The following is a 55923-nucleotide window of genomic DNA, read 5'->3' on the forward strand; positions in this document are numbered from 1 at the left end:
ACAACTCCAGCCACGCGTCGCGCACCCCGCCGTCGGACCCGTGCGTCGCCGTCGAGTACATGCAGTGGTGGAAGAAGACCACGATGAAGTCGACGGTCTCGTCCGCGCGCAGTTCGCCGAGGCGCTTGTCCAGCCACGCGCTCTGCTTGCCGTCCGTGTAGCCCTTGTTGGCCGGGATCTCGTACGAGACGTCGTTCGCGTCGAGCGCGACGACGCCGACATTGCCGTACGTGAAGGAGTAGACGCCCGGCGCGTTCTTCGGGTCGAAGCCGTTCTCGGGCAGCGACCAGCGGGCGGACTGGCCGCCGTAGCCGTTCGGCGAGTACCACGCCTCCATGTCGTGATTGCCGGTCGTCACCATCCACGGGACCGACTTCGCCACGGACTCCGTCTGGGCCATGAAGGTGTCCCAGACGCGTGCGTCGTACGTGTCGGACTCCTTGCCGTGCCCGGTGCTGTCCGCGTAGCAGATGTCGCCCGCGTGCAGATGGAAGGACGGGTTCTGGCCCAGGATCAACTGGTCGTTGGCGAGCGCGTCGTAGCTCACGCCCTGGTCGCCGAAGGCGGTGAACACGAACCTCTCCGGTGTCGCGGGCGCCGTGCGGAAGGAGCCGATCGTCGCCATCCGCTCGGGCGAGGCCGGGTCGAAGCCCTCGTGGCCGACCCCGTAGTAGTACGTCGTGCCGGGCTTCATGCCGTCGAGTGCCGCGTGCAGGTAGTACTGCTCGACCTTGGGCAGCTTCTTCGACAGGGACGGGGTGTGCAGGTCGCGCACCTCCGCCTCGATCTTCCGGCTCAGCTCCCAGGGCTTCAATCCCACCCGCAGATACGGGGACTTGACCGCGAAGGGCACCTGCCAGGAGACCCGCATCTGTGTCTTGGGGTCGGCCCCGAAGGCGAGATGCCGGGCGAAGGGCGCCACCAGCTTGCCGTCGACCTTGACCGGCGCGGACGGCGCGGATGCCGCGGTGAGGGGGCTCGACGCCGACGCGCTCTCGCCGTGGGCGCTGCCCGAGCCGCCCGAACTGCCCGCGAGCAGGCCGATGCCGCCGACCGTCCCGGCCGCGGCGAACGAACTGGCGAGGACCTTGCGCCGGGACAGCTTCCTGCGGAGGTACTCGTGCTGCTCCGGCATGCTCATCCCGGCCGCGAGCCGCTCCGGTATGCCGACGTTGGGGGTGTCCATGCCCATACAACTTCCCGGTGACGCGCAACTCCCGCCCGGCCTCAGGGTGAAGGGAGGGTGGCCATGTGATGACGCACCCATGGCGTGACCAGGGGTGTCCGCATGTCGGACTGCGTGTGTCATCCCCTGGGACGGCGCGTAGGCTGCTGGCATGTCTCGCAGCATCAATCTCGCAGTGATCCCCGGTGATGGAATCGGCCAGGAAGTCGTGGCCCAGGGGCTCAAGGTCCTCAATGCCGTCCTCCCGCAGGATGTGAAGCTGGAGACCAAGGAGTTCGACTTCGGCGCCAAGCGCTACCACGCGACCGGTGAGACCCTCACCGACGCCGACGTCGAGGCCCTCAAGCAGTACGACGCGATCCTCCTCGGCGCGATCGGTGACCCCTCGGTCCCGTCCGGTGTCCTGGAGCGCGGCTTCCTGCTGAAGCTCCGCTTCCTCTTCGACCACCACGTCAACCTGCGGCCGTCGAAGCTGCTCCCGGGTGTCGCGACCCCGCTCAAGGGCCAGCCCGAGATCGACTTCATCGTCGTACGCGAAGGAACCGAGGGCCCGTACACGGGCAACGGCGGCTCGATCCGCACGGGCACCCCGCACGAGGTCGCCACCGAGGTCTCCGTCAACACCGCCTTCGGTGTGGAGCGCGTGGTCCGTGATGCCTTCGCCCGCGCGCAGGCCCGCCCGCGCAAGAAGCTGACGCTGGTCCACAAGAACAACGTCCTCGCGTACGCCGGGCACCTCTGGACGAACGTCTTCAACGAGGTGGCGAAGGAGTTCCCGGACGTCACCACGGACTACATCCACGTCGACGCCGCGACGATCTACCTCGTCACCGACCCCGGCCGTTTCGACGTGATCGTCACCGACAACCTCTTCGGCGACATCATCACCGACCTCGCGGCTGCCGTCTCCGGCGGCATCGGCGTCGCGGCCTCCGGCAACATCAACCCGAGCCGCGAGTTCCCGTCGATGTTCGAGCCCGTGCACGGCTCTGCGCCGGACATCGCGGGCCAGGGCAAGGCCGACCCGTCGGCCACCGTCCTGTCCGTCGCGCTGCTTCTGCGTCACCTCGGCTACGAGGACCAGGCGGGGCGCATCGAGACCGCCGTCTCGGCCGACCTCGCGGAGCGCGGCGAAACGGTCCGCACGACCGAGCAGATCGGCGACGCGCTCGCCGTACGAGTAGCGGGCTGACCCGGTAGCTCGTCCTTACGACACAGAAGCCGCCGGGTCTGGTCTGACGACCCGGCGGCTTCTCGTATGCGGCTCCGGGTGCCACCATCGACCCCTGGGCCGCATTCACGCTGTTTCTTCCTTGGCGCCACGCGAGCGATAATCGAACGTGGGGCCGCGGAATGCAGGGTTACTCGGACGTCCTAGTACGAGAAGTACTGGCGTGAGCGCGGTCCGTCACCATCACACCGTGAAGGACTAGTACTCATGACGACGACGCCGGCACCCACGATCGAGCTCAAGCCCACCTCGAGCCCGCTGTCCAAGGCGGAGCGCGAGGCGATTTTGGCCAACCCCGGGTTCGGCCGCCACTTCACCGACCACATGGTGACGATCAAGTGGACGGAGGGGCGCGGCTGGCACGACGGCCAGCTCGTGCCGTACGGCCCGCTCTCGCTCGACCCGGCGACCAACGTCCTGCACTACGCGCAGGAGATCTTCGAGGGCCTGAAGGCCTACCGGCAGCCCGACGGCTCGGTGGCCTCCTTCCGCCCCGACGCCAACGCGGAGCGCTTCCAGCGGTCGGCACGGCGGCTCGCGATGCCGGAGCTGCCGGTCGAGACGTTCATCGAGGCGTGCGACGCGCTGGTGAGGGCGGACAAGGCGTGGGTGCCGGCGCACGGCGGCGAGGAGTCGCTCTACCTGCGGCCGTTCATGATCGCCAGTGAGGTCGGCCTGGGCGTGAAGCCCGCCAACGAATACCTCTTCATCGTCATTGCCTCGCCCGCGGGCGCGTACTTCCCCGGTGGCGTCAAGCCCGTCTCCATCTGGCTGTCGGAGGACCGCGTGCGCGCCGTCCCCGGTGGCGTGGGCGACGCCAAGACCGGCGGCAACTACGCGGCGTCCCTGCTCGCGCAGGCCGAGGCCGCGGAGAAGGGCTGCGACCAGGTCGCCTACCTGGACGCCGTGGAGCACAAGTGGGTCGAGGAGCTCGGCGGCATGAACCTGTACTTCGTGTACGGAGACAAGATCGTCACCCCGACGCTGACGGGCTCGCTGCTCGCCGGGATCACCCGCGACTCGCTGCTCACGGTCGCCCAGGACCTCGGCTACACGTCGGAGGAGTCGCGCGTCTCGATCGACCAGTGGCAGGCGGACACCTCCGAGGGCACGCTGACGGAGGTCTTCGCGTGCGGCACGGCCGCGGTGATCACCCCCGTGGGCACGGTCAAGTGCCGCTCGGGCGAGTGGACCCAGAGCGGCGGCGAGCCGGGCCCGGTCACGATGAAGCTGCGCGAGGCGCTGCTCGACGTGCAGCGGGGAACGGCGAAGGACCAGCACGGCTGGATGCACGACCTCGGCTGAGGGTTCCCTGCGGGTTCCCTGCGGGGCTTGGGCGGGCTGCGGGGCTGGTCCGTCGGGGGTGCGGGGCCGCGCCGGTATGTCCGTCCTCGCTATCGTCCGGTGACCGCGGGGCTCCTTCGGCGAGGGAGCCCCGCGAACCGTGCTCCGGGCAGACATACCGGCACGTCCCCTCGCGAGCGCTGCCGACTGCGGCTGATCGATGGCTGATCGCTGTGTCGCTGCGGGGTACTCGGGTGGGTGGGCGGAAAAGCTTGTTCGTCCAGGGTCGGATGCGGGGTGACCGGGCGGGCGGGTGGGGAGGTCTGTTCGGGCAGGTAAGGCTGCGGGCGGGCTGATCAGGGGGTCACGCTGAGCGCAGGTTCCACAGGCTCCGGAGCCCGACCCCGCTCAAGGGCCACGTACGCCAAGCCCCCCACCACCCCCGACAGCAGGAAACTGCAGTCCACCCCGGCGGTGAGGGAGAGCAGCGGCCCTTCGTAGGAGGGGAGCGAGACCGCCGCGAGGCCGACCACCGCGCCAAGGGCCCAGCTCACCGTCGCCGGGATGTTCCACCCCGCCCGGTACCAGTAGATCCCGCCCCGGGAGCGGCGGTTGAAGACCTGGAGCGCCTCCGCGTCGTACACGCCGCCGCAGCGGACGAAGCCGAGCAGGGTGATCACCGCCCACGGTGTGCCGATCGCGGTGAGGAGGAGGACGAAGGACGTCATCGCGTCCTGCGCCTCCCACGCGTAGTGGCCCACGAACACGCACCCCGTGGCGACCACCGCCACGGTGTACGTCGCGCGGGCCCGCGACGCCCGCGGCAGGATCGCGTCGAGGTCCAGGCCCATCGAGTACAGCATCAGGCCCGCGTTGCCGACCGAGCCCGCGGAGGCGGCCAGGAGGAGCGGGACCAGGTACCAGCCGGGGGCCGCCGAGACCAGCGGCCCGGCATAGTCGAGCGCCGCCCCCGCCGCGTACGCCGTGAACGTACCGAAGAGCTGCGGGACGAGGAGCCCGGCGAGCAGGCCGACCCACGACGCCCGCAGCACCGTGCGGGAGCTGTGGCGGATGGGGGAGACGTAGCGCGTGTAGTCGCCCAGGAGCGTGATGAACGCGATCGGCCCGCTCAGGCCCGCCGCCACCAGGGCCAGGAGCCACGTCGGCCAAAACGAGCCCAGGAGATAGCCGCCCGCGTCGGGGAGCGCCGACGTCGTGAAGTCGGGGGCGTAGGCCACCGCCCCGAGGATCAGGAGTGCCGTCATGCCGACCGCCAGGACGCGCGAGAGGCGCAGCAGCACCCGGTAGCCGTAGACCGCGCCCGCCACCGTGGCGGCGGCGAGGAGCGCGTACACGAGCCCGTACGAGAGGCCGCTCGCCGGAAGTCCCGTCAGGCGGTGCAGCACGCCCACCATCACGTCGCCGCCGATCCAGATGGTCAGCGCGGTGTAGCCGAGGGACAGGAGGAGGCCGACGACCGAGCCGACAAGGCGGCCCCGCACGCCGAACTGGGCTCCGGATGAGGTGGAGAGGTTCGTGCCCGTACGGAGCGAGACCAGGGCCAGCGGGGCGGTCAGGGCCGTGCCGATGACCGTGCCCGCCACCACCGAGGTGACGGACGCCCACCAGCCGAGGCCGAACGACACCGGCAGCCAGCCGAAGACGATCACCCCCAGGCAGAGGTTGGAGCCGAGCAGGATCGAGATGAGATCGCGGGGGCCGCTGGTGCGTTCCCCGTCCGGGATGGTGTCGACTCCGCGCTGTTCTATCGGCATGAGGGTGCCCCTGACGCTCGATCGTGGCCGCCTGCGCACACAGGCTGCCGGACGACTGTTTGAGTGCCGCTCAATGTGACCTGAGTCAAGCTCGCACGTCAATGTTTCCGTCACATCAATCTCGTGGTTAGAGTGATGTTCAAACGACGGAGGTGTGGTGGAGTGCGGCTTACCCCCACGGAACGCGACCGGCTGCTGCTCTTCGGGGCCGCCGAGCTGGCCAGGGCCCGCAAGGCGCGTGGCCTCAGACTCAACGTCCCCGAGGCGACCGCCCTGATAGCGGACACGGTGTGCGAGGCGGCCCGCGACGGGGCCAGGCTCGCCGAGGCGATCGAGCGTGCGCGCTCGGTCCTCGGGCCTGACGACGTCCTGCCGGGCGTCGCGGATGTGGTGACCGAGGTGCATGTGGAGGCCGTCTTCGACGACGGCTCCCGGCTCGCGGTCGTCGCGCAGCCCATCGGGGCGGGGCTGGGGAGCGAGGCTCCCGGAGCGCTGCTGCCCGGACCTGAGCATGCGGAGCCCGCGCCCGTCGCGACGATCGCCGTGCGCAACACCGCCACCGTGCCCGTCTCCGTCACCTCGCACTTCCACTTCTTCGAGGCCAACCCCCGGCTCGACTTCGACCGCTCGGCCGCCTACGGCATGCGGCTCGCGGTGCCCGCCGGGTCCTCGGTCCGCTTCGGGCCCGGCGAGAGCGCCGAGGTCGGGCTCCTTCCGATCGGCGGCGAACGGATCGCGATCGGATTCGCCGGCCTCGTCGACGGGCCGCTGGACGCGCCGGGTGCCCGCGAAGAGGCCCTGCGCCGCGCCGCCGCCTGCGGCTACCTCGGCATACCGGAAACGACTGAGCAGGAGGTCGAGCGATGAGCCGCCCCGGAGGCCACCCCGCCGAAGCACGCCGCCTCACCCCGTACGAGTACGCCGCCACGCACGGCCCCCGAGCCGGCGACCGCGTCAGGCTCGGCGACTCGGGCCTGACCGTCCGGGTGGAGTCCGACGCGCAGAAGTACGGCGAGGAGTTCCTCGCCGGGTTCGGCAAGACCGCCCGCGACGGACTGCACCTGAAGGCCGCCGCCGTCCGCGAGACCTGTGACGTCGTCATCAGCAACGTGCTGGTGATCGACGCCGTGCAGGGCATCCGCAAGGTGTCGATCGGCATCCGCGAAGGCCGTATCCACGCCATCGGGCGGGCCGGCAACCCCGACACCCTGGACGGCGTCGACGTCGTCGTCGGCACCGGCACCTCCATCGTCTCGGGCGAGGGGCTCATCGCCACCGCCGGAGCCGTGGACACCCACGTGCACCTGCTCTCACCGCGCATCATGGAGGCCTCGCTGGCCTCCGGCGTCACCACCGTCATCGGCCAGGAATTCGGGCCCGTATGGGGCGTCGGCGTCAACTCGCCCTGGGCGCTGCGGCACGCGTTCAACGCCTTCGACGCCTGGCCGGTCAACATCGGCTTCCTGGGCCGGGGTTCGTCCTCGCACGACGCCCCACTCGTCGAGGCCCTCGCCGAGGGCGGGGCCTCGGGCTTCAAGGTGCACGAGGACATGGGCGCCCACACACGTGCCCTTGACACCGCGCTGCGGGTCGCCGAAGAGCATGACGTGCAAGTCGCCCTGCACAGCGACGGGTTGAACGAATGCCTGTCCGTCGAGGACACCCTGAAGGTCCTCGAAGGCCGCACCATCCACGCCTTCCACATCGAGGGATGCGGCGGCGGGCACGTGCCCAACGTGCTGAAGATGGCGGGCGTGCCGAACGTGATCGGCTCCTCCACCAACCCCACCCTGCCCTTCGGGCGCGACGCCGTCGCCGAGCACTACGGCATGATCGTCTCGGTCCACGACCTGAAGACCGACCTGCCGGGCGACGCGGCCATGGCACGTGACCGCATCCGCGCCGGGACCATGGGCGCAGAGGACGTGCTGCACGACCTGGGCGCCATCGGCATCACCTCGTCCGACGCGCAGGGCATGGGCCGCGCGGGCGAGACCGTACGCAGGACCTTCGCGATGGCCGGGAAGATGAAGGCCGAGCTCGGCCCCATGGAGGGCGACGGTGACGGGGACGACAACGCGCGCGTCCTGCGCTACATGGCCAAGCTCACCATCAACCCCGCCATCGCCCACGGCCTCGCCCACGAGGTCGGTTCCATCGAGGTCGGCAAGATGGCCGACATCGTGCTCTGGCGGCCCGAATTCTTCGGCGCCAAACCGCAGTTGGTCCTGAAGTCGGGCTTCCCCGCCTACGGGGTCGTGGGCGACCCGAACGCCGCGACCGACACCTGCGAGCCCCTCGTGCTCGGCCCGCAGTTCGGCGCGTACGGCTCGACGCCCGCCGACATCTCGGTGGCCTTCGTCGCGCAGGCCGCCGTCGACCAGGGCAACGACAAAATGCCGACCCGGCGGCGCCGCGTCGCCGTGCGCGGTACCCGCGGCATCGGGCCCGCCGACCTGCGGCTCAACTCCCGCACCGGCTCCATCGACGTCGACCAACGCTCCGGCCTGGTCACGCTCGACGGCGACCCGGTCCGGTCCGAGCCCGCAGACTCCGTCCCCCTCAACCGCCTCTACTTCCTTTAAGGGTGTACGTCATGAGCGCTGCCGCCGACGGCTTCCGCATGCCCGCCGAGTGGGCCCCGCACGAGCGCACCTGGATGGCGTGGCCGTGCCCCAACCCGACCTTCGACGACCCCTCGGGCCTGGACGAGTCCCGCCTCGCCTGGGCGAACGTCGCCCGTGCCGTACGCCGCTTCGAGCCGGTCACCGTGGTCTGCGGACCCGCACAGGCCGCGTACGCGACCGAGCTCCTCGGCCCGGACATCGAGGTGGTGGAGCGGGAGCTCGACGACGCCTGGATGCGGGACATCGGGCCGACCTTCCTCACCGACGGCAAGGGCGGCCTTGCCGCCGTCGACTGGACGTTCAACGGCTGGGGCGCCCAGGAATGGGCCCGCTGGGACCACGACGCGAAGATCGGCGCGTACGTCGCCGACCTCGCCGGGGCCCGGACGTACCCCTCGACGCTGGTGAACGAGGGTGGCGGCATCCACGTCGACGGCGAGGGCACCGTCCTGCTCACCGAGACGGTGCAGCTGGGCCCCGAGCGCAACCCCGGGTGGACCAAGGAGCAGGTCGAGGCGGAGATCCACGCCCGCCTCGGCACCACGAAGGCGATCTGGCTGCCGCGCGGCCTCACCGCCGACTATCCCGGGCACGGCTTCGGCACCCTCGGCCACGTCGACATCGTCGCCGCCTTCGCCGCGCCGGGTGTCGTCCTCGTGCACTCCCAGCGGAATCCCGACCACCCGGATCACGAGGTCAGCAAGGAGGTCGTCGCCGCCCTCACCGGACAGAAGGACGCGCGCGGCCGCACCCTGCGCATCGTCGAGGTGCCCGCCCCGACCGTTTTGAAAGACGACGAGGGCTGGGTCGACTACTCCTACATCAACCACTACCTCTGCAACGGCGGAGTCGTCCTGTGCGCCTTCGGCGACCCCCACGACGAGCTCGCGGCCGGCATCTTCCGCGGCCTCTTCCCCGACCGTACGGTGACGCTCGTCGACGCCCGTACGATCTTTGCCGGGGGTGGTGGCATCCACTGCATCACCCAGCAGCAGCCGAAGGTGTGATCAAGGAGAACGTGATGGCAGGCCAGGCCCGCGCGCGGAAGAACGCCCCACCGCGCGAGGACGTCCTCGCCGCCGCCATGGAGATGATCGCCGAGCGCGGCCTGGAGAAGCTGACCATGGCCGCGCTCGGCCGTGAGGTCGGCATGAGCAGCGGCCACCTCCTCTACTACTTCCGCACCAAGGACGAGCTGCTCCTGCGCACCCTGGAGTGGAGCGAGTCCGCGCTCGGCGCCGAGCGCGGCCGGCTGCTCGCCCGGCAAGGCACGGCCCGCGAGCGCCTCGACGCGTACGTCGACCTGTACGTCCCCGACGCCCCCGGCGACCCGCACTGGACGCTCTGGCTGGAGGTCTGGAACCGCTCCCTCAACGCCGACGACGACGAGCGCGACCGGCAGGTCGCCATCGAGAGCGCCTGGCACCGCGACCTGGTGGCGCTGCTCGCCGAAGGCGTGTCGCGAGGCGAGTTCCGCGCCCTGGACCCCGACCGGTTCGCCGCCCGGCTGCGGGCGCTGCTCGACGGATTCTCCATCCACGTGGCGATCGGGCTGCGCGGCACGGGACGTGACCAGATCCTGGACCACGTACGGGAGTTCCTCGACGGAGCGCTCGGCTCAGGATCGTAAGACCCGTAGACCCTCGTCTAGGTTGTACGTATTTCTGCGGATTGTGTGTTTCCTGATGGTGCGCTTGTATCCCCTGTGGGCCCTCGGCCCATTCGCACTGAACTTTGAGCAACCACGGGGGAATTGACCATGCACAGCACCAAGCGCCGCGCCGCCCTGGCCGCCGCCGCACTCGTCGCGGCGGTCACCGCCACGACGCTGCCCGCCGCCTTCGCCGCGCCCGCGGCCGACGCGCCCCGCACTGAGGGCGTCAGCGTCACGGCCGACGGCAAGGCCGCTGATGACCGCTCGGCGGGGGCCGTGATCAGCCGGAACGGCAGGTACGCCGCCTTCGACTCCGCTGCCACCGACCTGGCCGCGGGCGACACCAATGGCCTGAACGACATCTTCGTACGCGATCTGCGTACCCGGAAGACCGAGCGGATCGCCCTCGAAGGGCGTGACGTCAGGAGCCCCTCGCTGAGCGCCGACGGGCGTTACGTTGCCATGATCACCAGCCCCGCGGACGCCTACTCGGTGTCCGACGTCCGGCTCTACGACCGCAGGACCAAGAAGTTCGAGCGCCTCGACGTCGAGCTGCCCGACGGCTACCCCGGGGACAGTGCGGGCAGTGTCTCCCTGAGCGCGAACGGCCGCTACGCCGTGTTCAGCACGGACGGGCCGCAGTTCGACGGCACGGCGGTCTTCCTGCGCGACCGGAAGGCAGGCACCACCGAGAAGGTCAGCCACCCGTACACGGGCGGCGACGGGGAGCGCAACGCCCACTCGCCGACCGTCAGCGACGACGGCCGCCGCGTCGCGTACGCGACCTCCTTCGTCAACGGCCCGCGCGGCGACGACTGGAGCGACCTCTGGGTGCGCGACCGCGGGACCGGGAAGTTGACGCAGGCCGACCGTTCCCACGACGGCTCCAAGACCGAGAAGGAGTCCCTCGCCCCGTCCATCAGCGGAGACGGCCGCACCGTCGTCTTCGAGTCCCGTGACACCCATCTCGTCCCGAACGACGACGACGCCGCCTGGAACGTCTTCGTGCACGACCTCGCGTCCGGCGAGAACCAGCGCATCCACGGCACCCAGGGCGGCCCCGGCCAGGCCTACACCCGCTCGCCCGCCATCAGCGCCGACGGCCGCCATCTGACGTTCATGTCGGAGCTCACCGAGGCCGGCGCCGAGTACGGCAAGGAGTGGCCCGTCTACCTGCGGGACCTGAAGAAGGGCAGCACCACGCTCGTCACGCCGGACACCACGGGCGGCGCGGCCTCGGCACAGGTCGCTCCCGGCGGCATCTCGGCGGACGCCCGCCGTATCGCCTTCCTCAGCGGCGACGAAACTTTGCTGAGCGGCGACACGAACGACGGCGACGACGCCTTCGTGCGCCACGTGCGCTGACGCCTGACCGTCGTGCGGGCGGCGCGTCCCACGCGTCGCCCGCGTCGAGGTAGCCCGCGTCGGGTGTCCCATGACGTCCACGTACGCCCGCATCGTGAGACGGGGCAGCGCGGTGTGTGCGGGCTGTGGCAGGCTGCCACCGTGCTCTCGTTCGCCATGATTATTGGCAGCAGGCGCGCCGGTCCGCAGTGACCGTCTCGTACCACCATGTACGGGCGGACACCGTCGTCTCTCAGACCCGCGCGCAAACCTCTCGTACCCACGAGGGGTTTTTTCGTTTCCTGGCCCAACATCAGCCGGACGCGGAGCGCGAGGGATCATTGAGGCGGTGGAGCCGGTCATTCCGGTAGACCGAGATCCGACACAGGAGCCAGATCAGCATGACGGAAACCAGCACACCCGACGATGCGTTCCACGTCTTTGACACCACGCTGCGCGACGGCGCGCAGCGCGAGGGAATCAACCTGACCGTCGCGGACAAGCTGACCATCGCCCGGCACCTGGACGACTTCGGCGTGGGCTTCATCGAGGGCGGCTGGCCGGGCGCCAACCCCCGCGACACCGAGTTCTTCGCCCGCGCTCAGCAAGAGATCACCTTCCGGCACGCCCAGCTCGTCGCCTTCGGCGCCACGCGCCGCGCCGGTGGCTCGGCGGCCACGGACCAGCAGGTCAACGCCCTGCTTGAGTCCGGTGCCCCGGTCATCACGCTCGTCGCCAAAGCCCATGACCGGCACGTCGAGCTCGCCCTGCGCACCACTCTGGAGGAGAACCTGGAGATGGTGCGCGACACCGTCTCCTACCTCCGTGACCAGGGGCGGCGCGTCTTCGTCGACTGCGAGCACTTCTTCGACGGCTACCGCGCCAACCCCGAGTACGCGAAAGCCGTCGTCCGTACGGCCTCCGAGGCGGGCGCCGACGTCGTCGTCCTGTGTGACACCAACGGCGGCATGCTCCCCGCCCAGGTCAAGGCCATCGTCGGCACCGTCATCGCCGACACCGGCGCCCGGCTCGGCATCCACGCGCAGGACGACACGGGGTGCGCGGTCGCCAACACCCTCGCCGCCGTCGACGCGGGCGCGACCCACGTCCAGTGCACGGCCAACGGCTACGGCGAACGGGTCGGCAACGCCAACCTCTTCCCCGTGGTCGGCGCCCTGGAGCTCAAGTACGGCAAGCAGGTCCTGCCCGAGGGCGCGCTGCGCGAGATGACCCGCGTGTCGCACGCCATCGCCGAGGTCGTGAACCTCACGCCCTCCACCCACCAGCCCTACGTGGGCGTATCGGCCTTCGCCCACAAGGCGGGCCTGCACGCCTCCGCGATCAAGGTCGACCCGGACCTCTACCAGCACATCGACCCGGACCTGGTGGGCAACCGCATCCGGATGCTGGTCTCGGACATGGCGGGGCGCGCCTCCATCGAGCTCAAGGGCAAGGAGCTCGGGATCGACCTGGGCGACGACCGGGCGCTGGTGGGCCGGGTCGTGGAGCGGGTCAAGGAGCGCGAGCTCAGCGGATACACGTACGAGGCCGCCGACGCGTCCTTCGAACTGCTGCTCCGCGAGGAGGTCGAGGGCCGGGCGCGCCGCTACTTCCGCGTCGAGTCCTGGCGGGCCATCGTCGAGGACCGCCCCGACGGCACGCACGCGAACGAGGCGACGGTGAAGCTGTGGGCCAAGGGCGAACGCATCGTCGCCACAGCGGAGGGAAACGGCCCGGTCAACGCGCTCGACCGGTCGCTCCGTGTCGGCCTGGAGCGGATCTACCCCCAGCTCGCCAAGATGGAGCTGGTCGACTACAAGGTGCGCATCCTGGAGGGCAAGCACGGCACGTCCTCCACGACCCGGGTACTGATCTCCACCAGCGACGGTGACGGTGAGTGGTCGACGGTGGGTGTGGCGGAGAACGTGATCGCGGCGTCGTGGCAGGCGCTGGAGGACGCCTACACCTTCGGTCTGCTGCGGGCGGGCGTCGAGCCGGTCGAGTAGTCGCCGTGGACGGGGTGCTCACGGACCTCCGTCGGGGGCCCGACTGAGTTAGCTTCGAAGTATGAGCAATGGGGCGAAGCGAATATTTGTCGCGCTGTCCGGGCTTCTCGTGTCCCTGGGTGCCGTGTCGTTCACGGCGGCGCCCGGGGCCGCGGCCGCCACCAGTGTCCCGGCTGTGGCCGACGCCTGGGAGAAGAGCCCGGTGTACGTGGATCCGGCCGCCTCGGACCAGCTGTCCGGGGCCGATGCGGATGCCATCGCGGAGAAGATCAAGGACGCCGACAAGCCCGTGTTCGTGGCGGTGCTGCCATCGGACTTCCCCAAACAGGCCCTCTTCGAGAAGCTGCGCACCGAGACCGGCGTGACCGGTGTGTACGGCATCCGCCTCGGCGACGCGTTCGACGCCAAGGCCGATGAGCAGGTGCTGAGCAAGGCGGCCGTCTCGAATCTCGTCACGACGTACGGGGACGAGGGCGACACCAAGACCCAGCTCAACGCCTTCGTCGACCAGGCGGTGAAGGACGCCCGCGGCTCCGCGCCGGCTTCCTGGGACGCCGGCGGCTCCGACAGCGGTACCCCCGTCGGTGCGCTGATCGGCGTGGGCGCGGTGCTGGTCGCGGGCGGCGGCGCCACGTACGCGGTGGTCCGGCGCAACCGGCGGCGCAAGGCCGAGGAGCAGCGGGTCGCCCTTGAGAAGCTGCGGGTCGTGGTGGACGAGGACATCACGGCGTACGGCGAGGAGCTGGACCGGCTCGACTTCCACCCCGCGGAGGCGGGAGCGGACGACGAGATGCGCGCGGACTACGAACGGGCCCTCGACTCGTACGAGAAGGCGAAGTCGTTCATGGCGGCGGCGCGGCGCCCCGAGGAGGTACGGGCCGTCACCCAGTCCCTGGAGGACGGCCGCTTCTCGCTCGCCCTGCTCGCCGCACGCCGTGAGGGCCGCCCGCTGCCGGAGCGGCGCGCCCCCTGCTTCTTCGACCCGCGGCACGGCCCGTCCGTCAAGGACGCCCAGTGGGCGCCGCCGGGCGGTGCCGAGCGGACGGTCCCGGTGTGCCTGGCGGACGCGACGCGCCTCGCGGACGGTGAGGAGCCGATGTCGCGGACGGTGGCCACGGAGTCGGGGGAGCGGCGGCCGTACTGGGAGGCGGGCCCGGCGTACGGACCCTGGGCCGGCGGCTACTTCGGCGGCGGCATGCTGCCGGGCCTCCTGATGGGCACGATGCTGGGCGGCATGATGGCGAGCCCGGCGTACGCGGCGGACTACGGCGGCGGTTACGGCGACTTCGGCGGCGGCGCGGGCGCCGGGTACGAGGGCGGCGACTACTCGGGCTCGGACTTCGACTCCGGGGACTTCGGCGGCGGGTTCGGGGGCGGGGACTTCGGTGGGGGTGGGGGTGGCGGGGACTTCGGGGGCGGAGGGTTCTAGCGGGTTGACGGCACAAAGCATTTGCGAGACGATACGTATCGTCTTAGTGAACGCCTCGTAGCTACGGAAGGTCATCCCATGGAGCCCCGGCAGCAGTACGTCGAGTCAGCCCCCGGCATCCGCCTGTGGACGGAGCGGCGCGGTGCTCCTGACGCTCCCGCCCTGCTCCTGATCATGGGCGCCCAGGCCTCCGGCCTCGGCTGGCCCGACGCCTTGGTCGACGCGCTCGCCGACCGGCATCAGGTCATCCGCTACGACCACCGGGACACGGGCCGCTCCACCTCAACATTTGATCAACGCCCTTACCTGATAACGGACTTGGCGCGGGACGCGGTAGCCGTCCTGGACGGTCTGGGAGTGGAGCGCGCACACCTGGTGGGCATGTCCCTCGGCGGCATGCTGACCCAACTGGTCCTCGCCGACCACCCCGAGCGCGTCCTCAGCGCCACGCTCATCGGCACCTGCGCGCTCAGCGAGACCCCGTACGTGGCACCGGACGGAACCAGCGTCCCCGTGGGCGAGCTCCCCGGCATCGCCCCGGAAGTCCTGGAGATGTGGTCCCGCCCGGTCGAGGACACGGGAGTCGAGGCGGAGCTGGACCGCAGGGTGGAGCACTGGCGCGTCCTGAACGGCCGCCAACTCGACGTGGATGAGGAGTACTTCCGCGAAGTGGAGCGCCGGATCATCGCCCACACGGGTACGCACATCGCCTCGACGGCCCACGCCCGAGCCGACGACTCCCACATGCTCCGCACCGACGAACTGGCCGCCACGAAGGTCCCCGTACTCGTCGTCTCCGCCCCCGCCGAGCCGGTGTTCCCGCCTCCGCACCCGCACCACCTGGCACAGGTCATCGGCGGCGGCAGCGCCCACATGGTGGAGATCCCGGGCATGGGCCACGCGCTGCCCCCGGCGGTCCAGGACCCGCTCGCGCAAGCGATCCTGACGCACGCCGAATCCGCCCGGCCCTAGGGCCGTTCGGCGCCCGCGTGCCACCAGCCCGGCGGCGAGGGGCCGACCATGCGGGACAGGGGCTGGGCCGGGTGCAGGCCCAGCGGGCTGAGCGCGTCAGCCCGGACGTGGATCACGTAGAAGCCCCGCCAGCGGCCGTCGGGGTCCGGGCCGCACATGTGGTCCCAGTACACGTCTCCCGGCATGAGCGGCATCCAGTCGATGCCCCGCTCACGCAGTCAAGCGCGGACGACCGCCGGGGGCCGCGGGCGGCCGGAGGCGTTCTCGTACGCCGCGATGGTGATCCACTCGTGCTGATCCGGGTCCATGCGGTCATGGTGCCAGACCCGCCAAGTCCGCCCCGCACCCCGTCAGTTCGGCGGAGAGCTGCCAGAGGCGGGCCGCCGCGTCGGGGTCGGTGGCCCATGGCTTGACGCCACCGGTCAGCATGTCGTCCGTCATGGCGGGCTCCGCCACATCGCAGTCCTGGCAGTACGCGCCGCCCTGCGCGTCGAGCAGCGGTGACGTCGCCGCCCACACCGCCGTGGCCGCACCCTGCGCCGGTGTCTTGAAGCCCTGCGCCGGTGTGCCGTCGGCGCTCATCCAGCCCTGCGCGATCTGTTCCGCGTGGGGGATGTGGCGCTGGAGGGGCGTGAGGATGCTGCCGGGGTGTACGGAGAAGGCCCGCGGGCCGCCGCCCGCCGCGCCCAGGGAGTCGAGGTGCACGGCGAAGAGCGCGTTCGCCGTCTTGGACTGGGCGTAGGCGAGCCAGCGGTCGTAGCCCTCGTCGAAGTGCGGGTCCGTCCAACGGATGTCGGAGAGGAAATGTCCGGACGAGGCCACGGACACCACGCGTGCGGCCGTGCCCCGACGCAGCGCCGGATAGAGGCGGTTGACGAGGGTGAAGTGCCCCAGGTGATTGATCGCGAAGTGGGACTCCCATGCACCGCCGGGACCGACACGGGCCTCGGGGCAGGCCATGACGCCGGCGTTGTTGATGAGGAGGTCCAGGGTGCGGTGATCGGCAAGGAAGCCTTCCGCGAAGTGCTTGACGCTGCCCTGGTCCGCCAGGTCCATCGCCCGCACCTCCACGCGGTCCGTGCCCCGCAATGCGTCCACCGCCGTACGAGGCCTGCGCGCCGGGACGACGACGCGCGCGCCCGCGTTCGTGAGCGCCCGGGTGATCTCCAGGCCGAGCCCGGAGTAGCCGCCGGTGACCAGCGCCGTCCTGCCCGAGAGGTCGACCCCGTCGAGTACCTCGTCCGCCGTGCTGAGCGCCCCGAACCCGCTGCCGATCCTGCGCTGTCGCTCCTGCTGTGTGGTCATGTGCGCGACGCTAGAAGCTGGACCGCGCTCTAACGCAAGGTGTGCCTCAGGTGCCCTGTGACGACGAGACGGACCAGCTCCCCGAATGGCCCGGCGGGAGCGCCAAGTCGCGCCGCACCGCCTGGTAATAGTCCTCGCGTGAGGTCCGCTGACGCTCCAGGAGGGCGGACCAGGCGTCGGGGTCCCTGATGTCCTCGCGCAGGAAGCGCTCCATGTCGATGACGGTGAGGACCCAGACCCGCGCCTTGTCCACCACGTCCGGCGTACCGAGCATCAACAGCGTCTCACCGGCCGGGTCCCGCGCGATGGCGGCCTCCGCCAGGTGGGGTGCCGCTTCCTGGGGAGTCAGGGGATGGGGGTGCGGGTCGTTGCCGAGATGGGCCGCGACGCGGTAGGTGAGCGTGACCGTCTGCTTCACGACGCGGGCGTAGTCGCTGTAGACGGCGAGGCGCCGCTCCTCCCAACGGGCAACCTGCTCCCGCTGGAAGCGGGCCCGGTCACCACGGGTGATCGCCAGATAGGAACCGAGCGCACCGACGATCACGCCTATCAGGGCGGGCAGTTGCTGCATGAAGTCCGACACGGCCGAACGGTATAGGAGGAACCGAGCGGCCGGGCCGGCAGCCGGCCGGATGAATACGCCCGGCGAAGGCCACCCGCCCCGGCCCCAGCACCCGCAAGGCCACCCAAGCCACCCACCCACCCCAAGCCGCAAACGAAACAAACAAACCCACCCACCCCAAGTCGCCGACGAAACGCACCCACCCACCCCAAGTAGCTGCGAAACAAACCCACCCACCCCAAGTCGCCGACCAAACAAACCCACCCACCCCACCCCTGTATGCGGGGTAATCGGGTGGGTGGGTGGGCAAGCATCCGTCGCGAAGCGGCGGCCCAGAATCCGCCCAAGGCTCAGGAGCCAGCAAAAATCAGGAGCCAGAACGAATCGCCGAAATGTCAAAGCTCAGCTTGATCTTGTCGGAGACCAGCACCCCGCCCGTCTCCAGCGCCGCGTTCCACGTCAGGCCCCAGTCCGAGCGCAGGATCTCCGCCTTGCCCTCGAAGCCGACCCGCTCGTTCCCAAAGGGGTCCGTGGCCGAGCCGTTGAACTCCAGGTCGATGGCGAGCTGCTTCGTGGTGCCGAGAATCGTCAGGTCACCGGTGATGCGGTAGTCGTCGCCGCCCAGCGCCTCCGCCTTCGTGGAGCGGAAGGTCATCTCGGGGAACTCGTCCGTCTTGAAGAAGTCCGCGCTCTTCAGGTGACCGTCACGGTCCGCGCTGCCGGTGTCGATGCTCTCCATCTGTACGTCGATGGAGGCCGTCGACTGGCCGGGGTCCGTTCCGTCCAGGTGCAGCGTGCCTGCGACGTCGGTGAAGGAACCCTTGACGTTCGTGACCATGGCGTGGCGGGCGACGAAGCCGATGGACGTGTGCGAGGGGTCGATCGCGTAGTCGCCGGTCAAGGCGGCCAGCTCCGGGTTGACCGGGGCGACGGCCGTGGCGGTGGCCGTGCCCGTGGCGGAGGAGGTGGCGGACGAGGTGGCGGTTTCGTTCTTGCGGCCGAAGAGACCCATGACTGCTCCTTGGGGACGAGCTACGAGCGGGAGGCCCGAGCTGCGAGCTACGGGGGATGTATCTGTTGAATGTTCAACGAGATTGACTCTAACGCGATTCAGTTCAACATTCAACCTATAGCTTTACGTGCTGAAGCGGTCACGCAAAGCAGTAACCCCCCCACCTGACCTGTGAGCTGTCTCTCACGCAGCCCTTTGTGGAATCCCTACAGCCCCCGACGGCTCTGAGCAGTCACTTCGCGCGCCCGGCGAAGGGGTTCTGTTCGGGGGTGCCAGGAAAACGGGCCGGAGACTGTGCAGAGTCGACGGTCCGTTTCTCTAGGTGCACTTCGTAAGGTCACTACATGACCGTTTTGGACGACACCGCTTCTCCCGAAGGCGAGCCCACTGACGCACGCGGCCGTGTGGCCGAGCTGCACGCGATCCGTGCCGAGGCGCTGCGCGGGCCTAGTGAGAAGGCGACGAAGGCCCAGCATGCGAAGGGCAAGCTGACCGCACGTGAGCGGATCGAGCTGCTTGTGGACGCGGGGTCGTTCCAGGAGGTCGAGCAGTTGCGCCGGCACCGGGCGACCGGTTTCGGCCTGGAGGCGAAGAAGCCGTACACCGACGGTGTCATCACCGGCTGGGGCACGGTCGAGGGCCGGACGGTCTTCGTGTACGCCCACGACTTCCGCATCTTCGGCGGGGCGCTCGGGGAGGCCCACGCGACGAAGATCCACAAGATCATGGACATGGCCATCGCGGCCGGTGCCCCGCTGGTCTCCTTGAACGACGGCGCCGGTGCTCGTATCCAGGAGGGCGTCTCCGCGCTTGCTGGCTATGGCGGCATCTTCCAGCGCAACACCAAGGCGTCGGGGGTGATCCCGCAGATCAGCGTGATGCTGGGACCGTGTGCCGGGGGAGCGGCCTACAGCCCCGCCCTGACCGACTTCGTGTTCATGGTGCGTGAGACCTCGCAGATGTTCATCACCGGACCGGACGTGGTGCGTGCGGTGACGGGCGAGGAGATCACGCAGAACGGCCTGGGCGGCGCGGATGTGCACGCCGAGACGTCGGGGGTGTGCCACTTCGCGTACGACGACGAGGAGACCTGCCTCGCCGAGGTCCGCTACCTCATCGCGATGCTCCCCTCGAACAACCGCGAGAACCCGCCCACCCACGACTCGGACGACCCGGCGGACCGCCGCTCGGACGTCCTTTTGGACCTGGTGCCCGCGGACGGCAACCGTCCGTACGACATGGCCAAGGTCATCGAGGAGCTCGTCGACGACGGCGACTTCCTGGAGGTCCACGAGCGCTGGGCGCGCAACATCATCTGCGCCCTGGCCCGCCTGGACGGCAAGGTGGTGGGCATCGTCGCCAACCAGCCGCAGTCCCTGGCCGGTGTCCTGGACATCGAGGCCTCCGAGAAGGCGGCCCGCTTCGTCCAGATGTGCGACGCCTTCAACATCCCGATCGTGACCCTCCTGGACGTCCCGGGCTTCCTGCCAGGCGTCGACCAGGAACACGGCGGGATCATCCGGCACGGCGCGAAGCTCCTGTACGCGTACTGCAACGCCACCGTGCCGCGCATCTCGCTGATCCTGCGCAAGGCGTACGGCGGCGCCTACATCGTCATGGACTCCCAGTCCATCGGCGCCGACCTGACCTACGCCTGGCCCACCAACGAGATCGCGGTGATGGGCGCCGAAGGCGCCGCCAACGTCATCTTCCGCCGGCAGATCGCGGCCGCCGAGGACCCCGAGGCCATGCGGCAGAAGATGGTCAAGGAGTACAAGGCCGAACTGATGCATCCCTACTACGCCGCCGAGCGCGGCCTGGTCGACGACGTCATCGACCCCGCCGCCACCCGCGAGGTGCTCATCAGCTCCCTCGCGATGCTCCGCAACAAGCACGCAGACCTGCCGTCACGCAAGCACGGCAACCCCCCGCAGTAACAACGCAGTAATTCCTGCAGTAGCCCACAAGGAGAACGCTGCACATGACTACTCCCGACATCCGCGTCGAGAAGGGCCACGCCGAGCCCGAGGAGGTCGCCGCCATCACGGCGATCCTGCTGGCCCGTAGCGCCGCCGCCACCGCGCAGGCCCCCGCGCCCCGCCGAGGCCGCGACAAGGCAGGCTGGCGCCGCCTGGAGCGCTCGCCCGGCTTCCGCGCCCCGCACAGCTGGCAGGGCTGAGCCCCAGCCGCCTGACGCACACCTCGAAGGCCCCGGTACTCCAAGGAGTACCGGGGCCTTCGCGCTTCCGGGGGGCCTTCGTGGTTCCGGACGCGGATGCACGACGGGCCCCGCACCCACCTGAGGGTGCGAGGCCCGTCCACGTACAGGCAAGAACCGCTAGCGCAGCCGCGCCATCAGCGCGTGCTCCACGAGCGTGATCAGGCCACTCTTGGCGTCCGCACGGTGACGGGCGTCCGTCGTGATGATGGGAGTGTCCGGGCCGATCTGCAGCGCCTCGCGCACCTCGTCCGGCGTGTACGGCTGGTGGCCGTCGAAGCCGTTGAGGGCGATGACGAAGGGCAGCCCGGAGTTCTCGAAGTAGTCGACGGCGGGGAAGCAGTCGGCGAGCCTCCTCGTGTCGACCAGGACCACCGCGCCGATGGCGCCGCGTACGAGGTCGTCCCACATGAACCAGAAGCGGTCCTGTCCGGGTGTACCGAAGAGGTACAGGATCAGGTCCTGGTCCAGGGTGATGCGGCCGAAGTCCATGGCGACGGTCGTCGTCGTCTTGTCTCCGGTGTGGGTGAGGTCGTCGATGCCCGCGGAGGCGGACGTCATGACGGCCTCGGTGCGCAGCGGGTTGATCTCAGAGACCGCCCCGACGAACGTGGTCTTGCCCACGCCGAAGCCGCCCGCCACCACGATCTTCGCGGAGGTGGTGGAGCGAGCTGTTGCTCCGCCGCTAGAGCTTGCGAAGTCCACTGAGCACCCTTTCGAGCAGTGTCACGTCTGGCTGGCCGCCGGCGGACTCGTCGCCGCCAGGCTGATGGATGGCGACAAGTCCGGCCTCCGCCAGGTCGGCTACGAGGATTCGGGCGACGCCGAGAGGAATGGTGAGGAGTGCCGAGATCTCAGCGACTGACTTGATCTCGCGGCACAGATTGCAGATCCGCTGATGCTCGGGCAACTGGCCCTGCAACTGGTGCGGTTGGGCGGTGGTGTGCACCAGCGCCTCGATGGCGAGCTGGTACCGGGGCCTGGTGCGGCCGCCCGTCATGGCGTACGGGCGCACCAGGGGGTTGCTCGCAGCGGGCGCCGACTCGGGCGCGCGTCGCTGTGGTTGCACTGGCTGGATCCTGGGGGTGTGAGGCTGCTCGTACGGGCTCTGGCGGGGGCCCGGCTGCTGCGGTTGCTGGTAGGGCCTGCGGTGCTGGCTGGGTGCGGAGGGGAAGTTGTAACGGTTGGGCGTCCCGTCGTGCGGTCCCTGCCCCTGGCCGTGACCAGGCGACCAGTTGGCCGATGACGAACCGTCCGGGGGTGTTCCTGAGCCTGCCACGTACTCCTCCTCCGACTGTGCCGGGCACCATCATTCTGGAGCCGCGTCCCGAAACCTTACGGCCACGGGACGCGAAAACGCACCGTACGTCTACTAGTTGAGAAGGCTCCCCTGCAGCTCCGCACGCAGGTCGGGCGTGAGGACGGTGCCTGCACGGTCGACAAGAAGTGCCATCTCGTACCCAATGAGACCGATGTCCGCATCCGGGTGGGCGAGGACGGCCAGCGAGGAGCCGTCAGAGATGGACATGAGGAAGAGAAATCCTCGCTCCATCTCCACAACGGTCTGGGTCACGGAACCGCCCTCGAAGATCCGGGAGGCCCCGGCGGTGAGGGAGGTCAGACCGGATGCGACGGCCGCGAGCTGGTCGGCCCGGTCGCGGGGGAAGCCTTCGGACATCGCCAGAAGGAGTCCGTCGGCGGAGACCACCACCGTGTGGGACACCCCAGGGGTGTTGTCCACGAAGTTGGTGATCAACCAGTTCAGGTTCTGCGCCGCCTGGCTCATCGGGCTCACACTAACGCTCCTGGTTGTAGGTGCTGTCAGGGCCGAGGCCCTGGCCATTCGTGGTGTCACTGCCTGCGCTGCGTCCCCGCTGGACGCCGCGGCGCAGGTTGCTCAGCCGACCCCGAACGTCCTCGGGGTCGCGGGAGACCTGAGGGCCGCCCTGTGGGGTCTGTTCCGCCGTGCCCTCGACCAGATTGGCCTTGGGCACCCGCTTCGGGAGACCGGACGGGGTGACCCCACCCGCCTTGGGCTCCTTCAGCGACTCGGCGCGCAGCCAGCGGTCGTCGTTGGACGACGAACGCCAGTTGCTCTCGCCGTTGCCGACATTGTTCCCGAAGGCGTCGCCGGAGGTGTTCCCGAACGCGTCGCCCATCGGGACCGATGCGCTGTCGTTGCCCGTCGCACCGGTGGATCCGCGGCGCGGGAGGCCCGCGGCGGTGGTGTCGTGGACCGCGGACGGGACCGGCCCGGGACGCTCGAAGCCTACGCGCTCGGCGCCGTTCGCGGGAGCCGCCGGACCGGATTCCGGTTCCGGAGCGTACTCGGCCTGATACGCGCCCGAGTTGTTGTCGTATCCGTCGCTCGACGGCCAGTCGTCCTGGTGAGAGCGGTCGGGGTAGGCCGCGAACGGCTCGGAGACGGCACCCGTACGAGCGGCGTGGTCGTCGTGACCGGCCTCCGTATAGGGGGCGTCCTGGTAGCCGTCGCGCGCCGGGTAGTACGCGTCGTCGTACGCCGGCTGCGCGGCTTGACCCTGGTTGTACTCGTCGTACACCGGAGCCTGCTGGTCGTACGCGGGCTCGTAACCACCCTGCTGCTCGAAGCCCTGCTGCTGCGGGGACATCTCGTCGCGGAAGAGCGGACGGCCGTCACCGGACTGCGCCTGCGCCTCCAGGGCGGCACGCCGCTCCTCGCGCATCAGCGAACGGCCGACGGGGTCGAGGTCCGCGGGCTCGACGGCGTCGCCGTTGTAACGGCTGTCGTCGAAGCCCAGTTCGGCCGCCGTGCGCATCGGCTGGTGGTTGAACGCGGGCTGCTCCGGGGCCTGCTGCTCCGGCATGATCGAGGAGACCGTGAACTCGGACTCGGGCAGCTGGTTCTCGCCGCCACCACCGTGCGTGATCGCGTCGGGGAGCATGACGAGCGAGGTCGTACCGGCCTGCTCGCCCGAGGGGCGCAGCTGGACGCGGATGCTGTGCCGGTCCGAGAGGCGGCCGACCACGAACAGACCCATGCGCTGCGAGATCGCGGCGTCCACCGTCGGCGGGTTGGCCAGCTTGTGGTTGATGTCCGCGAAGTCCTCGGCGGTGAGGCCGATTCCCTTGTCGTGGATCTCGACCATGATGCGGCCGTCGGGAAGACGGGTCGCGGTGACGCGGACCTTGGTCTGCGGCGAGGAGAACGTGGTGGCGTTCTCCAGGAGCTCGGCGAGCAGGTGCACGAGGTCGGTCACGGCGAGGCCGTGGATCTCGGCCTCCGGGACACCCGAGAGCTCGATGCGCTCGTACTGCTCCACCTCGGAGGAGGCGGCGCGCAGGACGTCGACCAGCGGGACCGGCTGGTCCCAGCGGCGGCCCGGCTCCTCGCCGGAGAGGACCAGGAGGTTCTCGCCGTTGCGTCGCATACGGGTCGCCAGGTGGTCCAGGCGGAAGAGGCTCTCCAGCTGGTCCGGGTCGGCCTCGTTGTTCTCCAGGTCGGTGATGAGGGTCAGCTGGCCCTCGATCAGGGACTGGTTGCGGCGCGAGAGGTTGGTGAAGATCGCGTTGATGTTGCCTCGCAGCAGGGCCTGCTCGGCGGCGAGCCGGACGGCCTCGCGGTGCACCTGGTCGAAGGCACGGGCGACCTCGCCGATCTCGTCCGTGGAGGAGATCGGGATGGGCTGCACGCGGGTGTCGACGCGTCCCGGGTCGGTGCGCGAGAGCTGGTCGACCAGCATCGGCAGACGCTGCTCGGCGATACCGAAGGCGGCCGTACGCAGCTGGCGCATCGCCTTGGACATCTGGCGGGCCATCATCCCGGCCAGGATGAAGGCGGCGAGCAGCGCGACCACGACGATCGCGCCGGTGATGTAAGCGTTGCGCTGGGCGTCGGATGCGATGTCGGCGGCCTCGGCCACGGCCTTGTCGGCGAGGTCCGACTCGATGGTGCGGTACGCGTCGAACTTGGCGGACGTCGTGGCCCACCAGGCTTCCTTGGTGACGCCCTTGCCGGCGAGGGTGACCCGGGCGCTGGGCTGCGTGCTCTCCAGCGTCGCGATGGCCGAGACCATGTCCTCGGCGGACGGCGGCGGGACGAACGTCTTGCCCTGGGCCTTCGCGGCGGCGGCGGCTTCCTTGGCCTTCTTCTCGCCGTCGGCCTTCAGCTTCTTCTTCGCGGCCTCGAGCTTGGCGACGTCCTGCGGAGTGCCACCGCCCGTGTACTCCTCGATGGCGATGCCCTCGAGGTAGGCGTACGAGGACAGTGCCACCTTCTGCTTGCCGAAGCTGCTCGCGGTGGGGCCCGGCTTGACCAGCAGGTGCATGCCGATGGAGCGCTCGAGGGAGAGTGCGGCCTTGGTCAGCGAGATGGCGTAGACGGTCCGGCCGTAGCTGGTGATGTTTCCGGTGCCCAGACCGAGCTCGTTGGCGAACTCCATCAGGGGGTGCTGGATGCCGACGTAGGCCTCTTCGGTCTGCGCGCCGGGGAGCTTGGAGGTGTACGCGGCCTGGCGCAGGGACTGGAGGCCCGGCTCCACCTTGTGGAAGCCGTCGAGGCGGCGCTTGAGGCCTTCCTTCTGCGGCATGTTCTCGGCGGCGGCGTCGAACTCGTCGGCGGCCTGGTCGGTGGCCTTTCGGGCCTTCACGACGGCCGGGGCGTTCTTCTCGCCGCGCAGCAGTGGGGCGGCGGAGATGTCGCGCTCTTCGATGAGGCGGTTGCCGTAGTTCAGCGACGCCTGCACGAGGCGCGCCGTGTTCTCGGCGTCCTGGGCCTCGCTCCAGGTGTCGATCGAGCCCTTGACCTGGAAGCCGCCCATGACGAGGCCGACGAGCACGGGTATGAGGAGGATCGCGTTCAGGCGGGTCGGCACGCGCCAGTTGCGCGGGGACATTCTGCCCCCGGAGGGCGCCGGCGGTTCCATGCCCTGCACATCGGCGGGGGACGCCGCTGTGCGCGGCGGCGGGGTGAAGTTGCCCCGCGTGTCCCGCGTCTGCGGCGGTGCGGGGCTCGTCTTGCTTCGCCTCACTCGACCAACAACCTCTCGGCGGCGGGACCTACACCGGTCCCGCTGTCGTCTCCAAGGCCCGTGCTACTGGGCAGTTCAGCGCATTCCAGCACGTCAGGGGGTCCTCTACCAAACAGTGGGAAGGGGAAGTTCCGAGTGGTGTAAGCCTCAGATAAAACGGTCAAAAAGAGCGAGCCCCGCCAAAAGGCGGGGCTCTTGTGCGCACAGCGACACCGAATGACCGCGACGCGTGGCGGCGCCCGGCGAATTCTCTGTCGAAACGTTATGAACAGAGCGGGCATCCGTGTCAAATGACACAGACCACTCTGTGGAATCTACGGCAACTGCCGTATGCCCTCGTCTACTTGAGTCGGGCCATAAGTGCGTGCTCGACCAGTGTGATCAGGCCACTCTTTGCGTCCGCACGGTGTCGGGCGTCCGTGGTGATGATCGGGGTGTTGGGACCGATCTGGAGGGCTTCGCGCACTTCATCGGGGGTGTACGGCTGGTGGCCGTCGAAGCCGTTGAGGGCGATGACGAAGGGCAGCCCGGAGTTCTCGAAGTAGTCGACGGCCGGAAAGCAGTCGGCGAGACGGCGGGTGTCGACGAGCACGACGGCGCCGATGGCGCCGCGTACGAGGTCGTCCCACATGAACCAGAAGCGGTCCTGTCCGGGCGTACCGAAGAGGTACAGGATCAGGTCCTGGTCCAGGGTGATGCGGCCGAAGTCCATGGCGACGGTCGTCGTCGTCTTGTCTCCGGTGTGGGTGAGGTCGTCGATGCCCGCGGAGGCGGACGTCATGACGGCCTCGGTGCGCAGCGGGTTGATCTCAGAGACCGCCCCGACGAACGTGGTCTTGCCCACGCCGAAGCCGCCCGCCACCACGATCTTCGCGCTGGTGGTGGAGCGGCCTCCGCCGCTGCTAGAGCTTGCGAAGTCCACTGAGCACCCTTTCGAGCAGTGTCACGTCTGGCTGGCCGCCGGCGTTCTCGTCGCCGCCGGGCTGGTGAATGGCGACGAGCCCGGCCTCGGCCAGGTCGGCCACGAGGATCCTGGCCACGCCGAGCGGCATGGAGAGCAGCGCCGAAACCTCGGCCACCGACTTGACCTCGCGGCACAGGTGGCAGATGCGCTGGTGCTCCGGGAGCAGCCCCATCAGCTGCGCCGGGTCGGCCGTCGTGCTCACCAGCGCCTCTATCGCGAGCTGGTAGCGGGGCCTGGTCCGGCCGCCGGTCATCGCGTAAGGGCGCACCAGCGGCTGGTCGCCTTCATAGCCGTACGACGCCTGAGAGCCGTACGGTTCGTGAGAGGCGTTGGGCGGGGTCATGGATCCTCCGGGCGGGACAGCAGGTGGTCTGCGTGCCGTCTGATAGAGCCGGTGGGGGGCACCAGGTTGGCCGGACGGTGGTCAGTACGTTCGGTCGGTGGGGCGGCCGATGAAGAGAGCTAGTGCAGCAGGCTGCCCTGCAGTTCGGCGCGGAGATCCGGGGTCAGGACGGCGCCCGCGCGGTCCACGAGGAGCGCCATCTCGTAGCCGACGAGGCCGATGTCGCACTCGGGGTGAGCGAGCACGGCGAGGGACGAGCCGTCGCTGACCGACATGAGGAAGAGGAACCCCCGCTCCATCTCCACCACGGTCTGGGTGACGGCGCCGCCCTCGAAGATCCGCGAGGCCCCGGCGGTGAGGGAGGTCAGCCCCGACGCGACCGCGGCCAGCTGGTCGGCGCGGTCACGCGGGAAGCCCTCGGACATCGCCAGAAGCAGGCCGTCGGCGGAGACCACGACGGTGTGGGACACCCCGGGGGTGTTGTCCACGAAGTTCGTGATCAACCAGTTCAGATTCTGTGCCGCCTGGCTCGGACTCAACTAACGCTCCTGCTGGTGAGTGGGGAAGCTGCCGGTCTGGCCGGTACCGGCCTGGCGACCCTGCTGGATGCCCCGACGGAGATTCGTCAGCCGGCCGCGCACGTCGTCGGGCGCACGCGAGACCTGCGGACCTGTGCTGTCCTGCTGCTGCTGAGCGGTGCCTGCGACGAGGTTGGCTCGCGGGACGCGGCGCGGCAGGCCGGATGTGGTGACGCCACCGGCGGACGGCTGCCGGACGCGCTCGGCCTGGCGGCCCAGCTCGTCGTTGGGCGAGGTGCGCCAGGAGGCGGCACTGCCGTTCGTGACGGGGCTGCCGTTCCCGCCACCGGTTCCGTTGGCCGTCGACGGGGCGGGCGTTCCGGTCGGGCGCTGGGGCGCGGCCGGGTGCTGCGGCTGCTGGGCCTGCGGCCTCGACGGAAGGGGCGACGAGGACGACGGCTGCTGCCGCTGCGGACGCTGGGGCTGCTGCTGCCCTTGCTGCTGCTCGGGGGCGCCGCCCTGGGGCTGCTGCCCTTGCTGCTGCTGCTGTTGCTGCTGGAACCAGTTGGTCTCCAGCGTGTCGAACAGCGGGGTACGGCCGTCACCGGGACCGGCGGGCGGCAGCTCGTCCGGCTGCGAGGGCCGCACGGGCTGCTGAGGCTGCTGGGGCTGCGGCGGAACCGGCGGAATGCCGAGCTGACCGCCCTGGCCCTGCGCACCCTGGCCCTGGCCGGGGTTCTGCCCGCGCCGGGGCGCCCCGCCGTTGTAGCCGGGAGCGCTGGTGCCGGGACGCTGGAACTGGTTCGTGTTCGGCTGGTTCGTGCCCGAGGACGAGTCCTGGCCACCGAAGACGTCCGGGCGGACGAACTGCCCGGTGCCCTGCTGGCCCTGCCCCTGCTGGCCCGCGTTCTGCGGCGAACCCGTGCCGGGCGGCGGCCCGTCGAAGTCCGGCCGCGCGAACTCGGCGGTCGAACCGGGGCCTTGTGCGGCGCCGGCCGAAGGGTGCGGGAACTGTCCCGTGGACTCCGGCTCCTCGTGCCCGCGCGGGGTGTCGAACGGCTCGCGCGATATCTGCGGCTGCGCGTTCTCGTCGCTCCAACTGGGCACGCGCGGCTGCGGGTTGCCGCCAGGAAGCTCGGCACGCGGACCACCGCGCGGCGGCAGCTGCGGCCGACGCCCCTGGTCCCCGGAGTCGTTCGCGGAGGGGTTCACGGGACCGGAGGGGTTCCCGGGCTGTCCGGCCGGGTTCACCGGGTTCGTACGCTGCTGGGGAACCGGCGGCTGCGGCGCGGCGGACTGACCGCGGCCACCACCCTGCCCGCCCCCGAAGAGGCTGCCACCGGACGAGCCCGGCGCGCCGGCGCCCTGTCCGGGCGGCCCCTGGCGCGGAGGCTGCTGACCGGACGGAGAGCCCGCCGGAGCGGACGGCGAACCGTTGCGCGGCCCGGGTCCCGCGTCACGCGAGGGCAGCGCGGCACGCGGCCCCGCACCCGTGACCTGACCACGGGGCGGACCGGCACCGAGCCTGCCCTGGGACCCCGCGGGACCTGCCGAGCCGGGCGCACCGTTACCGCCGCCCACACCGCGACGCGCTGCCGCGGCACCCGCGGACGCCTGCGCGGCGACAGGGCCACCGCCCTGGCCGGGGCCGGGCGCACCGGGCTTGTTCGGCGCCTTCTTGCCGCCCTGGGCGACATCGATGGGCAGCATGACGAGCGCGGTCGTGCCGCCCGAGTCCGAGGGACGGAGCTGGATGCGGATGCCGTGGCGCTGCGACAGACGGCCGACCACGAACAGACCCATGCGGCGCGAGACCGAGACGTCCACGGTGGGCGGCGACGCGAGCCGCTCGTTGATCGCGGCGAGGTCCTCGGGCGACAGGCCGATGCCGGTGTCGTGGATCTCGATGAGCACACGGCCGTCGGGCAGCGCGTGACCGGTGACCTTGACCTTGGTCTGCGGCGAGGAGAACGACGTCGCGTTCTCCAGGAGCTCGGCGAGCAGGTGCACGAGGTCGTTGACCACGCGCCCGGCGACCTCGGTCGTCGGGACCGCGGAGAGCTCGATGCGCTCGTACTGCTCCACCTCGGACGCGGCGGCACGCAGGACGTCGACGAGCGGGACGGGCCGGGTCCAGCGACGGCCGGGCTCTTCACCGGCGAGAACGAGGAGGTTCTCGCCGTTACGGCGCATGCGGGTCGCGAGGTGGTCGAGCTTGAAGAGCGAGGACAGCTGGTCCGGGTCGGCCTCGCGCGACTCCAGCTCGGAGATGAGCGAGAGCTGGCGCTGGATGAGGCCCTGCGAACGGCGCGAGAGGTTGGTGAACATCGCGTTGACGTTGCCTCGCAGCAACGCCTGCTCGGCGGCGAGGCGGACGGCCTCGCGGTGCACGTCGTCGAAGGCCGCGGCCACCTGGCCGATCTCGTCCCGGGAGTGCACACCGACGGACTCGACCGAGGTGTCGACGTCCTGCGGGTCGGCCTCGGAGAGCTGCTTGACGAGCTCGGGCAGCCGGTCCTGGGCGACCTTGGTCGCGGTGTCCTGCAGGCGCCGCAGCGAGCGGATCATGGACCGGGCCACGACGAAGGCGCCGACGAGCGAGACACCGAGGACGAGCAGGATCAGCGCACCGTTGAGGATGGCCGCCTGCTCGGACTCGTTGCGCAGCTCGCGGGCCTTCTGCTCCATCTCGTTGAGCAGCGTGAGCTCGATCTTGGACATCGCGTCGATCTTGGTGGTGTCGGCGTCCACCCAGTCCTTGTACGACCGCTTGTCCTGGAGCTTGATGCCGCCCTCCTGCTCAAGCACACGCTTGGCGTAGGAGTCGGCCTCCTTGACGGAGGAGTTGCCGCCGTCGATGGGCTTGGTCAGCTCGTCCGGGTTGCCCGCGTAGATGCCCTTGAAGGCATCCAGCTTGGAGTTCTCCTTGTCGAGGGCGGAGAAGCCGTAGCGACGGTCGGTCTCGGAGATCTTGCCGAACGTGCTGTCGCTCGCGGGGAGCGAGGCGGCGATCACGGCGCGCTGGACCGAGGCGTACTCCTTGGCGGAGGAGAAGGCCGTCAGGGCGCGGGTGCGCTGGATCATGTCCGGGTTGCTGGTCGCCTGCGCCATGTCCGAGGACAGCGAGAGCAGCTGCTCGATGAGCTGGCTGTACGAGTCCACGGTCTGCGAGGTGGCCCCCGCGTCCTTGTAGGCGTCCTTGCGGACCTTGTTGATCTCCTGGAGCTGCTGGGTGATCTCGACGGTGTTCGCGCGGACGCCGAGGAGACCCTTGTCGCCGTCGGTGTCGTCGAGGTCCTGCGTCTCCTGCAGGAAGCGGTTGTAGGCGCGGTCGGTCTTCTGGCGGGCGCCCTTGACCACGTAGTCCGAGGACTTCGCGCCGTGCGCGAGGGGGCCTGCCGAGCGGTCGCGCTCCTCCTGGAGCGCGGAGGCCAGCTCGGTGGCGCGCTTGGTCATGTCGGTCAGCAGCTTCATGTTGTTGAGCTGCTGGATCTCGTCCATGGACTCGTTGATGCGGAGCGCACCGAGGGAGGTCGCGGTGATCACGGGGAGCGCGAGCAGCGAGACCAGTCGGGTGGAGATGCGCCAGTTGCGCAGGGCTATTCGCGAGCCGGGCCCGGTGGGCGACTTCACGGTGCCCGTCGTACCGCCCGATGACGGGGTGGCCGAGGGCAGGCTCCCGCCACCGGCTCCGCGGCCGGTCTCGCCGGCCGGTACCTGCCCGGGGTTCTGGGCGTGCTGGGCCGAGGAGCCGCGGTCGGTCCCGCCGCGCTCCGGCTCTGCCGCAGCGCTGCTGCCATCCCTCTTGAAACGTCCCTGCACTAGCGTCGCAACCTCTGGACCAGGCGTCCCTCCGCGCAAACGGCGGGACGGTGTCGGCGTCGTGGGGCGCAGAACGCCCCATGGTGGTCGTGAGTGACCGGCGCTGGCTCCCCTTTCCCGCCGCCACTCGGCGCTGCGTTGCGCCCCTGCGCGCCGGTTCGATCCCGCGGCGGTCCCGGGAATTCCAGCACAGTGCAGGATCTCCAACAAGGCCCGTGTGCCGCGCCGTGACCTCCGTGACTGGGCGTGAGTGGCGCGTCACGAGACGTAGAAAGTGATCTGGGGCAAAACGGCCCATTGGGCCCAGCAAAGCTCTGGCCGATGGGTGTCCCAGTGTTCATGATCGGGAGCGGAATGATGGGTTCAGTGGCGCAATGTCCGATTCCAACAAGCCCTTCACGGGCCTGAATTGACCCTTTTGCCCGCTACCTCGTGAGCAAACTCACATGAAGATCAAGGCCTCATCCGGGCTTTGGGCGGGAATTGGATGTTTAGCCTGACGCTTTACAGGGATGGCGAATCCGACAACCCGCGTCCACCACACGACGCCTCAACTGACAGGGCACGAACAGCAGATGAAGACCGTCAAGTCCGCGATGTTCCGCAACATAGCCAACCCGCGCCGCACCACCCTCGCCCACCTCACGGACGCGCAGGAGGTCGCCCCGGCCGCCGAGCAGCCGGACCACGCGACGGAACTCCCGGCGGTGACGGCCAACCCCCGCCGCACTGTCTTGATGGACGCCCCCGAGACTTTCAGCCCGTCCGGCGTCTGAGGACGAGCCCGCGCGGCGGCGACAGGCGGCGGTAACGCCGCAGGGTCACTCGGGGCAGGTCGCAAGCTGGCCGCAGGCCCCCGCGTTAGCCTGGGGTGTCAGTCTCCCCCTCCAGCAAAGGGCACCGCTCTTGCGCATCGCCAGGTTCTCCATCGACGGCAACGTCGCCTTCGGCGCGGTCGAGGGCGAAAGTCCCCCCGGAACGACGGATGGGCTCGTCCTCGACATCATCAAGGGCATCCCGTTCGCGGACTTCGAGCTCTCCGGCACGAAGGTCCCGCTGAGCAAGGTCAGGCTGCTGCCTCCGGTGCTCCCCAACAAGGTCGTGGGCATCGGCCGCAACTACGCGGACCACGCCAAGGAACTCGGCAACGAGGTTCCCGACGTCCCGGTCGCCTTCTTCAAGCCGTCCACCTCGGTGATCGGCCCCGGCGACGCCATCGCGTACCCCTCCTTCTCGCAGGAGGTGCACTACGAGGCCGAGCTCGCCGTGGTCATCGGCCGCATGTGCCGCGAGGTCCCGCGCGAGCGCGCCCGTGACGTCATCCTCGGCTACACCTGCGCCAACGACGTCACCGCGCGTGACGTGCAACAGCGCGAGAAGCAGTGGGCCAGGGCCAAGGGCTTCGACAGCTCCTGCCCGCTCGGCCCCTGGGTGGAGACCGACCTCGACCCCTCCGACCTCACCATCCAGTGCACGGTCAACGGCGAACAGCGCCAGCTGGGGCGTACGACCGACATGGTCCGCTCCATCGAGGACCTGATCGTGCACATCTCCGAGGCCATGACGCTGCTCCCCGGCGACGTCATCCTCACGGGCACCCCGGCAGGCGTCGGGCCGCTCAACGTCGGCGACGAGGTCGCCGTCACCATCGAAGGCATCGGCACTCTCACCAACAGGGTGATCAAGCGTGGTTAACGCGACCCCCGTACGCGTACGGTTCTGTCCCTCGCCGACCGGCAACCCCCACGTGGGCCTGGTCCGCACCGCTCTCTTCAACTGGGCCTACGCCCGGCACAACGAGGGCTCCCTGGTCTTCCGCATCGAGGACACCGACGCGGCCCGCGACTCCGAGGAGTCGTACGAGCAGCTCCTGGAAGCGATGCGCTGGCTGGGCTTCGACTGGGACGAGGGCCCCGAGGTCGGCGGCCCGCACGCGCCGTACCGCCAGTCGCAGCGCATGGACATCTACCAGGACGTCGCCGCCAAGCTCCTGGACGCAGGACGCGCGTACTACTGCTACTGCTCCACGGAGGAGCTGGACGCCCGCCGCGACGCCGCCCGCGCCGCCGGCAAGCCGTCCGGTTACGACGGCCACTGCCGCGACCTGACCGCCGAGCAGCGCGCCGCGTACGAGACGGAGGGCCGCAAGCCCATCGTCCGCTTCCGCATGCCCGACGAGGCGATCACGTTCACGGACCTGGTCCGCGGCGAGATCACCGTCCAGCCGGAGAACGTCCCGGACTACGGCATCGTCCGCGCCAACGGAGCACCGCTCTACACCCTGGTGAACCCGGTCGACGACGCCCTGATGGAGATCACCCACGTCCTGCGCGGCGAGGACCTGCTCTCCTCCACCCCGCGCCAGATCGCCCTCTACAAGGCGCTCGCGGACCTGGGCATCGCCAAGGAGACCCCGGCCTTCGGCCACCTCCCGTACGTCATGGGCGAGGGCAACAAGAAGCTCTCCAAGCGTGACCCGCAGGCGTCCCTGAACCTCTACCGCGAGCGCGGCTTCCTCCCCGAGGGCCTCCTCAACTACCTGTCCCTCCTGGGCTGGTCGTTCTCCGCGGACCAGGACGTCTTCTCGATCCCCGACATGGTCGCCAAGTTCGACCTCGCGGACGTGAACGCCAACCCGGCCCGCTTCGACCTGAAGAAGGCCGAGGCGATCAACGCCGACCACATCCGCATGCTGGACGTGAAGGTGTTCGCGGCGGCCTGCGAGCCGTGGCTGAAGGCCCCGCACGCCAACTGGGCGCCCGAGGACTTCGATCAGGCCGCCTGGGAGGCCATCGCCCCCCACGCCCAGACCCGCATCAAGGTCCTCTCCGAGATCACGGAGAACGTGGACTTCCTCTTCCTCGACGCGCCCGTCGACGACGAGGCGTCCTGGACGAAGGCCATGGGCAAGGGCGACCCCGCCGCCCTCCTGACGACGGCCCGCGCCAAGCTGGCCGACGCCGACTGGACGGACCCGGAGTCCCTCAAGAACGCGGTCCTGGCCGCCGGTGAGGAGCACGGCCTGAAGCTCGGCAAGGCCCAGGCCCCGGTCCGCGTCGCCGTCACCGGCCGCACGGTCGGCCTGCCCCTCTTCGAGTCCCTGGAGATCCTGGGCAAGGAGAAGTCGCTGACCCGCATCGACGCGGCCCTGGCGAAGCTGGCCGCGTAGCCGCGAGAGCCGCGCGTACGCCGGCAGAAGGACCCGGAAGCCACCACGGCTTCCGGGTCCTTTCTGCTGGGCCGGCTGTCCCCGATGCTCCGCGGCGATACCCGTTTTGGAGCGCCGTCCACCTTCGGGTAATGTTCTTTCTGCGCCGCCCGAGAAGGCCGAAAGGTCCGACCAGGAAGCGCAAGTCGAGCAAAACTCCCGCGAGGGGTTGCGTATCGATGGCCTATGGTGTAATTGGCAGCACGACGGTTTCTGGTTCCGTTAGTCTAGGTTCGAGTCCTGGTAGGCCAGCTCGCAGAGCTTATCTGCAACGCCCCCGTTGTGTAGCGGCCTAGCACGCCGCCCTCTCAAGGCGGTAGCGCCGGTTCGAATCCGGTCGGGGGTACAGATCCTTCCCATGGAAGCAGTCCGGGTCGCACCCACTGCAGCCGATGCAGGATCGCTAGGGCCCCCGTTGTGTAGCGGCCTAGCACGCCGCCCTCTCAAGGCGGTAGCGCCGGTTCGAATCCGGTCGGGGGTACGCAGTGTCTAGCTGGTCTAGACCACAGTGGGCTATGGTGTAATTGGCAACACGACGGTTTCTGGTTCCGTTGTTCTAGGTTCGAGTCCTGGTAGCCCAGCGCAGTACGGCAGTACAGAGCAGTACAGCAGTGAAAAAGCTAGCCCCCGTTGTGTAGCGGCCTAGCACGCCGCCCTCTCAAGGCGGTAGCGCCGGTTCGAATCCGGTCGGGGGTACAGAAGAGAAGGGGCCTTCCCGCAAGGGAGGGCCCCTTCGTCGTTACGTGGAAGTCCCTTGCCCGAAGCGGTGGTTGGACTCCTCCGTCTGGGCGATCCGGCGCAGCGCGAGCAGGACCGGCTCGTACAGCACGGTGAGCGCGACAGCCGCCTGCAACTGTTCGTCCGAGGACTCGTAACGTTCGATCAAGTCCAGGTCGGCGACGGCCAGTTGACTTCCCGCACGCGCGTAGGGCACCAAGTCCTCGACGGAGCACGGGTATCCGAGCCTGGCCAGGCTGGTGACCGCGGTCACCAGCATCCCGTACGCCGGTGAATGGGCCCCGTATGCCTGGGCGTACTCCCAGTCGAGTCGTTCGAGCAGTGCGTCGACGGTGCGCCGTGCCGCCTCCGCATGCGTGTCGTCCTCGGTGGACTCGGGGCCGTGGGGGAGTGCCCAGACCGCCGTGCCCAGACGGGAGTTGTGGTCCAGGGACTCGTCCTCCAGGGCGGCGAGCACCTCGCGGGCGGAGGCGATCGGCACCCGGCCCACCTGGATGAGCGCCCGGACGAGACGCAGTCGTCGCAGATGCTGCTCGTCGTACTCGGCCTGCGTGGCCGTCACGCGGCGGCCCGGCGGGAGCAGTCCCTCGCGCAGGTAGTACTTGATCGTGGCCGTCGAGACCCCGCTGCGCGTGCTGAGCTCCGCCAGTCTCATCGGCTCGCTCCTTCTCTTGGTTCTCTCTTGCGCTTCCCCTTGGGGAGTGGCACTATCCAATCATGGATAGTCAAGCTATCCAACGCTCTCTGAAGGGGGAACCATCGTGAGCACCAAGCCGATCGAGGGGCGCATGACCGCCGCCGCGCAGGGCCCGGTCACGGTCTTCAACATCGGGATGCGCATCAACAACTTCCGTGCCGTGCGCAGCTGGTGGCCGGTCTTCCGGGCGATGCCCCGGATGCTCAAGGAGCTGTCCCAGGACCGGGGGAGCGGCATGCTCGGCTACCAGCTGCTACTCGGTGGGTCACGGGTGCTGTACGTCGTGCAGTACTGGGAGTCGCCGGAGAAGCTCCTCGCCTACGCCTCCGAGCAGGGCAAGGAGCACCGGCCCGCCTGGGCCGCCTTCAACCGGCGGATGCGGGAGGGCAAGGGGAAGGTCGGCTTCTGGCACGAGACGTACGTGGTGCCGCCCGGCGCCCATGAGGCGGTCTACATCAACATGCCGGAGTTCGGCCTGGGCAAGGCCACCGGTGTGGTGCCCGTGGGTCGCCGGGGAGAGAGGGCCGCCGACCGGCTCAAGGCCGTCTGAGGGCATCCCGGAGAGGTACGGAAAAACGCCCGAGGGGCAGCCGCGGCGTTGAGGCGGCCCCTCGGGCGTTCTGTGTGCTGACTGGGGTGCTTGCGGGGTCAGCCCGTGCGGCGCAGGGCCTCGGACAGTCGTCCCGCGGCGTCGATGATGGCCTGTGCGTGCATCCGGCCCGGGTGGCGGGTCAGGCGCTCGATCGGCCCGGAGACCGAGACGGCGGCGACCACGCGGTTCGAGGGGCCGCGCACGGGAGCGGAGACGGACGCGACGCCCGGCTCCCGCTCGCCGATGGACTGGGCCCAGCCCCGGCGGCGTACGCCCGAAAGAGCGGTGGCCGTGAAGCGGGCGCCCTGGAGGCCGCGGTGCAGGCGCTCCGGCTCCTCCCAGGCCATCAGGATCTGCGCGGAAGAGCCCGCCTTCATCGTGAGCGTCGAGCCGACCGGGACCGTGTCCCGCAGGCCCGAGAGGCGCTCGGCCGCCGCGACGCAGATGCGCATGTCGCCCTGGCGGCGATAGAGCTGCGCGCTCTCGCCCGTCACGTCACGCAGGTGCGTGAGGACCGGGCCCGCCGTGGCGAGCAGACGGTCCTCGCCGGCCGCCGCCGCGAGTTCCGCGAGCCGCGGGCCGAGAATGAAACGGCCCTGCATGTCGCGCGCCACCATCCGGTGGTGTTCCAGTGCCACGGCGAGACGATGTGCCGTGGGTCGTGCGAGTCCGGTGGCCGCGACCAGACCCGCGAGGGTGGCCGGGCCGGACTCCAGGGCGCTCAAGACGAGAGCCGCCTTGTCGAGAACGCCGACGCCGCTAGAGTTGTCCATGCGTCGATACTCGCGTCTCACTCTGTGAAACGCAAGTTCAATTTTCGATGGAACACGTCACCCTGGGACGTGCGATCCGCGGACCAACGGATAGCGGTCCACGCGCGGCACGAGGGGTACGGGCGTGGACGAACAATTCTCTAGTTGGGCCGGCCCAACACAGCCGGTCGGAGGGAAAGCGATGGGTAGGACACTCGCGGAGAAGGTCTGGGACGACCACGTCGTCCGGCGCGCCGAAGGCGAGCCCGACCTCCTCTTCATCGATCTGCACCTGCTGCACGAGGTGACGAGCCCGCAGGCCTTCGACGGCCTCCGCCAGGCAGGCCGCCCGGTGCGGCGCCTCGACCTCACCATCGCCACCGAGGATCACAACACCCCGACCCTCGACATCGACAAGCCCATCGCGGACCCCGTCTCGCGGGCGCAGTTGGAGACGCTGCGCAAGAACTGCGCGGAGTTCGGCGTACGGCTGCACTCGCTCGGCGACGTCGAGCAGGGCGTCGTCCACGTGGTGGGCCCGCAGCTGGGCCTGACCCAGCCCGGCACCACCGTGGTCTGCGGTGACTCCCACACCTCCACGCACGGCGCCTTCGGAGCGCTGGCGTTCGGCATCGGGACCTCCCAGGTCGAGCATGTCCTGGCGACCCAGACGCTGCCGATGGCCCCGCCGAAGACCATGGCCATCACCGTCGACGGCGAACTGCCCCACGACGTCACGGCCAAGGACCTGATCCTCGCCATCATCACCAAGATCGGCACCGGCGGCGGCCAGGGCTACGTCCTGGAGTACCGCGGCTCCGCCATCGAGAAACTCTCGATGGAAGCCCGCATGACCATCTGCAACATGTCGATCGAGGCCGGTGCCCGCGCGGGCATGATCGCCCCCGACAAGACCACCTTCGACTACATCGAGGGCCGCGACCACGCCCCGAAGGGCGAGGAGTGGGACGCGGCGGTCGCGTACTGGAAGACCCTGAAGACGGACGACGACGCGGTCTTCGACGCCGAGGTCTACATCGACGCCACCCAGCTGGCGCCGTTCGTCACCTGGGGCACCAACCCGGGCCAGGGCGCGCCGCTCTCGGCACAGGTCCCCGACCCTGCTTCGTACGAAGACGCCTCGGAGCGGTTCGCCGCCGAAAAGGCCCTGGAATACATGGGGTTGACCGCCGGGCAGGCGCTGCGCGACATCAAGGTCGACACCGTCTTCGTAGGTTCGTGCACCAACGGCCGTATCGAGGACCTGCGCGCCGCGGCCTCCATCGTCGAGGGGCGCAAAGTCGCCGACGGCGTACGGATGCTGATCGTCCCCGGCTCGGTCCGGGTCGCCCTGCAGGCCATCGAGGAGGGCCTGGACAAGGTCTTCGTCGCCGCGGGCGCCGAATGGCGGCACGCCGGCTGCTCGATGTGCCTGGGCATGAACCCCGACCAACTGGCGCCCGGCGAGCGCTCCGCGTCGACGTCCAACCGCAACTTCGAGGGCAGGCAGGGCAAGGGCGGCCGCACCCACCTGGTGTCGCCCCAGGTCGCCGCCGCGACCGCGGTGACGGGCCACCTTTCGTCGCCCGCCGACCTGACCGATGCCCCTGACGCCCCCGTCACCGCCGGAGTCTGAGAGCCATGGAAGCATTCACCACGCACACCGGCCGGGCCGTTCCGCTGCGCCGCAGCAACGTCGACACCGACCAGATCATCCCCGCCCACTGGCTGAAGAAGGTCACCAGGGACGGATTTGAGGACGGGCTCTTCGAGGCCTGGCGCAAGGACGGCGAGTTCATCCTGAACAAGCCCGAACGCCAGGGCGCCACGGTCCTGGTGGCAGGCCCCGACTTCGGTACGGGCTCCTCGCGCGAGCACGCCGTCTGGGCGCTGCAGAACTACGGCTTCAAGACCGTCATCTCCTCGCGCTTCGCCGACATCTTCCGCGGCAACTCGCTGAAGAACGGCCTGCTCACCGTCGTGCTCGACCAGCAGGTCGTGGACGCGCTCTGGGAGCTGACCGAGCGCGACCCGCAGGCCGAAATCACCGTTGACCTGCAGGATCGCCAGGTCCGCGCCGAGGGCGTCACCGCCGACTTCGAGCTCGACGAGAACGCCCGCTGGCGTCTGCTGAACGGTCTGGACGACATCAGCATCACGCTCCAGAACGAGCCGGACATCGCCGCGTACGAGGCCGGGCGACGCTCGTACAAGCCGCGGACCGTGCAGGTCTGACACCCCCGCAACACCCTGGTGTACCCCCAATCGTGGACGGTTGGGGGTACATCTGTGTCCGGGCCCGGGAGGGGGTCCGCTGACCTGAACGGGTGGTCTCAACTCCCTTGATCCGGACGGAAGAAGAGGCTTGAAATCCCCTTGTACTCGGTCCGACCGGGTACCCTCAGGAGGGCGCCGGATGTGGGTAGTTACCCCCTGCGGAGGCGACAACTCGCCCCAGATGGCACAATCGGTGCATGGAACGTGACAGCCAACTCGAGCTCTACGGGCTTGTTGCGGACCAACTGAAGGAAGCGCACTCAAGGGTGCGTGCACTGCAAGTCCCGGAGGGCGTACGGATGGCGCTGACCCGGAAGCTGCTGGTCATTACGGCCGCGGCCAAACACGATCTCGCCGATGCGGCAAGGCGTCTGGAGCGATTGATGGCGTCCCTCGACGAAGCTGAAGAGGGCCGATTCCCCGAAGATGCCTGAGCCACAAGGCTCAAACGGCCCTTCGAGGAACCTTCGAGGAACTCATGGACAGCCGAGTTCGTTGCGGCACAAGGGTGATTAGCCCGTTTCGTGTTTGATTTGCGGTATATATCTGCCTAACGTGCGAAAAAGCCTGGCGAATACGCTCGGGCGAGGTCTCCGAAGGGGAAGACGTGAACAAGGCGCAGCTCGTAGAAGCGATTGCCGACAAGGTGGGAGGCCGTCAGCAGGCCGCCGACGCCGTGGACGCGGTTCTGGACGCAGTCGTCCGTGCCGTGGTCAGCGGAGACCGAGTTTCGGTCACCGGGTTCGGCTCGTTCGAGAAGGTTGACCGTCCCGCCCGTTACGCCCGCAACCCGCAGACCGGGGAGCGCGTTCGGGTCAAGAAGACCTCGGTTCCGCGCTTCCGCGCCGGTCAGGGCTTCAAGGACCTGGTGAGCGGCTCGAAGAAGCTCCCGAAGAACGACGTCGCGGTCAAGAAGGCGCCCAAGGGCAGCCTTTCGGGCGGCGGCGCCTCGGCGACCGTCAAGAAGGCCGCGGCCAAGAAGGCCACCGCCAAGAAGGCGACGGCGAAGAAGGCCACCCCCGCCAAGAAGGCCACCGCCAAGAAGACGTCGGCGACCGCCAAGAAGGCGGCCACGGCCAAGAAGGCCACCGCCAAGAAGACGTCGGCGACCGCCAAGAAGGCGGCCACGGCCAAGAAGGCGACGGCGAAGAAGGCCACCCCCGCCAAGAAGGCCACCGCCAAGAAGACCGCGCCGGCCACCAAGAAGGCCACCGCGAAGAAGACCGCTCCGGCCAAGAAGTCGACGGCGCGCAAGACCACCGCCAAGAAGGCGACCGCCCGCAAGAAGTAAGGGCACGAGGGCACTCACGCGCCGGGCCGGGCTCCCCACTGGGAGCCCGGCCCGCGGCGTGTGCGGAGGCTTCTCAGCCCGTCAGCACGCAAGCACGTCAGAAGGTCTGCAGCGTCACCAGCGTGATGCGGCGGCCCTCGCCCTCTCCCTCGACCTCGATCCGCACCCGCTGGCCGGGCCTGAGCAGCCGCAGGCCGCCCGCGTCGAACGCCGGGGGGTCGAAGGGCACCGGAGTGCCGTCGTCGAGCAGCACGCTGCCGCTGCGGGTCTCGGAGTCGTACGTGTACGCGGTCGCCTGCATGGGGGAAGCGTACTCAGTCGGCGATCTCAATCGGCGATCTCAGTCGGTGATCAGTAGCCTCGCGGCAGCCGCCGCCGTGCGCGGCCCCACGCCCAGCGCGAGCGCGGCCCGCAGGTCGTCGCCGGTGTCCACGTCCTGGCGTACGGAATCGACGTCGTCGAGCGGAAGTTCCACCGCCCCCAAGGCCGCGTGCCGGGAACGGGACGCCGCGCCGAATACCGGACGCAATTCCATGCCGGGGGCAGCGGAGAGCAACGTCGTACCGATTCCGGCGGCATCCGCGAGGAAGGATCGGGGAAATCGGGCCGCACTGTCCAGTACCCGGGTCAATTCCAGGGGGCGCAGTGCGGGGAGATCGGCATTCAGCGCCGCGACGGCTGTCTCGGGCCGCCCGGCGCGCACGTCCGCCGCCCCGTGCGCCAGGGCCGCGTTGAGGCCCCCCGCGGGCTCGTCACGGACGATCCTGGCCCCCAGCGCCGCCAGCTCGCGCCCGGCGAGGCCGTCGTCCGTGACGACCACCACATCCCGTACCGCGGGGCAGGCCATGGCGGCGGCCACGGTGTCCTGCGCGAAGGCGAGGGCGAGGCCGGGGCGCAAGGTGTCGCCGGTGGTGGGGGTGAGCCTGCTCTTGGCGCGCTCCAGCGGTTTCAGGGGTATCACCAGGGTCCACTGCACGGGTGGCGGCTCCGTCCTTCGCGTCAGGCCCATTGTGACCTGCTGGGCGCGGCACTACCGGGGCCGGGTTCCGGAGGGCGGGCGTACGGTGTTCTCGACAGACAGACAGACAGCCTGGGGCGACACTTGTGCGGCCGACCAGGTTCATGGAGGAAGGTGTCCGAGTGTCCCGCCGCAGAATCGGCTTCTGGTACCGCCTGGCGGCGGTCATCGCAAAACCGCCGCTGGTGGTTCTGTTCAAGCGGGACTGGCGAGGAATGGAGCACATTCCGGCCGACGGTGGATTCATCACGGCGGTGAATCACAACTCGTATATCGACCCGCTCTCGTACGCGCATTTTCAGTACAACACCGGACGAGTGCCTCGTTTCCTGGCAAAGGACGGCCTTTTCAAGGACGGCTTCGTCGGCAAGGTCATGAAGGGCACGGGCCAGATCCCGGTCTACCGCGAGACCACGAATGCGCTCGACGCCTTCCGTGCCGCGGTCGACGCGATCGAGCGCGGTGAGTGCGTGGCGTTCTACCCCGAGGGCACCCTCACCAGGGACCCCGAGATGTGGCCGATGACCGCCAAGTCCGGTGCCGCGCGGGTCGCCCTGCGGACCAAGTGCCCGGTGATCCCCGTCGCCCAGTGGGGCGCCAACCTCGCGCTTCCCCCGTACAGCAAGAAGCTCAGCCTCTTCCCGCGCAAGACGCTCAAGGTCCTCGCGGGCAAGCCGGTCGACCTCTCGCGCTTCTACGACAAGGAACCCACACCCGAGATCCTGCGGGAGGTGACCGAGGAGATCATGGCCGGGGTCACCGAACTCCTTGAGGAGATCCGGCAGGAGAAGGCTCCCGCGGTTCCCTACGACCCGCGCAAGGCGCGGCTCGCGCAACGCCGCAAGGCGACCGGCCTGAGCGGTTCAGGCGTCCCCGAGAACAGCCCCCAGAACACCACGGAGGACAGCAAGTGACGAACCCGGTGAGGGTCGCCGTCTTCGGAACCGGATCTTGGGGTACTGCCTTCGGCATGGTCCTCGCCGACGCCGGGTGCGACGTCACCCTGTGGGCCCGCCGCGCCGAACTCGCCGACGCCGTCAACTCCTCGCACAGCAACCCGGACTACCTCCCCGGTGTCGAACTCCCGGAGAACCTCAGGGCCACCACCGACCCGGCCGAGGCCGCGGCCGGCGCCGACTTCACCGTGCTCGCGGTGCCCTCGCAGACGCTGCGCGGCAACCTCGCCGAGTGGGCGCCGCTGCTCGCCCCCGACACCGTGCTCGTCTCCCTCATGAAGGGCGTCGAACTGGGCTCCGCGATGCGGATGAGCGAGGTCATCGAGGACGTCACGAAGGTCGCCGCCGACCGCGTGGCCGTCGTCACGGGCCCCAACCTCGCCCGCGAGATCGCCGCGAGGCAGCCCGCCGCCGCCGTGGTCGCCTGCCGGGACGAATCGATCGCGCAACGCCTGCAGACCGCCTGCCACACCCCGTACTTCCGCCCGTACACGAACACGGACGTCGTCGGCTGCGAACTCGGCGGCGCCGTCAAGAACGTCATCGGTCTCGCCGTCGGCATCGCGGACGGCATGGGCCTCGGCGACAACACGAAGGGCTCGCTCATCACGCGCGGGCTCGCCGAGACCACCCGCCTGGGCATGGCGATGGGCGCCGACCCGCTGACGTTCTCCGGACTCGCGGGCCTGGGCGACCTGGTGGCCACCTGCTCGTCGCCGCTCTCGCGCAACCACACCTTCGGCACGAACCTCGGCAAGGGCATGACTCTCGAGGAGACCATCGCGGTCACCAAGCAGACCGCGGAGGGCGTCAAGTCCTGTGAGTCGGTGCTCGATCTGGCCCGCAGGCACGGCGTCGACATGCCCATCACCGAGACGGTCGTGGGCATCGTGCACGAGGGCACACCCCCGGTCGTCGCCCTCAAGGAGCTGATGTCGCGCAGCGCCAAGCCCGAGCGCCGCTGACTCTCCCCGGACCAGCGGGTACCCTCAAGCCGATATGAGCAGCGAGAACCTCCCCCAGAGCCCCGAGCCGCGCCCCGAGCAGAGCTCTGGGCTGCCGCTCCGCAAGCCGCGTGTGGCCGTCGTGTTCGGCGGCCGCAGCTCGGAGCACGGCATCTCGGTCGTCACGGCGGGCGCCGTACTGCGTGCCATCGACCGCACCAAGTACGACGTCCTGCCCATCGGCATCACGACGGACGGCCGCTGGGCCCTGACCGCCGACGATCCCGACCGCATGGCGATCACCGACCGGCAGGTGCCCAACGTCGACGCGCTGGCCGAATCAGCCGACGGCGGCGTCGTCATGCCCCTGGACCCCGGCAACCGCGAGGTCGTCTACATCGAGCCCGGCTCCGTGCCCAAGGCGCTCGGTGAGGTCGACGTCGTCTTCCCGATGCTGCACGGTCCCTACGGAGAGGACGGCACCCTCCAGGGGCTCCTGGAGCTCTCCGGAGTGCCCTACGTGGGCGCCGGGGTGCTCGCGTCGGCCGTCGGCCAGGACAAGGAGTACATGAAGCGGGTGTTCACCTCCTTCGGGCTCCCCGTCGGCCCGTACCTGGTGATCCGCCCGCGCGAGTGGGACCGCGACCAGCAGACCGCCCGCAAGAAGATCGCGGAGTTCGCCGGCGAGCACGGCTGGCCGCTGTTCATCAAGCCCGCGCGCGGGGGCTCTTCGATGGGCATCACGAAGGTCGACTCCTTCGAGGGCCTCGACGAGGCGATCGAGGAGGCCCGCCGTCACGACCCCAAGATCCTCGTCGAGTCGCTGCTGCGCGGCCGCGAGATCGAGTGCGGGGTCCTGGAGTTCGAGGACGGGCCGCGCGCGAGCGTGCCCGCCGAGATCCCGCCGGTGCAGTCGCACGACTACTACGACTTCGAGGCGAAGTACATCGACTCGACGCCCGGGATCGTGCCCGCCCCGCTGACGCCCGAGCAGACCGCCGAGATCCAGCGGCTGGCGGTCGACGCCTTCGAGGCCACGTCCTGCGAGGGCCTGGTGCGCGCGGACTTCTTCCTCACCGAGGACGGGTTCGTGATCAACGAGATCAACACCATGCCGGGCTTCACGCCCATCTCGATGTACCCGCAGATGTGGGAGGCGAGCGGCGTCAGCTACCCCGAGCTTGTGGACCGCCTCGTCCAGGCGGCCCTCAACCGGTCGACGGGGCTGCGCTAGCCCCTCGCGGGAGGCGCTAGGCGATCCCCTTGGGGATCGTCTTCCTGACGGGGGCGGCGAAGTCCGTCAGCGGGCTCACGCCGCTCCCCGCACGCTCCTCGGGCAGCGTGATCTCCACGTACGCCTTGCGCAGCGTGGACGTGAAGCGGAACGAACCGTCGTCCTGCTGCTCCATCAGCCAGTTGACGCCGTCAGCCGTCACGCCGTCCGCCTCGGGGTCGTTCATCTTCGGCGGTCTGGCGACACCGCAGCGCAGTATGATCGCCGGGTCTCCCCACCCGGCGGTCAGCTCCGACTTCGGCTCGGGATCAGCGCGCTTCAGACCGTCGACCTTCTTCGGCAGCCGCTTGTCCAGGTTCCGGCACAGTTCGGTGACCTTGCTGTCCGGGGTGGGAACCGCAGCCTTTGCCGCTTCGTCTGCTGAGGAGCAGCCCGCGGACGCGATCAGCAGTGCGAGGGCGGGAGCGGAGACGAGGCAGCGACGCCGGCGACGGGAAATCTTCACCGGCCAAGGGTAGACGGGGGCTACAGGTGCACGACGGGGCAGGTCAGGGTCCGGGTGATGCCGTCCACTTGCTGGACTTTGGCGACCACCATGCGGCCGAGTTCGTCGACCGTGTCCGCCTGGGCGCGCACGATGACATCGTAGGGTCCGGTCACGTCCTCGGCCTGGATCACTCCTGCGATCTTGCCGATCAGCTCGGCGACGGTCGACGCCTTGCCGACCTCTGTCTGGATCAGGATGTACGCCTGTACCACGGAACCTCCAGGGCGGCCACGAGGATCATGTGGGGAGAAGGGACGCCACGGTACCGCGTCGCCGCTTCCCACGGGGAGACCCGGGGGAGCTGTGGCGCGCACATCGTGGGGGACGGGCAACAGAAGTTGACGGTCATATCGACCGTACCTATGACAGTGACGGCTCGCGACCGCGAGCCGAGCAGCGTGAAAGGGCATGGTGAGTCCCGGTGAAGGGAACCGTCGGCGAGTTGGGGGAGTTCGGGCTCATCAGGGAACTCACCTCCCGGCTCACGTCCACCCCGGCCGTCCGGCTCGGCCCCGGCGATGACGCCGCCGTCGTGTCGGCCCCCGACCGCAGGGTCGTGGCGAGCACCGACATCCTCCTGGAGGGGCGGCACTTCCGCCGCGACTGGTCGACGGCGTACGACGTGGGACGCAAGGCCGCCGCGCAGAACCTCGCGGACATCGCCGCCATGGGCGCCGTACCGACCGCGCTCCTCCTCGGCCTGGTCGTGCCCGCCGAACTCCCCGCCAGCTGGCCCACCGAGCTCATGGACGGCCTGCGGGACGAATGCCAGGTCGCGGGAGCCGCGGTCGTGGGCGGAGACGTCGTACGGGGCGACACGATCACCGTCGCGATCACCGCGCTCGGCGATCTGCGCAACCACGAGCCGGTCACCCGCGCCGGTGCCCAGCCCGGCGATGTCGTCGCCGTCACCGGCTGGTTGGGCTGGTCCGCCGCCGGGCACGCGGTGCTCTCCCGCGGCTTCCGCTCACCGCGCGCCTTCGTGGAGGCCCACCGCAGGCCCGAACCGCCGTACCACGCGGGCCCCGCGGCCGCCGGCCTCGGCGCCACCTCGATGACGGACGTGAGCGACGGGCTCATCGCCGACCTCGGCCACATCGCCGACTCGAGCAAGGTGCGCATCGACATCCGTTCCGGAGACGTCGACGTGCCCACCCAGATGAACGACATCGGCCAGGCCGTCGGCGTCGACCCGCTGCAGTGGGTGCTCAACGGCGGCGAGGACCACGCCATCGTGGCGACGTTCCCGCCGGACGTGAAGCTGCCCGCCCGCTGGAAGGTCATCGGCGAGGTCCTCAACCCCTCGGCCCTGCCCCAGGTGACGGTGGACGGCGCGCCCTGGACCAGCAAGGGCTGGGATCACTTCGGGGACAACGGAGACGTGGAGTGAGCACCTGAGCGAGGGGGCACACGAAAGAGCCGGTCCCCCGAAGGGGACCGGCTCTTTCAGCAACCAGCTAGGTGGCCGCGCATTGGGGCATCCCCTGCTCATTAGGAGCTTGGGGACAATCGTCAGCGCGAGACCTTGCCGGCCTTGATGCACGAGGTGCAGGCGTTGAGCCGCTTCGGCGTCCCGCTGACCACGGCACGAACGCGCTGGATGTTCGGGTTCCAGCGACGGGACGTACGGCGGTGAGAGTGCGAGATGTTGTTGCCGAAGCTCGGCCCCTTGCCGCAGACGTCGCAGTTGGCAGCCACGGGTCACTCCAAGACTTCAGATGCACTTACGGGTAATCCCGGCATGCCGGGATCAGTGCAATGATCGTGGGTGGCGTTGCCAGGAGGAATGTCCCGATGGGTATCGGGCAACCGGAGCAGCATACAACGACTGCTTCGGTAGAACGAAACTACCATGTCTCGCCCAGGCCCCGCCCCGGGCCCTTCGCCCTTCCCGGTCTACGCTGCGTCCATTCCGGATGCCCTTAGGAGGCGAGCAGGTGCCGCAGAACCTCGACGCCGTCGCGGTGCGCGCCTGGTGTGGCCTCGCTCTGGACGCCCTGGGAAGGGCCCGCGAGGAGATCGACGCGATCAACGTCTATCCGGTCGCGGACGGAGACACCGGAACCAACCTCTATCTGACCGTGGAATCGGCATCCCAGGCGGTCGACGCCGCGTTCACCGGCCTGGATCCGACCCACCCCACGCTGGCCGAGGCCGCGCGGGCGATGGCACACGGAGCGCTGATCGGGGCCCGCGGCAACTCGGGCACGATCCTGTCGCAGCTCCTGCGGGGCATGGCGCAGGTCCTGGGCGCCGACCATGACACGGATCACGCCGACGGCCGGGCGCTGGCGCTCGCACTGCACCGGGCCGCCGAGTCGGCCTACCAAGCGGTGGCCCACCCCGTGGAGGGCACGGTCCTCACGGTGGCGGCCGCCGCTGCCGACGCGGCCTCGGGCGCCGACGGCGACTGCGGGACGGTGGCGCGGGCCGCGTACGACGGTGCGTGCCGGGCGCTGGACGCGACACCGGAGCAGCTCGCGGTGCTCGGCCGTGCGGGAGTGGTGGACGCCGGGGGGCGCGGGCTCGTGGCGGTGCTCGGGGCGCTCGTGGGGGCCCTGTCGGGCGGGACGCTGCCGCTGCGGGCCGCGCCTCCACGGACGGCCGAGGGCGCGGGCAGTGCCGTCGTGGAGTGCCAGGACGCCCCGGCCGACGGTGCCGCCCCCGCCTTCGAGGTCATCTACCTCCTGGAGGCCGACGACACCGCTGTGGCCCGGCTGCGGACGCGGCTCGACGGGCTCGGGGACTCGCTCGTGGTCGTCGGCGGCGACGGGCTGTGGAACGTCCACGTCCATGTGGACGACGCCGGTGCCGCCGTCGAGGCCGGCGTCGAGGCAGGGCGGCCCCACCGCATCCGCATCACTCACTTCGGGGTGGGCGACGCGCACACCGCGGGCGCCGCGCAGCCGCCCCGCGAGCGGGTGCAGCGCGGGATCGTCGCCGTCGTGCCGGGGGAGGGGCTCGCCGGGCTCTACGCCGACGCGGGTGCGACCACCGTGCCCACGCGCCCCGGGGAGCCGCCCGCCAGCGGAGAGCTCGTCGACGCGATCCGGCGGGCCCACGCGCGCGAGGTGGTGCTTCTGCCCAACGACGCCGAGCTGCGCCACACCGCCGCGGCCGCGGCCGAGCAGGCCCGTACCGAAGGGGTGCGGGTGGCGCTGATCCCGACCCGGTCCGCGGTCCAGGGCATCGCGGCGCTGGCCGTGCACGAGCCGGACCGCCGCTTCGACGAGGACGTCGTCGCGATGACCTCGGCGGCCGGCGCGACGCGATACGCCGAACTGGCCGTCGCCGAGCGGCAGTCGTGGACCATGGCGGGCATCTGCCAGGCCGGGGACGTCCTCGGCCTGATCGACGGCGACGTCGCGTTGATCGGCGACGACACCACGCGCACCGCACGGTCCGTCCTCGACCGGATGCTGGCGGCGGGCGGCGAGATGGTCACGCTGGTGCTCGGCGACGACGTGCCGGACAGCCTCGGCGACGACCTGGAGAAGCATGTGCGCGAGGTGCATCTGGCCGTGGACACGGTGGTCTACCGCGGCGGACGCCAATCGGCCCTGCTCCTGATCGGCGTGGAATAACCCTGCCTTCGGTGTTCCTGACCAGCGGATTTCGGGGACGTACGCCGAATTGTCAGTGGAGTGGTGTGCAATGGATCTCGTGCCCGCGCTCGAAGAACCCCTGAAGAAAGTGGTCGGTCCCGCCACCGCGAAGGTGATGGCCGAGCACCTGGACCTGCACACGGTCGGCGACCTGCTGCACCACTACCCGCGGAGGTACGCGGAGCGGGGCGAGCTCACCCGCCTCGCCGACCTCCCGCTGGACGAGCACGTCACGGTGGTCGCCCAGGTCGCCACGGCGCGCATCCTCACGTTCAACGGCGGCAGGGGCCAGCGCCTCGAAGTGACGATCACCGACGGCAGCGGCCAGCTCCAGCTGGTCTTCTTCGGCCGGGGCATCCACAAGCCGCACAAGGACCTGCTGCCGGGCACGCGCGCGATGTTCGCGGGCAAGGCATCGGTCTTCAACCGAAAGATGCAGCTCGCCCACCCGGCGTACGAACTCCTCAAGGGCGACGCCGACGACGCGGTCGACTCCTGGGCAGGCGCCCTCATCCCGATCTATCCGGCCACCGCCAAGCTGGAGTCCTGGAAGATCGCCAAGTCCGTCGACGCGGTCCTGCCCAGCGCACAGGAGGCCGTCGACCCGCTGCCGCCGAGCCTGCGCGAAGGACGGGAACTGATCCCGCTCCCCGAAGCGCTCCTGAAGATCCACCGCCCGCAGACCAAGGCCGACATCGAATCCGCCCGCGCCCGCCTGAAGTGGGACGAGGCCTTCGTCCTCCAGGTGGCCCTGGCCCGCCGGAGGTACGCGGACGCGCAACTCCCCGCGACCGCCCGCCGCCCCCGCGAGGGCGGCCTGCTCGACGCCTTCGACGCCAAGCTGCCCTTCACCCTCACAGAGGGCCAGCAAAAGGTCTCCAAGGAGATCTTCGACGACTTGGCGACGGAACACCCGATGCATCGCCTGCTGCAGGGCGAAGTCGGTTCGGGCAAGACGATGGTGGCCCTGCGCGCGATGCTTGCCGTCGTGGACGCGGGTGGGCAGGCGGCGATGCTTGCGCCGACCGAGGTTCTCGCGCAGCAGCATCACCGCTCGATCACCGAGATGATGGGCGAACTCGCCGAGGGCGGCATGCTCGGCGGCTCGGACCAGGGCACCAAGGTCACGCTGCTCACCGGCTCCATGGGGGTGGCGGGGCGGCGGCAGGCCCTGCTCGACCTGGTGACAGGCGAGGCCGGGATCGTCATCGGCACGCACGCGCTGATCGAGGACAAGGTCCAGTTCCACGACCTCGGCCTCGTCGTCGTCGACGAACAGCACCGCTTCGGGGTCGAGCAGCGCGATGCCCTGCGCGGCAAGGGCAAGCAGCCCCCGCACCTCCTCGTCATGACGGCCACGCCCATTCCGCGCACGGTCGCGATGACGGTCTTCGGCGACCTGGAGACCTCGGTCCTCGACCAGCTCCCCGCGGGCCGGTCACCCATCGCAAGCCATGTCGTCCCGGCCGAGGACAAGCCCCACTTCCTGGCGCGCGCGTGGGAGCGTGTGCGCGAGGAGGTCGAGAACGGCCACCAGGCGTACGTGGTCTGCCCCCGGATCGGCGATGAGGACGACGACCCGAAGAAGGCCAAGAAGAAGGCCGAGGAGGAGGCCACCGCCGAGAAGCGGCCCCCGCTCGCCGTCATCGAGGTCGCCGAGCAGCTCGCCCGCGGCCCGCTGAGCGGCCTCAAGGTCGAGGTCCTGCACGGCCGCATGCAGCCCGACGACAAGGACGCGGTGATGCGCCGCTTCGCCGCGGGCGAGACCCAGGTCCTGGTCGCGACGACGGTCATCGAGGTCGGAGTGAACGTCCCGAACGCCACCGCGATGGTGATCATGGACGCCGACCGCTTCGGCGTATCGCAGCTGCACCAGCTGCGCGGCCGCGTCGGCCGTGGCTCGGCCCCTGGCCTCTGCCTCCTGGTCACCGAGATGCCCGAGGCCAGCCCCGCCCGCGGCCGCCTCGGAGCCGTGGCCGCCACGCTCGACGGCTTTGAGCTCTCCCGGATCGACCTGGAGCAGCGCCGCGAGGGCGACGTCCTCGGCCAGGCGCAGTCCGGTGTCCGCTCCAGCCTGCGCATGCTCGCCGTCATCGAGGACGAGGAGATCATCGCCGAGGCCCGCGAGGAGGCCGTGTCGGTGGTCTCGGCCGACCCGGATCTGGAGCACCTGCCCGAGCTGCGCACCGCCCTGGACGCCCTCCTGGACGACGAGCGCGAGCAGTACCTCGACAAGGGCTGACAGGCGGCGCGGGCATCGGGGCTGAGAGACTGGGGCCGGACCACCCGTACGTACACCGACAAGGACTCAGATGACCCGCGTGATCGCCGGTGTGGCCGGCGGACGTCGCCTCGCCGTCCCGCCAGGGACCGGCACACGGCCCACGACCGACCGCGCACGCGAGGGCTTGTTCTCCACCTGGCAGGCCCTGCAGGGCACGCTGGACGGCGCACGCGTCCTCGACCTGTACGCCGGGTCCGGTGCCATCGGCCTCGAAGCGCTCTCGCGCGGGGCGGGCCACGCCCTGCTCGTCGAGGCCGACGCCCGCGCGGCGCGCACCGTCCGGGAGAACGTGAAGTCGATCGGCCTGCCCGGCGCCGAGGTCAGGGCGGGCAAAGCGACCCAGATCATCCAGGGCGGCGCCCCCACGACCCCGTACGACCTGGTCTTTCTCGATCCTCCGTACGCCGACACCGATGACGATCTTCGCGAGATCCTGCTCACACTCCGCGCCGGGGGCTGGCTCACGGACGATGCGCTCGTCACCGTTGAACGCAGTACCAGAGGCGGAGAATTCGGCTGGCCCGACGGCTTCGAAGCACTGAGGTCCCGTCGCTACGGCGAAAGCACGTTTTGGTACGGTCGCGCCGCCTCTACGTGCGACGACTCAGTGATCGCGCCATGACCGGACCGGAGAGCGAGGGACTCACGTTGCGCCGCGCCGTCTGTCCGGGGTCGTTCGACCCCATCACCAACGGACACCTCGACATCATCGCCCGCGCCTCCAGGCTGTACGACGTGGTGCACGTCGCGGTGATGATCAATCAGTCGAAGAAGGGCCTGTTCACCGTCGACGAGCGGATCGAGCTGATCCGCGAGGTGACCGCCGACTTCGGGAACGTCGAGGTCGAGTCCTTCCACGGCCTCCTCGTCGACTTCTGCAAGCAGCGCGACATCCCGGCCATCGTCAAGGGTCTGCGCGCGGTCAGCGACTTCGACTACGAACTGCAGATGGCCCAGATGAACAACGGCCTCTCGGGTGTCGAGACGCTCTTCGTGCCCACCAACCCCACGTACAGCTTCCTGTCCTCCTCGCTCGTCAAGGAGGTCGCGGCCTGGGGCGGCGACGTCGCCCACCTGCTGCCGCCGGTGGTCCACGAGGCGCTGACCGAGCGCATCGGCAAGAAGTGACGGCCCTCCGGGCGAACTGACAGCCCGTCACCCGGTGTCGGTCGGCCGCCGACTGGCCTTACAGTCGTGCCGTCCGTCTCCAACCAGCTGTAGAGAGTGGCGAGCACACGGTGGACGTGCAGAAGAAGATCGACGAGATCGTCGACGCGGTCGGCAGCGCCCGGTCCATGCCGATGTCGGCCTCGTGCGTGGTCAACCGCGCCGATCTGCTGTCGATGCTCGAAGAGGTGCGCCAGGCGCTGCCCGGCTCCCTCGCCCAGGCCCAGGAGCTCATCGGCGGCCGCGAGCAGCTGGTCGAGCAGGCCCGCCAGGAGGCGGAGCGGATCATCGAGACCGCGCACGCCGAGCGCGGTTCGCTGATCTCCGACACGGAGGTCGCCCGGAACTCCCAGGGCGAGGCCGAACGCATCCTCGCCGAGGCCCGCCAGGCCGCCGAGGAGGTCCGCGTCGAGGCCGACGACTACGTGGACAGCAAGCTGGCCAACTTCGAGGTCGTCCTCACCAAGACCCTCGGCTCGGTCGGCCGCGGCCGCGAGAAGCTCCTCGGCACCGGACCCGGCCTCGACGAGCAGGGCTACGAGGACGAGGACGCCCCGCAGCGCAGCCACGACCCCGAGACGCTCCGCCGCGACGCGGACGCGTACGTCGACGCCAAGCTCGGCGCCTTCGAGGCGGTCCTCGCCAAGACCCTGGAGGCGGTCGGCCGCGGCCGCCAGACCCTGCACGGCCGGGCGCCCGCCGACGACCTCGCGGCCCTCGCCGAGGGCCTCGGAGGGTCGCAGGCGCACACCACGGACGCCGAGTACCTCGCGGGCCTCACCGATCCCACGGCGCCCGCGGCCCCCGCAGCCCCCGCCCCTGTGGCCCCGCAGCCTCCCCAGGCGCCCCCGCAGATCCCGGCTCAGCAGCCGTACGCGCCGCCCCAGCAGGAGCCGGACCCGTACGCGTACCAGCAGCAGGATCCGTACGGCTACCAGCAGCAGTACGCCCAGCAGGATCCGTACGGCTATCAGCAGCAGGATCCCTACGGATACGCGCAGCAGGGGTACGACCAGTCCCAGCAGCAGGGGTACGCGGAGCCGCAGCAGCAGCATCACCAGGCGCCCGGCGTGCTCGACGAGACCAGCCTCTTCGACACCGGCATGATCACGGCGGAGCAGCTGCGCCAGTACGAACAGGGCCGCTGACGCCCGGTCCGTGGTCCTCGCAGGACCGGATTGGGCCGTGAGCGAAAGGTCCAGTATCCTGGTTCTTCGGTCGCGCGTACGTCCGCGATCCAGGCTGCCCGGCTGACGAGCGAAGCTCGTTTTGGGCGGCCCTTGAACTTCCAGGATTCGAAAGCAGGAAAAGCCCTGAGTGCTCGCCTTGACCACCGCAACCCACTCGTGTTCGACACACACGAGCTGGGTCGGCGTCCCGGTGCGCTGCAGCGGCTGACCCGTTCCGTCGAAGCGCCCGGTTCGCCGGCCGTCCTCGGCATCGAAGGGGTCATCGGAGTGCCGGTAGGCGCTCCGGTCGAGCTGAAGATCCGCCTTGAGTCGGTCATGGAAGGGGTGCTTGTCACAGGCACCGCCCGTGCGTCGGCCGAGGGGGAGTGCGTAAGGTGTCTGGAGCCGCTGAAGCTTGAGGTGGAAGCGGATTTCCAGGAGATGTTCTCGTACCCTGACGCCGACGACCGGGGCCGCACCGCGGAACCGGCCGACGACGCCGAGGACGACGAGGACAGGCTCTATCTCGAGGACGGCTTGTTCGACCTCGAGCCTGTGCTGCGTGATGCGGTGGTGCTTGCACTGCCGATGCAGCCGGTGTGCCGGGACGACTGTCCGGGCCTGTGTTCCCAGTGCGGGGCACGGCTCGCGGACGACCCGGACCACCACCATGACGCCGTCGACATTCGTTGGGCGGCATTGCAGGGACTCGCCGGGACCATCCAGGACGGCGAGAAGGACGACGTGAGCGGCGCCGAAGCCGGCGTCGACGAGAAGCAGGAGAAGTAGCCGTGGCTGTTCCGAAGCGGAAGATGTCGCGCAGCAACACGCGCCACCGCCGGTCGCAGTGGAAGGCTGCGGTCCCCACCCTGGTTTCGTGCGAGCGTTGCCAGGAGCCGAAGCTGCAGCACATCGCGTGCCCGAGCTGCGGCACGTACAACAAGCGCCAGGTCCTCGAGGTCTGAGCGGCTGGTGAGAGGCACCGTGTCTAGCCACAAGATGGCGGAAGACGCCCACGCTGAAAAGGCTGCAAACGCCAAGAAGCAGGCGGAGAACACGGCCTCGTCCCACACGCTTTTGGAAGGGCGGCTCGGGTACAAACTCGAGTCCGCCCTTCTGGTGCGTGCACTGACCCACCGTTCGTACGCGTACGAGAACGGCGGTCTGCCGACGAATGAGCGGCTCGAGTTCCTCGGGGACTCGGTGCTCGGTCTCGTCGTCACGGACACGCTCTATCGCGCCCACCCCGACCTGCCCGAAGGCCAGCTGGCCAAGTTGCGGGCCGCGGTGGTCAATTCGCGTGCGTTGGCGGAGGTCAGTCGTGGCCTCGAACTCGGCCTCTTCATCCGGCTCGGCCGGGGCGAAGAGGGTACGGGTGGCCGGGACAAGGCATCCATCCTCGCCGACACCCTTGAAGCGGTGATCGGCGCGGTCTATCTGGACCAGGGTCTGGACGCGGCGGGCGAGCTGGTACACCGGCTCTTCGACCCGCTGATCGAGAAGTCCTCGAACCTGGGCGCGGGCCTGGACTGGAAAACCAGCCTCCAGGAGCTCACCGCCACCGAGAGCCTCGGCGTGCCCGAGTATCTCGTCACGGAGAGCGGCCCGGACCACGAGAAGACCTTTACTGCTGCCGCCCGCGTCGGAGGCGTCTCGTACGGCACCGGCACCGGCCGCAGCAAGAAGGAAGCGGAGCAGCAGGCCGCGGAGTCCGCGTGGCGTGAAATTCGCGCTGCCGCGGATGAGCGGATCAAGGCGGCGGAAGCCGCCGCCTCGGCTCCTGCTGTTGCCGCTGCCGCGGAGGTTGACGAGGGCTCCGAAGCCTCGTCTGCCTGACAGCAGCTTTACTGTTGGTGCCGGTTGCCCTACGGGTGGCCGGCACCAGCTTTTTCGCCGCTTCGCGGTATTTTTTCCCGCCCACCCACCCGATTGCCCCGGAGTAGTCCCGTGCCCGAGCTGCCCGAAGTCGAAGTCGTCCGGCGCGGTCTTGAGCGGTGGGTGGCTCATCGGACCGTCGCCGATGTCGAGGTGCGCCATCCGCGTTCCGTGCGGCGGCACCTCGCGGGCGGCGACGACTTCGGTCTCCGCCTCAAAGGGCACCGGGTCGGTACGGCGATGCGGCGCGGAAAGTATCTCTGGCTGCCGCTCGAGGACAGCGGCACCTCGATCCTCGCGCACCTCGG

Annotated in this window: 54 protein-coding genes and 5 tRNA genes (2 of these 59 running past the window's edge); 38 read left to right on the forward strand and 21 right to left on the reverse strand. The window is 69.7% G+C overall.

Annotated elements, in window-relative coordinates; genetic code table 11:
• Positions 1–1186, reverse strand: the 5' portion of a protein-coding gene (locus tag ACZ5U5_RS37000; protein WP_469030794.1) for a purple acid phosphatase family protein. It extends 422 nt beyond the left edge of the window; the window shows 1186 of its 1608 coding nt (coding positions 1–1186); its start codon is at positions 1184–1186; its stop codon lies off the left edge, out of view.
• 151 nt (positions 1187–1337) lie between these two features.
• On the opposite strand from ACZ5U5_RS37000, the gene ACZ5U5_RS37005 reads away from it, so the two are divergent.
• On the forward strand, positions 1338–2378 hold the full coding sequence (locus tag ACZ5U5_RS37005) for a 3-isopropylmalate dehydrogenase (protein WP_469030795.1): 1041 nt from the start codon (positions 1338–1340) through the stop codon (positions 2376–2378).
• 246 nt (positions 2379–2624) lie between these two features.
• Positions 2625–3722, forward strand: a complete 1098-nt coding sequence (locus ACZ5U5_RS37010; RefSeq protein ID WP_469030796.1) for a branched-chain amino acid aminotransferase — start codon at positions 2625–2627, stop codon at positions 3720–3722.
• Between the two features lie 335 nt (positions 3723–4057).
• Here ACZ5U5_RS37010 and ACZ5U5_RS37015 read toward each other — a convergent pair whose 3' ends face one another.
• Positions 4058–5476, reverse strand: a complete 1419-nt coding sequence (locus ACZ5U5_RS37015; protein ID WP_469030798.1) for a cytosine permease — start codon at positions 5474–5476, stop codon at positions 4058–4060.
• A gap of 162 nt (positions 5477–5638) precedes the next feature.
• Here ACZ5U5_RS37015 and ureA point away from each other — a divergent pair, with 162 nt between their 5' ends.
• The 8 genes from ureA (at position 5639) to ACZ5U5_RS37055 (ending at position 15508) form a co-directional block, all read left to right on the forward strand.
• Positions 5639–6343, forward strand: coding sequence for an urease subunit gamma (gene ureA / locus ACZ5U5_RS37020; protein ID WP_469030799.1), 705 nt, complete (start codon positions 5639–5641; stop codon positions 6341–6343).
• On the forward strand, positions 6340–8061 hold the full coding sequence (locus tag ACZ5U5_RS37025) for an urease subunit alpha (RefSeq protein WP_469030800.1): 1722 nt from the start codon (positions 6340–6342) through the stop codon (positions 8059–8061). Before ureA ends, ACZ5U5_RS37025 begins: the two co-directional genes overlap by 4 nt.
• A gap of 11 nt (positions 8062–8072) precedes the next feature.
• Positions 8073–9110 (forward strand): agmatine deiminase family protein, encoded by a 1038-nt coding sequence (locus ACZ5U5_RS37030; protein WP_469030802.1) that lies wholly within the window; start codon positions 8073–8075, stop codon positions 9108–9110.
• Between the two features lie 14 nt (positions 9111–9124).
• Positions 9125–9733 carry a TetR/AcrR family transcriptional regulator gene (locus ACZ5U5_RS37035; RefSeq protein WP_469030803.1) on the forward strand — a complete coding sequence of 203 codons (609 nt, stop codon included), beginning with the start codon at positions 9125–9127 and terminating at the stop codon, positions 9731–9733.
• 129 nt (positions 9734–9862) lie between these two features.
• Positions 9863–11122 (forward strand): TolB family protein, encoded by a 1260-nt coding sequence (locus ACZ5U5_RS37040; protein ID WP_469030805.1) that lies wholly within the window; start codon positions 9863–9865, stop codon positions 11120–11122.
• 380 nt (positions 11123–11502) lie between these two features.
• Complete coding sequence (gene cimA, locus ACZ5U5_RS37045; RefSeq protein ID WP_469030806.1) at positions 11503–13107, forward strand: citramalate synthase; 1605 nt, start codon at positions 11503–11505, stop codon at positions 13105–13107.
• 61 nt (positions 13108–13168) lie between these two features.
• A complete protein-coding gene (locus ACZ5U5_RS37050; RefSeq protein ID WP_469030807.1) occupies positions 13169–14536 on the forward strand; it encodes a hypothetical protein in 1368 nt (455 codons plus the stop codon).
• A 78-nt stretch (positions 14537–14614) separates the two neighbouring features.
• Positions 14615–15508 (forward strand): alpha/beta fold hydrolase, encoded by an 894-nt coding sequence (locus ACZ5U5_RS37055; protein ID WP_469030809.1) that lies wholly within the window; start codon positions 14615–14617, stop codon positions 15506–15508.
• On the opposite strand, the gene ACZ5U5_RS37060 is transcribed toward ACZ5U5_RS37055, so the two are convergent.
• From ACZ5U5_RS37060 to ACZ5U5_RS37075, 4 genes are all read right to left on the reverse strand, one after another.
• Complete coding sequence (locus ACZ5U5_RS37060; RefSeq protein ID WP_469030810.1) at positions 15505–15693, reverse strand: hypothetical protein; 189 nt, start codon at positions 15691–15693, stop codon at positions 15505–15507. The genes ACZ5U5_RS37055 and ACZ5U5_RS37060 overlap by 4 nt on opposite strands.
• 127 nt (positions 15694–15820) lie before the next feature.
• Positions 15821–16813 (reverse strand): SDR family NAD(P)-dependent oxidoreductase, encoded by a 993-nt coding sequence (locus ACZ5U5_RS37065; RefSeq protein WP_469030811.1) that lies wholly within the window; start codon positions 16811–16813, stop codon positions 15821–15823.
• Between the two features lie 46 nt (positions 16814–16859).
• Positions 16860–17396 (reverse strand): hypothetical protein, encoded by a 537-nt coding sequence (locus tag ACZ5U5_RS37070; RefSeq protein ID WP_469030813.1) that lies wholly within the window; start codon positions 17394–17396, stop codon positions 16860–16862.
• A gap of 346 nt (positions 17397–17742) precedes the next feature.
• On the reverse strand, positions 17743–18387 hold the full coding sequence (locus ACZ5U5_RS37075; RefSeq protein ID WP_469030814.1) for a YceI family protein: 645 nt from the start codon (positions 18385–18387) through the stop codon (positions 17743–17745).
• Between the two features lie 344 nt (positions 18388–18731).
• Here ACZ5U5_RS37075 and ACZ5U5_RS37080 point away from each other — a divergent pair, with 344 nt between their 5' ends.
• Together ACZ5U5_RS37080 and ACZ5U5_RS37085 are read left to right on the forward strand one after the other, a co-directional pair.
• Positions 18732–20324, forward strand: a complete 1593-nt coding sequence (locus ACZ5U5_RS37080) for an acyl-CoA carboxylase subunit beta (RefSeq protein WP_469030815.1) — start codon at positions 18732–18734, stop codon at positions 20322–20324.
• Positions 20325–20368: 44 nt separating this feature from the next.
• Positions 20369–20566 carry an acyl-CoA carboxylase subunit epsilon gene (locus ACZ5U5_RS37085; RefSeq protein ID WP_249587538.1) on the forward strand — a complete coding sequence of 66 codons (198 nt, stop codon included), beginning with the start codon at positions 20369–20371 and terminating at the stop codon, positions 20564–20566.
• A gap of 159 nt (positions 20567–20725) precedes the next feature.
• Here ACZ5U5_RS37085 and ACZ5U5_RS37090 read toward each other — a convergent pair whose 3' ends face one another.
• The 8 genes from ACZ5U5_RS37090 to ACZ5U5_RS37125 form a co-directional block, all read right to left on the reverse strand.
• Complete coding sequence (locus ACZ5U5_RS37090; RefSeq protein WP_190084708.1) at positions 20726–21310, reverse strand: GTP-binding protein; 585 nt, start codon at positions 21308–21310, stop codon at positions 20726–20728.
• A complete protein-coding gene (locus tag ACZ5U5_RS37095; RefSeq protein WP_469030817.1) occupies positions 21291–21884 on the reverse strand; it encodes a DUF742 domain-containing protein in 594 nt (197 codons plus the stop codon). The genes ACZ5U5_RS37090 and ACZ5U5_RS37095 overlap by 20 nt, the downstream gene beginning before the upstream one ends.
• Before the next feature lie 93 nt (positions 21885–21977).
• On the reverse strand, positions 21978–22391 hold the full coding sequence (locus ACZ5U5_RS37100; protein WP_135330751.1) for a roadblock/LC7 domain-containing protein: 414 nt from the start codon (positions 22389–22391) through the stop codon (positions 21978–21980).
• A gap of 10 nt (positions 22392–22401) precedes the next feature.
• Positions 22402–25614, reverse strand: coding sequence for a sensor histidine kinase (locus ACZ5U5_RS37105; RefSeq protein ID WP_469030818.1), 3213 nt, complete (start codon positions 25612–25614; stop codon positions 22402–22404).
• 340 nt (positions 25615–25954) lie between these two features.
• Complete coding sequence (locus ACZ5U5_RS37110) at positions 25955–26536, reverse strand: ATP/GTP-binding protein (protein ID WP_160507410.1); 582 nt, start codon at positions 26534–26536, stop codon at positions 25955–25957.
• Positions 26517–26921: a DUF742 domain-containing protein gene (locus ACZ5U5_RS37115; RefSeq protein WP_363212493.1), complete on the reverse strand. Its 405-nt coding sequence runs from the start codon at positions 26919–26921 to the stop codon at positions 26517–26519. Before ACZ5U5_RS37115 ends, ACZ5U5_RS37110 begins: the two co-directional genes overlap by 20 nt.
• Before the next feature lie 119 nt (positions 26922–27040).
• Positions 27041–27460 (reverse strand): roadblock/LC7 domain-containing protein, encoded by a 420-nt coding sequence (locus ACZ5U5_RS37120; RefSeq protein ID WP_098244998.1) that lies wholly within the window; start codon positions 27458–27460, stop codon positions 27041–27043.
• Positions 27461–31261, reverse strand: a complete 3801-nt coding sequence (locus ACZ5U5_RS37125; protein ID WP_469030820.1) for a sensor histidine kinase — start codon at positions 31259–31261, stop codon at positions 27461–27463.
• A gap of 575 nt (positions 31262–31836) precedes the next feature.
• Between ACZ5U5_RS37125 and ACZ5U5_RS37130 the strand changes: the two genes are divergently transcribed.
• From ACZ5U5_RS37130 to ACZ5U5_RS37165, 8 genes are all read left to right on the forward strand, one after another.
• The gene (locus tag ACZ5U5_RS37130; RefSeq protein WP_469031025.1) at positions 31837–32037 is read left to right on the forward strand and encodes a hypothetical protein; all 201 of its coding nucleotides are present in this window, start codon (positions 31837–31839) and stop codon (positions 32035–32037) included.
• 130 nt (positions 32038–32167) lie between these two features.
• Complete coding sequence (locus tag ACZ5U5_RS37135; RefSeq protein ID WP_469030822.1) at positions 32168–32956, forward strand: fumarylacetoacetate hydrolase family protein; 789 nt, start codon at positions 32168–32170, stop codon at positions 32954–32956.
• A complete protein-coding gene (gltX, locus tag ACZ5U5_RS37140) occupies positions 32949–34430 on the forward strand; it encodes a glutamate--tRNA ligase (RefSeq protein WP_469030823.1) in 1482 nt (493 codons plus the stop codon). Before ACZ5U5_RS37135 ends, gltX begins: the two co-directional genes overlap by 8 nt.
• 219 nt (positions 34431–34649) lie before the next feature.
• Positions 34650–34721: transfer RNA gene (locus ACZ5U5_RS37145), tRNA-Gln, on the forward strand.
• 21 nt (positions 34722–34742) lie between these two features.
• Positions 34743–34815, forward strand: a tRNA-Glu gene (locus ACZ5U5_RS37150).
• Positions 34816–34877: 62 nt separating this feature from the next.
• Positions 34878–34950 (forward strand) — tRNA-Glu (locus ACZ5U5_RS37155).
• A gap of 28 nt (positions 34951–34978) precedes the next feature.
• Positions 34979–35050 (forward strand) — tRNA-Gln (locus ACZ5U5_RS37160).
• A gap of 42 nt (positions 35051–35092) precedes the next feature.
• Positions 35093–35165 (forward strand) — tRNA-Glu (locus tag ACZ5U5_RS37165).
• A gap of 43 nt (positions 35166–35208) precedes the next feature.
• On the opposite strand, the gene ACZ5U5_RS37170 is transcribed toward ACZ5U5_RS37165, so the two are convergent.
• Entirely contained in the window at positions 35209–35862 is a 654-nt protein-coding gene (locus ACZ5U5_RS37170; RefSeq protein ID WP_469030824.1) for a MerR family transcriptional regulator, read from the reverse strand.
• A gap of 133 nt (positions 35863–35995) precedes the next feature.
• Here ACZ5U5_RS37170 and ACZ5U5_RS37175 point away from each other — a divergent pair, with 133 nt between their 5' ends.
• Entirely contained in the window at positions 35996–36454 is a 459-nt protein-coding gene (locus ACZ5U5_RS37175) for a DUF4188 domain-containing protein (protein ID WP_469031026.1), read from the forward strand.
• Positions 36455–36552: 98 nt separating this feature from the next.
• Here the strand turns inward: ACZ5U5_RS37175 and ndgR are convergent, their stop codons facing one another.
• Positions 36553–37269 carry an IclR family transcriptional regulator NdgR gene (gene ndgR / locus ACZ5U5_RS37180; protein WP_053137572.1) on the reverse strand — a complete coding sequence of 239 codons (717 nt, stop codon included), beginning with the start codon at positions 37267–37269 and terminating at the stop codon, positions 36553–36555.
• A gap of 181 nt (positions 37270–37450) precedes the next feature.
• On the opposite strand from ndgR, the gene leuC reads away from it, so the two are divergent.
• From leuC to ACZ5U5_RS37200, 4 genes are all read left to right on the forward strand, one after another.
• Positions 37451–38884 (forward strand): 3-isopropylmalate dehydratase large subunit, encoded by a 1434-nt coding sequence (gene leuC / locus ACZ5U5_RS37185; RefSeq protein ID WP_469030826.1) that lies wholly within the window; start codon positions 37451–37453, stop codon positions 38882–38884.
• 5 nt (positions 38885–38889) lie between these two features.
• Positions 38890–39483 (forward strand): 3-isopropylmalate dehydratase small subunit, encoded by a 594-nt coding sequence (gene leuD, locus ACZ5U5_RS37190; RefSeq protein WP_469030827.1) that lies wholly within the window; start codon positions 38890–38892, stop codon positions 39481–39483.
• Positions 39484–39722: 239 nt separating this feature from the next.
• On the forward strand, positions 39723–39959 hold the full coding sequence (locus ACZ5U5_RS37195) for an SCO5555 family protein (protein WP_363212500.1): 237 nt from the start codon (positions 39723–39725) through the stop codon (positions 39957–39959).
• 173 nt (positions 39960–40132) lie between these two features.
• Positions 40133–40816, forward strand: a complete 684-nt coding sequence (locus ACZ5U5_RS37200; RefSeq protein ID WP_469030828.1) for an HU family DNA-binding protein — start codon at positions 40133–40135, stop codon at positions 40814–40816.
• Positions 40817–40913: 97 nt separating this feature from the next.
• On the opposite strand, the gene ACZ5U5_RS37205 is transcribed toward ACZ5U5_RS37200, so the two are convergent.
• Both ACZ5U5_RS37205 and cofC read right to left on the reverse strand, forming a co-directional pair.
• Positions 40914–41117 (reverse strand): hypothetical protein, encoded by a 204-nt coding sequence (locus ACZ5U5_RS37205; RefSeq protein WP_160507421.1) that lies wholly within the window; start codon positions 41115–41117, stop codon positions 40914–40916.
• 39 nt (positions 41118–41156) lie between these two features.
• Positions 41157–41792, reverse strand: a complete 636-nt coding sequence (cofC, locus tag ACZ5U5_RS37210; RefSeq protein WP_469030830.1) for a 2-phospho-L-lactate guanylyltransferase — start codon at positions 41790–41792, stop codon at positions 41157–41159.
• 164 nt (positions 41793–41956) lie between these two features.
• Between cofC and ACZ5U5_RS37215 the strand changes: the two genes are divergently transcribed.
• The 3 genes from ACZ5U5_RS37215 to ACZ5U5_RS37225 are packed head-to-tail and all read left to right on the forward strand — an operon-like array spanning position 41957 to position 44968.
• Positions 41957–42748 carry a lysophospholipid acyltransferase family protein gene (locus ACZ5U5_RS37215; RefSeq protein ID WP_469030831.1) on the forward strand — a complete coding sequence of 264 codons (792 nt, stop codon included), beginning with the start codon at positions 41957–41959 and terminating at the stop codon, positions 42746–42748.
• A complete protein-coding gene (locus ACZ5U5_RS37220; protein ID WP_469030833.1) occupies positions 42745–43755 on the forward strand; it encodes an NAD(P)H-dependent glycerol-3-phosphate dehydrogenase in 1011 nt (336 codons plus the stop codon). The genes ACZ5U5_RS37215 and ACZ5U5_RS37220 overlap by 4 nt, the downstream gene beginning before the upstream one ends.
• Positions 43756–43789: 34 nt before the next feature.
• Positions 43790–44968, forward strand: a complete 1179-nt coding sequence (locus tag ACZ5U5_RS37225; protein WP_469030834.1) for a D-alanine--D-alanine ligase family protein — start codon at positions 43790–43792, stop codon at positions 44966–44968.
• 16 nt (positions 44969–44984) lie between these two features.
• On the opposite strand, the gene ACZ5U5_RS37230 is transcribed toward ACZ5U5_RS37225, so the two are convergent.
• Positions 44985–45467 (reverse strand): DUF3515 domain-containing protein, encoded by a 483-nt coding sequence (locus ACZ5U5_RS37230; RefSeq protein ID WP_469031027.1) that lies wholly within the window; start codon positions 45465–45467, stop codon positions 44985–44987.
• 26 nt (positions 45468–45493) lie between these two features.
• On the reverse strand, positions 45494–45727 hold the full coding sequence (locus ACZ5U5_RS37235) for an Lrp/AsnC ligand binding domain-containing protein (protein WP_361720591.1): 234 nt from the start codon (positions 45725–45727) through the stop codon (positions 45494–45496).
• Between the two features lie 209 nt (positions 45728–45936).
• Between ACZ5U5_RS37235 and ACZ5U5_RS37240 the strand changes: the two genes are divergently transcribed.
• On the forward strand, positions 45937–46905 hold the full coding sequence (locus ACZ5U5_RS37240) for a thiamine-phosphate kinase (RefSeq protein WP_363212506.1): 969 nt from the start codon (positions 45937–45939) through the stop codon (positions 46903–46905).
• A 122-nt stretch (positions 46906–47027) separates the two neighbouring features.
• Here ACZ5U5_RS37240 and rpmB read toward each other — a convergent pair whose 3' ends face one another.
• A complete protein-coding gene (rpmB, locus tag ACZ5U5_RS37245; protein ID WP_160507429.1) occupies positions 47028–47213 on the reverse strand; it encodes a 50S ribosomal protein L28 in 186 nt (61 codons plus the stop codon).
• A 218-nt stretch (positions 47214–47431) separates the two neighbouring features.
• Here rpmB and ACZ5U5_RS37250 point away from each other — a divergent pair, with 218 nt between their 5' ends.
• The 9 genes from ACZ5U5_RS37250 to mutM form a co-directional block, all read left to right on the forward strand.
• Positions 47432–49099, forward strand: coding sequence for a DAK2 domain-containing protein (locus ACZ5U5_RS37250; RefSeq protein WP_469030836.1), 1668 nt, complete (start codon positions 47432–47434; stop codon positions 49097–49099).
• Positions 49100–49169: 70 nt separating this feature from the next.
• Positions 49170–51362, forward strand: coding sequence for an ATP-dependent DNA helicase RecG (gene recG, locus ACZ5U5_RS37255; protein ID WP_469030838.1), 2193 nt, complete (start codon positions 49170–49172; stop codon positions 51360–51362).
• 70 nt (positions 51363–51432) lie between these two features.
• Complete coding sequence (gene rsmD, locus ACZ5U5_RS37260) at positions 51433–52026, forward strand: 16S rRNA (guanine(966)-N(2))-methyltransferase RsmD (RefSeq protein ID WP_469030839.1); 594 nt, start codon at positions 51433–51435, stop codon at positions 52024–52026.
• A 26-nt stretch (positions 52027–52052) separates the two neighbouring features.
• Positions 52053–52532 (forward strand): pantetheine-phosphate adenylyltransferase, encoded by a 480-nt coding sequence (gene coaD, locus ACZ5U5_RS37265; protein ID WP_365824281.1) that lies wholly within the window; start codon positions 52053–52055, stop codon positions 52530–52532.
• A 110-nt stretch (positions 52533–52642) separates the two neighbouring features.
• The gene (locus tag ACZ5U5_RS37270) at positions 52643–53719 is read left to right on the forward strand and encodes a cell division initiation protein (protein ID WP_469030841.1); all 1077 of its coding nucleotides are present in this window, start codon (positions 52643–52645) and stop codon (positions 53717–53719) included.
• Between the two features lie 132 nt (positions 53720–53851).
• Positions 53852–54529: a YceD family protein gene (locus ACZ5U5_RS37275; protein ID WP_469030843.1), complete on the forward strand. Its 678-nt coding sequence runs from the start codon at positions 53852–53854 to the stop codon at positions 54527–54529.
• A 2-nt stretch (positions 54530–54531) separates the two neighbouring features.
• Positions 54532–54705: a 50S ribosomal protein L32 gene (gene rpmF / locus ACZ5U5_RS37280; protein ID WP_003965982.1), complete on the forward strand. Its 174-nt coding sequence runs from the start codon at positions 54532–54534 to the stop codon at positions 54703–54705.
• Between the two features lie 7 nt (positions 54706–54712).
• The gene (gene rnc / locus ACZ5U5_RS37285) at positions 54713–55576 is read left to right on the forward strand and encodes a ribonuclease III (protein ID WP_469030844.1); all 864 of its coding nucleotides are present in this window, start codon (positions 54713–54715) and stop codon (positions 55574–55576) included.
• A gap of 111 nt (positions 55577–55687) precedes the next feature.
• Positions 55688–55923 carry the 5' end (the start) of a bifunctional DNA-formamidopyrimidine glycosylase/DNA-(apurinic or apyrimidinic site) lyase gene (gene mutM / locus ACZ5U5_RS37290; protein WP_469030846.1) on the forward strand. It continues 628 nt past the right edge of the window, so the window shows 236 of its 864 coding nt (coding positions 1–236); its start codon is at positions 55688–55690; the stop codon falls past the right edge of the window.

The sequence above is a fragment of the Streptomyces sp. NPDC033177 genome (assembly GCF_055577715.1).

Excerpts from the sequence above, each read along its gene's own strand:
- ACZ5U5_RS37195 (WP_363212500.1), top strand. The coding sequence starts at position 39,723 with ATGGAACGTGACAGCCAACTCGAGCTCTACGGGCTTGTTGCGGACCAA.
- ACZ5U5_RS37080 (WP_469030815.1), top strand. The coding sequence starts at position 18,732 with ATGACCGTTTTGGACGACACCGCTTCTCCCGAAGGCGAGCCCACTGAC.
- ACZ5U5_RS37005 (WP_469030795.1), top strand. The coding sequence starts at position 1,338 with ATGTCTCGCAGCATCAATCTCGCAGTGATCCCCGGTGATGGAATCGGC.
- ACZ5U5_RS37175 (WP_469031026.1), top strand. The coding sequence starts at position 35,996 with ATGACCGCCGCCGCGCAGGGCCCGGTCACGGTCTTCAACATCGGGATG.
- leuC (WP_469030826.1), top strand. The coding sequence starts at position 37,451 with ATGGGTAGGACACTCGCGGAGAAGGTCTGGGACGACCACGTCGTCCGG.
- ACZ5U5_RS37170 (WP_469030824.1), bottom strand. The coding sequence starts at position 35,862 with ATGAGACTGGCGGAGCTCAGCACGCGCAGCGGGGTCTCGACGGCCACG.
- ACZ5U5_RS37130 (WP_469031025.1), top strand. The coding sequence starts at position 31,837 with ATGAAGACCGTCAAGTCCGCGATGTTCCGCAACATAGCCAACCCGCGC.
- ACZ5U5_RS37015 (WP_469030798.1), bottom strand. The coding sequence starts at position 5,476 with ATGCCGATAGAACAGCGCGGAGTCGACACCATCCCGGACGGGGAACGC.
- ACZ5U5_RS37250 (WP_469030836.1), top strand. The coding sequence starts at position 47,432 with ATGCCCTTAGGAGGCGAGCAGGTGCCGCAGAACCTCGACGCCGTCGCG.
- recG (WP_469030838.1), top strand. The coding sequence starts at position 49,170 with ATGGATCTCGTGCCCGCGCTCGAAGAACCCCTGAAGAAAGTGGTCGGT.
- ACZ5U5_RS37085 (WP_249587538.1), top strand. The coding sequence starts at position 20,369 with ATGACTACTCCCGACATCCGCGTCGAGAAGGGCCACGCCGAGCCCGAG.
- ACZ5U5_RS37030 (WP_469030802.1), top strand. The coding sequence starts at position 8,073 with ATGAGCGCTGCCGCCGACGGCTTCCGCATGCCCGCCGAGTGGGCCCCG.
- ACZ5U5_RS37060 (WP_469030810.1), bottom strand. The coding sequence starts at position 15,693 with ATGCCGGGAGACGTGTACTGGGACCACATGTGCGGCCCGGACCCCGAC.
- ACZ5U5_RS37025 (WP_469030800.1), top strand. The coding sequence starts at position 6,340 with ATGAGCCGCCCCGGAGGCCACCCCGCCGAAGCACGCCGCCTCACCCCG.
- ACZ5U5_RS37065 (WP_469030811.1), bottom strand. The coding sequence starts at position 16,813 with ATGACCACACAGCAGGAGCGACAGCGCAGGATCGGCAGCGGGTTCGGG.
- ACZ5U5_RS37055 (WP_469030809.1), top strand. The coding sequence starts at position 14,615 with ATGGAGCCCCGGCAGCAGTACGTCGAGTCAGCCCCCGGCATCCGCCTG.
- ACZ5U5_RS37100 (WP_135330751.1), bottom strand. The coding sequence starts at position 22,391 with ATGAGCCAGGCGGCGCAGAACCTGAACTGGTTGATCACCAACTTCGTG.
- rsmD (WP_469030839.1), top strand. The coding sequence starts at position 51,433 with ATGACCCGCGTGATCGCCGGTGTGGCCGGCGGACGTCGCCTCGCCGTC.
- ACZ5U5_RS37035 (WP_469030803.1), top strand. The coding sequence starts at position 9,125 with ATGGCAGGCCAGGCCCGCGCGCGGAAGAACGCCCCACCGCGCGAGGAC.
- ACZ5U5_RS37040 (WP_469030805.1), top strand. The coding sequence starts at position 9,863 with ATGCACAGCACCAAGCGCCGCGCCGCCCTGGCCGCCGCCGCACTCGTC.
- ndgR (WP_053137572.1), bottom strand. The coding sequence starts at position 37,269 with ATGGACAACTCTAGCGGCGTCGGCGTTCTCGACAAGGCGGCTCTCGTC.
- ACZ5U5_RS37075 (WP_469030814.1), bottom strand. The coding sequence starts at position 18,387 with ATGGGTCTCTTCGGCCGCAAGAACGAAACCGCCACCTCGTCCGCCACC.
- ACZ5U5_RS37225 (WP_469030834.1), top strand. The coding sequence starts at position 43,790 with ATGAGCAGCGAGAACCTCCCCCAGAGCCCCGAGCCGCGCCCCGAGCAG.
- ACZ5U5_RS37115 (WP_363212493.1), bottom strand. The coding sequence starts at position 26,921 with ATGACCCCGCCCAACGCCTCTCACGAACCGTACGGCTCTCAGGCGTCG.
- ACZ5U5_RS37010 (WP_469030796.1), top strand. The coding sequence starts at position 2,625 with ATGACGACGACGCCGGCACCCACGATCGAGCTCAAGCCCACCTCGAGC.
- ACZ5U5_RS37050 (WP_469030807.1), top strand. The coding sequence starts at position 13,169 with ATGAGCAATGGGGCGAAGCGAATATTTGTCGCGCTGTCCGGGCTTCTC.
- ACZ5U5_RS37205 (WP_160507421.1), bottom strand. The coding sequence starts at position 41,117 with ATGCAGGCGACCGCGTACACGTACGACTCCGAGACCCGCAGCGGCAGC.
- cimA (WP_469030806.1), top strand. The coding sequence starts at position 11,503 with ATGACGGAAACCAGCACACCCGACGATGCGTTCCACGTCTTTGACACC.
- leuD (WP_469030827.1), top strand. The coding sequence starts at position 38,890 with ATGGAAGCATTCACCACGCACACCGGCCGGGCCGTTCCGCTGCGCCGC.